Source organism: Arthrobacter sp. P1_H7 (assembly GCF_056405215.1).
Map to the genome: position 1 here is coordinate 1 of NZ_JBFUCO010000005.1, position 55,608 is coordinate 55,608.

At 67.6% G+C, this 55,608-nt stretch carries 55 protein-coding genes and 2 tRNA genes (1 of these 57 only partly in view); 28 read left to right on the forward strand and 29 right to left on the reverse strand.

What is annotated here, in order from left to right:
- Positions 1-215: 215 nt before the first annotated feature.
- The gene (locus AC1DXI_RS06390; RefSeq protein ID WP_476937920.1) at positions 216-932 is read right to left on the reverse strand and encodes an IclR family transcriptional regulator; all 717 of its coding nucleotides are present in this window, start codon (positions 930-932) and stop codon (positions 216-218) included.
- A gap of 227 nt (positions 933-1,159) precedes the next feature.
- On the opposite strand from AC1DXI_RS06390, the gene AC1DXI_RS06395 reads away from it, so the two are divergent.
- The 3 genes from AC1DXI_RS06395 (at position 1,160) to AC1DXI_RS06405 (ending at position 4,699) form a co-directional block, all read left to right on the forward strand.
- Positions 1,160-1,696 carry a flavin reductase family protein gene (locus tag AC1DXI_RS06395; protein ID WP_476937921.1) on the forward strand — a complete coding sequence of 179 codons (537 nt, stop codon included), beginning with the start codon at positions 1,160-1,162 and terminating at the stop codon, positions 1,694-1,696.
- Between the two features lie 54 nt (positions 1,697-1,750).
- Complete coding sequence (hpaB, locus tag AC1DXI_RS06400) at positions 1,751-3,205, forward strand: 4-hydroxyphenylacetate 3-monooxygenase, oxygenase component (RefSeq protein WP_476937922.1); 1,455 nt, start codon at positions 1,751-1,753, stop codon at positions 3,203-3,205.
- 159 nt (positions 3,206-3,364) lie between these two features.
- Positions 3,365-4,699 (forward strand): MFS transporter, encoded by a 1,335-nt coding sequence (locus tag AC1DXI_RS06405; RefSeq protein WP_476937923.1) that lies wholly within the window; start codon positions 3,365-3,367, stop codon positions 4,697-4,699.
- 132 nt (positions 4,700-4,831) lie between these two features.
- Here the strand turns inward: AC1DXI_RS06405 and AC1DXI_RS06410 are convergent, their stop codons facing one another.
- The 5 genes from AC1DXI_RS06410 to AC1DXI_RS06430 form a co-directional block, all read right to left on the reverse strand.
- Positions 4,832-5,659, reverse strand: a complete 828-nt coding sequence (locus tag AC1DXI_RS06410) for an alpha/beta fold hydrolase (protein WP_018775750.1) — start codon at positions 5,657-5,659, stop codon at positions 4,832-4,834.
- 4 nt (positions 5,660-5,663) lie between these two features.
- Positions 5,664-5,993, reverse strand: coding sequence for a biotin/lipoyl-containing protein (locus tag AC1DXI_RS06415; RefSeq protein WP_018775751.1), 330 nt, complete (start codon positions 5,991-5,993; stop codon positions 5,664-5,666).
- Positions 5,986-7,053 (reverse strand): alpha-ketoacid dehydrogenase subunit beta, encoded by a 1,068-nt coding sequence (locus tag AC1DXI_RS06420; protein WP_476937924.1) that lies wholly within the window; start codon positions 7,051-7,053, stop codon positions 5,986-5,988. Before AC1DXI_RS06420 ends, AC1DXI_RS06415 begins: the two co-directional genes overlap by 8 nt.
- On the reverse strand, positions 7,046-8,083 hold the full coding sequence (locus AC1DXI_RS06425; protein WP_476937925.1) for a thiamine pyrophosphate-dependent enzyme: 1,038 nt from the start codon (positions 8,081-8,083) through the stop codon (positions 7,046-7,048). Before AC1DXI_RS06425 ends, AC1DXI_RS06420 begins: the two co-directional genes overlap by 8 nt.
- Before the next feature lie 114 nt (positions 8,084-8,197).
- Positions 8,198-9,619 carry an amino acid permease gene (locus tag AC1DXI_RS06430; RefSeq protein ID WP_476937926.1) on the reverse strand — a complete coding sequence of 474 codons (1,422 nt, stop codon included), beginning with the start codon at positions 9,617-9,619 and terminating at the stop codon, positions 8,198-8,200.
- A gap of 183 nt (positions 9,620-9,802) precedes the next feature.
- Here AC1DXI_RS06430 and AC1DXI_RS06435 point away from each other — a divergent pair, with 183 nt between their 5' ends.
- The 6 genes from AC1DXI_RS06435 to AC1DXI_RS06460 all read left to right on the forward strand — a co-directional run bounded on the left by AC1DXI_RS06435 (position 9,803) and on the right by AC1DXI_RS06460 (position 16,316).
- Positions 9,803-10,276 (forward strand): Lrp/AsnC family transcriptional regulator, encoded by a 474-nt coding sequence (locus tag AC1DXI_RS06435; RefSeq protein WP_476937927.1) that lies wholly within the window; start codon positions 9,803-9,805, stop codon positions 10,274-10,276.
- Positions 10,277-10,425: 149 nt separating this feature from the next.
- Positions 10,426-11,142, forward strand: coding sequence for an NUDIX hydrolase (locus AC1DXI_RS06440; RefSeq protein WP_026266829.1), 717 nt, complete (start codon positions 10,426-10,428; stop codon positions 11,140-11,142).
- A complete protein-coding gene (gene nadA, locus AC1DXI_RS06445) occupies positions 11,139-12,446 on the forward strand; it encodes a quinolinate synthase NadA (RefSeq protein WP_476937928.1) in 1,308 nt (435 codons plus the stop codon). The genes AC1DXI_RS06440 and nadA overlap by 4 nt, the downstream gene beginning before the upstream one ends.
- Positions 12,443-14,191, forward strand: a complete 1,749-nt coding sequence (locus AC1DXI_RS06450; protein ID WP_476937929.1) for an L-aspartate oxidase — start codon at positions 12,443-12,445, stop codon at positions 14,189-14,191. The genes nadA and AC1DXI_RS06450 overlap by 4 nt, the downstream gene beginning before the upstream one ends.
- Positions 14,192-14,226: 35 nt before the next feature.
- Complete coding sequence (gene nadC / locus AC1DXI_RS06455) at positions 14,227-15,153, forward strand: carboxylating nicotinate-nucleotide diphosphorylase (RefSeq protein WP_476938113.1); 927 nt, start codon at positions 14,227-14,229, stop codon at positions 15,151-15,153.
- A gap of 8 nt (positions 15,154-15,161) precedes the next feature.
- The gene (locus AC1DXI_RS06460; protein ID WP_476937930.1) at positions 15,162-16,316 is read left to right on the forward strand and encodes a cysteine desulfurase family protein; all 1,155 of its coding nucleotides are present in this window, start codon (positions 15,162-15,164) and stop codon (positions 16,314-16,316) included.
- An 80-nt stretch (positions 16,317-16,396) separates the two neighbouring features.
- Here the strand turns inward: AC1DXI_RS06460 and AC1DXI_RS06465 are convergent, their stop codons facing one another.
- Positions 16,397-16,882: a GtrA family protein gene (locus AC1DXI_RS06465; RefSeq protein ID WP_476937931.1), complete on the reverse strand. Its 486-nt coding sequence runs from the start codon at positions 16,880-16,882 to the stop codon at positions 16,397-16,399.
- 4 nt (positions 16,883-16,886) lie between these two features.
- Entirely contained in the window at positions 16,887-17,561 is a 675-nt protein-coding gene (locus tag AC1DXI_RS06470; protein ID WP_018775763.1) for a DUF1684 domain-containing protein, read from the reverse strand.
- 126 nt (positions 17,562-17,687) lie between these two features.
- Here AC1DXI_RS06470 and AC1DXI_RS06475 point away from each other — a divergent pair, with 126 nt between their 5' ends.
- From AC1DXI_RS06475 to AC1DXI_RS06485, 3 genes are all read left to right on the forward strand, one after another.
- Entirely contained in the window at positions 17,688-19,133 is a 1,446-nt protein-coding gene (locus AC1DXI_RS06475) for a M20/M25/M40 family metallo-hydrolase (RefSeq protein WP_476937932.1), read from the forward strand.
- Between the two features lie 30 nt (positions 19,134-19,163).
- A complete protein-coding gene (locus AC1DXI_RS06480; RefSeq protein ID WP_476937933.1) occupies positions 19,164-19,997 on the forward strand; it encodes a hypothetical protein in 834 nt (277 codons plus the stop codon).
- An 86-nt stretch (positions 19,998-20,083) separates the two neighbouring features.
- Complete coding sequence (locus AC1DXI_RS06485; protein WP_476937934.1) at positions 20,084-20,887, forward strand: transglutaminase-like domain-containing protein; 804 nt, start codon at positions 20,084-20,086, stop codon at positions 20,885-20,887.
- Positions 20,888-20,950: 63 nt separating this feature from the next.
- Here the strand turns inward: AC1DXI_RS06485 and AC1DXI_RS06490 are convergent, their stop codons facing one another.
- Both AC1DXI_RS06490 and AC1DXI_RS06495 read right to left on the reverse strand, forming a co-directional pair.
- Complete coding sequence (locus tag AC1DXI_RS06490) at positions 20,951-21,412, reverse strand: MarR family winged helix-turn-helix transcriptional regulator (protein WP_370125019.1); 462 nt, start codon at positions 21,410-21,412, stop codon at positions 20,951-20,953.
- Positions 21,412-22,545, reverse strand: coding sequence for an LLM class flavin-dependent oxidoreductase (locus tag AC1DXI_RS06495; RefSeq protein WP_476937935.1), 1,134 nt, complete (start codon positions 22,543-22,545; stop codon positions 21,412-21,414). The genes AC1DXI_RS06490 and AC1DXI_RS06495 overlap by 1 nt, the downstream gene beginning before the upstream one ends.
- Before the next feature lie 276 nt (positions 22,546-22,821).
- Here AC1DXI_RS06495 and AC1DXI_RS06500 point away from each other — a divergent pair, with 276 nt between their 5' ends.
- Both AC1DXI_RS06500 and AC1DXI_RS06505 read left to right on the forward strand, forming a co-directional pair.
- Positions 22,822-24,249: an MFS transporter gene (locus tag AC1DXI_RS06500; RefSeq protein ID WP_476937936.1), complete on the forward strand. Its 1,428-nt coding sequence runs from the start codon at positions 22,822-22,824 to the stop codon at positions 24,247-24,249.
- Between the two features lie 43 nt (positions 24,250-24,292).
- On the forward strand, positions 24,293-25,219 hold the full coding sequence (locus AC1DXI_RS06505; protein WP_476937937.1) for a hypothetical protein: 927 nt from the start codon (positions 24,293-24,295) through the stop codon (positions 25,217-25,219).
- Here AC1DXI_RS06505 and AC1DXI_RS06510 read toward each other — a convergent pair.
- The 6 genes from AC1DXI_RS06510 to bcp all read right to left on the reverse strand — a co-directional run bounded on the left by AC1DXI_RS06510 (position 25,216) and on the right by bcp (position 33,481).
- Positions 25,216-28,395, reverse strand: a complete 3,180-nt coding sequence (locus AC1DXI_RS06510; protein WP_476937938.1) for an efflux RND transporter permease subunit — start codon at positions 28,393-28,395, stop codon at positions 25,216-25,218. The genes AC1DXI_RS06505 and AC1DXI_RS06510 overlap by 4 nt on opposite strands.
- A gap of 117 nt (positions 28,396-28,512) precedes the next feature.
- Positions 28,513-30,015: a malate:quinone oxidoreductase gene (locus AC1DXI_RS06515; RefSeq protein WP_476937939.1), complete on the reverse strand. Its 1,503-nt coding sequence runs from the start codon at positions 30,013-30,015 to the stop codon at positions 28,513-28,515.
- A 78-nt stretch (positions 30,016-30,093) separates the two neighbouring features.
- Positions 30,094-31,749, reverse strand: a complete 1,656-nt coding sequence (locus tag AC1DXI_RS06520) for an ABC transporter substrate-binding protein (RefSeq protein ID WP_476938114.1) — start codon at positions 31,747-31,749, stop codon at positions 30,094-30,096.
- 84 nt (positions 31,750-31,833) lie between these two features.
- Positions 31,834-32,577, reverse strand: a complete 744-nt coding sequence (locus AC1DXI_RS06525) for a fasciclin domain-containing protein (RefSeq protein WP_476937940.1) — start codon at positions 32,575-32,577, stop codon at positions 31,834-31,836.
- 236 nt (positions 32,578-32,813) lie between these two features.
- A tRNA-Leu gene (locus tag AC1DXI_RS06530) sits at positions 32,814-32,895 on the reverse strand.
- Between the two features lie 112 nt (positions 32,896-33,007).
- The gene (bcp, locus tag AC1DXI_RS06535) at positions 33,008-33,481 is read right to left on the reverse strand and encodes a thioredoxin-dependent thiol peroxidase (RefSeq protein WP_476937941.1); all 474 of its coding nucleotides are present in this window, start codon (positions 33,479-33,481) and stop codon (positions 33,008-33,010) included.
- A gap of 110 nt (positions 33,482-33,591) precedes the next feature.
- Between bcp and AC1DXI_RS06540 the strand changes: the two genes are divergently transcribed.
- Positions 33,592-34,074 carry a MarR family winged helix-turn-helix transcriptional regulator gene (locus tag AC1DXI_RS06540; protein WP_476938115.1) on the forward strand — a complete coding sequence of 161 codons (483 nt, stop codon included), beginning with the start codon at positions 33,592-33,594 and terminating at the stop codon, positions 34,072-34,074.
- A 91-nt stretch (positions 34,075-34,165) separates the two neighbouring features.
- Here the strand turns inward: AC1DXI_RS06540 and AC1DXI_RS06545 are convergent, their stop codons facing one another.
- The 3 genes from AC1DXI_RS06545 to AC1DXI_RS06555 all read right to left on the reverse strand — a co-directional run bounded on the left by AC1DXI_RS06545 (position 34,166) and on the right by AC1DXI_RS06555 (position 35,840).
- Entirely contained in the window at positions 34,166-34,555 is a 390-nt protein-coding gene (locus AC1DXI_RS06545) for a hypothetical protein (protein ID WP_476937942.1), read from the reverse strand.
- Between the two features lie 364 nt (positions 34,556-34,919).
- A complete protein-coding gene (locus AC1DXI_RS06550; RefSeq protein WP_476937943.1) occupies positions 34,920-35,549 on the reverse strand; it encodes a DUF2510 domain-containing protein in 630 nt (209 codons plus the stop codon).
- A gap of 93 nt (positions 35,550-35,642) precedes the next feature.
- Entirely contained in the window at positions 35,643-35,840 is a 198-nt protein-coding gene (locus AC1DXI_RS06555) for a hypothetical protein (protein ID WP_476937944.1), read from the reverse strand.
- A 205-nt stretch (positions 35,841-36,045) separates the two neighbouring features.
- Here AC1DXI_RS06555 and AC1DXI_RS06560 point away from each other — a divergent pair, with 205 nt between their 5' ends.
- Positions 36,046-36,234 (forward strand): hypothetical protein, encoded by a 189-nt coding sequence (locus AC1DXI_RS06560; protein WP_476937945.1) that lies wholly within the window; start codon positions 36,046-36,048, stop codon positions 36,232-36,234.
- A gap of 436 nt (positions 36,235-36,670) precedes the next feature.
- Positions 36,671-36,907 carry a hypothetical protein gene (locus tag AC1DXI_RS06565; RefSeq protein ID WP_476937946.1) on the forward strand — a complete coding sequence of 79 codons (237 nt, stop codon included), beginning with the start codon at positions 36,671-36,673 and terminating at the stop codon, positions 36,905-36,907.
- Positions 36,908-37,026: 119 nt separating this feature from the next.
- Here AC1DXI_RS06565 and AC1DXI_RS06570 read toward each other — a convergent pair whose 3' ends face one another.
- From AC1DXI_RS06570 to AC1DXI_RS06580, 3 genes are read right to left on the reverse strand one after another with little or no spacing between them, the layout of a single operon-like run.
- Complete coding sequence (locus AC1DXI_RS06570) at positions 37,027-37,359, reverse strand: hypothetical protein (RefSeq protein ID WP_476937947.1); 333 nt, start codon at positions 37,357-37,359, stop codon at positions 37,027-37,029.
- Complete coding sequence (locus AC1DXI_RS06575; protein WP_476937948.1) at positions 37,356-37,511, reverse strand: hypothetical protein; 156 nt, start codon at positions 37,509-37,511, stop codon at positions 37,356-37,358. The genes AC1DXI_RS06570 and AC1DXI_RS06575 overlap by 4 nt, the downstream gene beginning before the upstream one ends.
- Positions 37,508-38,053, reverse strand: a complete 546-nt coding sequence (locus tag AC1DXI_RS06580; protein WP_476937949.1) for a hypothetical protein — start codon at positions 38,051-38,053, stop codon at positions 37,508-37,510. The genes AC1DXI_RS06575 and AC1DXI_RS06580 overlap by 4 nt, the downstream gene beginning before the upstream one ends.
- 264 nt (positions 38,054-38,317) lie before the next feature.
- Between AC1DXI_RS06580 and AC1DXI_RS06585 the strand changes: the two genes are divergently transcribed.
- Positions 38,318-38,917 carry a hypothetical protein gene (locus AC1DXI_RS06585; RefSeq protein WP_476937950.1) on the forward strand — a complete coding sequence of 200 codons (600 nt, stop codon included), beginning with the start codon at positions 38,318-38,320 and terminating at the stop codon, positions 38,915-38,917.
- 835 nt (positions 38,918-39,752) lie between these two features.
- On the opposite strand, the gene AC1DXI_RS06590 is transcribed toward AC1DXI_RS06585, so the two are convergent.
- The 3 genes from AC1DXI_RS06590 to AC1DXI_RS06600 form a co-directional block, all read right to left on the reverse strand.
- A complete protein-coding gene (locus AC1DXI_RS06590) occupies positions 39,753-40,157 on the reverse strand; it encodes a hypothetical protein (RefSeq protein WP_476937951.1) in 405 nt (134 codons plus the stop codon).
- A 67-nt stretch (positions 40,158-40,224) separates the two neighbouring features.
- The gene (locus AC1DXI_RS06595; RefSeq protein ID WP_476937952.1) at positions 40,225-40,374 is read right to left on the reverse strand and encodes a hypothetical protein; all 150 of its coding nucleotides are present in this window, start codon (positions 40,372-40,374) and stop codon (positions 40,225-40,227) included.
- Positions 40,375-40,547: 173 nt separating this feature from the next.
- Positions 40,548-40,781 carry a hypothetical protein gene (locus AC1DXI_RS06600; protein ID WP_476937953.1) on the reverse strand — a complete coding sequence of 78 codons (234 nt, stop codon included), beginning with the start codon at positions 40,779-40,781 and terminating at the stop codon, positions 40,548-40,550.
- A gap of 102 nt (positions 40,782-40,883) precedes the next feature.
- Here AC1DXI_RS06600 and AC1DXI_RS06605 point away from each other — a divergent pair, with 102 nt between their 5' ends.
- Both AC1DXI_RS06605 and AC1DXI_RS06610 read left to right on the forward strand, forming a co-directional pair.
- On the forward strand, positions 40,884-41,174 hold the full coding sequence (locus tag AC1DXI_RS06605; protein ID WP_476937954.1) for a hypothetical protein: 291 nt from the start codon (positions 40,884-40,886) through the stop codon (positions 41,172-41,174).
- A 522-nt stretch (positions 41,175-41,696) separates the two neighbouring features.
- Positions 41,697-42,263: a DUF805 domain-containing protein gene (locus tag AC1DXI_RS06610; protein WP_476937955.1), complete on the forward strand. Its 567-nt coding sequence runs from the start codon at positions 41,697-41,699 to the stop codon at positions 42,261-42,263.
- Positions 42,264-42,330: 67 nt separating this feature from the next.
- On the opposite strand, the gene AC1DXI_RS06615 is transcribed toward AC1DXI_RS06610, so the two are convergent.
- Positions 42,331-42,861, reverse strand: coding sequence for a neutral zinc metallopeptidase (locus tag AC1DXI_RS06615; protein WP_476937956.1), 531 nt, complete (start codon positions 42,859-42,861; stop codon positions 42,331-42,333).
- Positions 42,862-43,022: 161 nt separating this feature from the next.
- Here AC1DXI_RS06615 and AC1DXI_RS06620 point away from each other — a divergent pair, with 161 nt between their 5' ends.
- A complete protein-coding gene (locus AC1DXI_RS06620; protein ID WP_476937957.1) occupies positions 43,023-43,241 on the forward strand; it encodes a hypothetical protein in 219 nt (72 codons plus the stop codon).
- Positions 43,242-43,570: 329 nt separating this feature from the next.
- Here AC1DXI_RS06620 and AC1DXI_RS06625 read toward each other — a convergent pair.
- From AC1DXI_RS06625 to AC1DXI_RS06635, 3 genes are all read right to left on the reverse strand, one after another.
- Positions 43,571-43,646: transfer RNA gene (locus AC1DXI_RS06625), tRNA-Lys, on the reverse strand.
- Positions 43,647-43,762: 116 nt separating this feature from the next.
- Entirely contained in the window at positions 43,763-44,890 is a 1,128-nt protein-coding gene (locus AC1DXI_RS06630) for a PQQ-dependent sugar dehydrogenase (RefSeq protein ID WP_476937958.1), read from the reverse strand.
- Between the two features lie 46 nt (positions 44,891-44,936).
- A complete protein-coding gene (locus tag AC1DXI_RS06635; RefSeq protein WP_476937959.1) occupies positions 44,937-46,025 on the reverse strand; it encodes a sunset domain-containing protein in 1,089 nt (362 codons plus the stop codon).
- 185 nt (positions 46,026-46,210) lie between these two features.
- On the opposite strand from AC1DXI_RS06635, the gene AC1DXI_RS06640 reads away from it, so the two are divergent.
- From AC1DXI_RS06640 to AC1DXI_RS06670, 7 genes are all read left to right on the forward strand, one after another.
- Positions 46,211-47,149, forward strand: a complete 939-nt coding sequence (locus AC1DXI_RS06640) for a LysR family transcriptional regulator (protein WP_476937960.1) — start codon at positions 46,211-46,213, stop codon at positions 47,147-47,149.
- A 129-nt stretch (positions 47,150-47,278) separates the two neighbouring features.
- Positions 47,279-49,000, forward strand: coding sequence for a dihydroxy-acid dehydratase (gene ilvD, locus AC1DXI_RS06645; RefSeq protein WP_026538934.1), 1,722 nt, complete (start codon positions 47,279-47,281; stop codon positions 48,998-49,000).
- Between the two features lie 365 nt (positions 49,001-49,365).
- Positions 49,366-51,264, forward strand: a complete 1,899-nt coding sequence (locus AC1DXI_RS06650; RefSeq protein WP_476937961.1) for an acetolactate synthase large subunit — start codon at positions 49,366-49,368, stop codon at positions 51,262-51,264.
- Between the two features lie 2 nt (positions 51,265-51,266).
- Positions 51,267-51,779 carry an acetolactate synthase small subunit gene (gene ilvN, locus AC1DXI_RS06655; protein ID WP_018773531.1) on the forward strand — a complete coding sequence of 171 codons (513 nt, stop codon included), beginning with the start codon at positions 51,267-51,269 and terminating at the stop codon, positions 51,777-51,779.
- Between the two features lie 106 nt (positions 51,780-51,885).
- Entirely contained in the window at positions 51,886-52,911 is a 1,026-nt protein-coding gene (gene ilvC / locus AC1DXI_RS06660; protein ID WP_026266449.1) for a ketol-acid reductoisomerase, read from the forward strand.
- Positions 52,912-53,038: 127 nt separating this feature from the next.
- Complete coding sequence (serA, locus tag AC1DXI_RS06665) at positions 53,039-54,634, forward strand: phosphoglycerate dehydrogenase (RefSeq protein WP_018773529.1); 1,596 nt, start codon at positions 53,039-53,041, stop codon at positions 54,632-54,634.
- A 205-nt stretch (positions 54,635-54,839) separates the two neighbouring features.
- On the forward strand, positions 54,840-55,608 hold the beginning of the coding sequence (locus AC1DXI_RS06670) for an ABC transporter permease (protein ID WP_476937962.1). 2,018 nt of this gene lie beyond the right edge of the window; only the first 769 of its 2,787 coding nucleotides appear in the window; the start codon lies at positions 54,840-54,842; its stop codon lies off the right edge, out of view.

Here is a 55,608-nt window from a genome sequence, read left to right on the forward strand (position 1 = left end):
AAATCATCAGCCACCCGCGCCCGCCCAAAGGAACCGTCTACATCGGCCTCAACGGCACGGGCAAGCAACCGTCCACGAAGTCCTGAGACATGAACCGTCCACGATCAGTTGAGACATGAAGTGTCAACGATGAGGTGAGACAGCACACGGCGCCAGGAGGACATTTACTGATAGGGCATCGGCGGAAACGGGCGTCGGCGGCACTTTCCACGCGCTTAGCCCAGCTGCGCCTCGATGCGGCGCGCGGCCTTGGTCAGGGCCGCGGCGACCTCGTCCGGATCCTGCGCGGCGCGGATATAGACGACGGCGAGGGCGGCCGGCCGGCCGCCCGGTACGCGCAGCGGCACCGCAATCGAGGACACGCCGGGGATCACCTCGTCATGGCTGGCGGCGAAGCCGCGGCGCCGGGCCTCGGCCGCTTCGGGCCGGTACGGGATGCCCGGGACCAGGGCCCGCCAGTCCTGTTCCGGGAAGGCGGACTGGATCGCAATGCCCGGCGCCCCTGCGCTGATGGGGTGCCGCGACCCCGGGTGCTGCACCACAGCGGCGCCGCTGTGCCGCGGATCCACCGTCACCAGCGTCACGCACTCCTCCCGGTCCCAGACCGCCACGAAGGCGCTCATGGTCAGGGTGTTGGCCAGCAGGGTCAGTTCCGGCAGCGCCGCCGACTGCAGGTTCCGGGAGACCCCGCGGGCCAGGACCGCGAGGCCCGGGCCGGGCTGGACGCGGCCGCCGTCGTCACGGACCAGCAGCGAGTGGTCCTCGAGGGTGCGCAGGATCCGGTAGGCCACGGAGCGGTGGACGCCCATGGCATCGGCGAGTTCGGCAATGGTCAGCGGCTGCTGGGCCTCGGCGAGGATCTCCAGCGCCCTGATGCCGCGGGACAGCGTCTGGGATGGGGAAGCCTGGGCGGTGCCGGCATTCGGGGTCATGGGGTCCATCCTAGGGGCGGGGGTGCTGGACGCCGGGCCCGCCGGGCAACCCTTGTGTTCAGGCTCATGGTCCGCTAGCGTTCTATATGGGAACTGTTTGTTCGATTATAGAACAAGATTATAGAACAAAATTGCAAACACCACTGTAAAAAACGGTTACAAGAACACAGCTGATCCAAAGCACACCCACACCACAGCCGGGGAAACGCAACGAACGCAAGGGATCAATGATGATTGCCACGCCGGGCGGCCACGCCGGGGGTGCCCAGGGCCCCCTGTCGGCGCCGCAGGCCAACCACTTCCGGGGCAGCCTCGGCAGGTTTGCCACCGGCGTCGCGATCGTGACCTTCGACGGTGCCACGAAGCGCCGCGGCATCACTGTGAACTCCTTCACTTCGGTCTCAATGGACCCCCCGCTGGTGCTGGTGAGCATCTCCCGCACGGCCAGGGCCCACGACGAGCTCGCCGGCCGGCCCTTCACCGTGAATATCCTCGGCGCCGAGCAGCGGTACCTGGCCATGCACTTCGCCGGCCGCCCCGGCCCCGAGCCGCTGTGGGTGGAGGGGAAGACCGCGCCGCGGCTGTCGAACGTCCTCGCCTATTTCGAATGCAAACCCTGGGCGGCGTACGACGGCGGAGACCACACCCTGTATGTCGGCGAGGTGGTGGACTTCAACTACCGCAACGGCGATGCCCTGGCCTTCGCCAACAGCACTTTTACCACCATCCCGGAAAGCCAGCTTGGCATGGAGGATCTGCTCTAGCGCCGCACCACATCCTTCCCGGCATTTCAGCTCAACTTCGACTGGAGGAAGACCATGGGTATCCGTACCGGACGGCAGTACCTGGACAAGCTCAACGCCATGACCCCGCACGTGGTGATCGACGGCGAGGTGGTCAGCGAGAAGATCGCCGAGCACCCGGCCTTCCGCAATGTGGCCCGCTCCTACGCCAAGCTCTTCGACATGCAGCATGATCCGCAGTACCAGGGCGCGCTCACCTACGTCTCACCCAGCACCGGGGACCGGGTCAATGCCTCCTTCCTGGTGCCGAGGTCCATCGAGGACCTCCAGCGGCGGCGCCGCGCCATCTCCACTTGGGCCGAGTCTTCCAACGGCTTCCTTGGCCGCTCCGGGGACTATATGAACTCCGCGCTGACCGCGCTGGGCACGGCAGGGAAGTGGTTCTCGCAGGCGGATCCGAAGTTCGGCGACAACATCCGCAACTACTACGAGTGGGCCCGGGAAAACGACGTCCTCGCCACGCACACCCTCATCCCGCCGCAGGTCAACCGCTCGGTCTCCGGTTCGGAGCAGCTCGGCGGCCAGCTCTCGGCCCGGATCGTGGAGGAGCGCGGGGACGGGATTGTCATCCAGGGCGCGCGGATGCTCGCCACCATCGCCCCGATCGCCGACGAACTGCTCGTCTTCCCGTCCACGGTCCTGCGGGGCACCCCGGAAGACGCGCCCTATTCCTACGCGTTCGCCATCCCCAACGATGCCCCGGGCCTGCGCTACCTCTGCCGCACCTCGCTGTACAACGGCGGGAGCATCCACGACGAGCCGCTGGCCTCCCGCTACGAGGAGATGGACGCCGTCGCGGTCTTTGACCACGTCTTCGTGCCCAACGAGCGCATCTTCATGCTCGGCCACCCGCAACTGTGCAACAGCTTCTACACCGAGACCGGCGCCGGCGCGCTCATGACCCATCAGGTGGTCACCCGCACCGTCGCCAAGAGCGAGTTCTTCCTGGGCCTGGCCTCGGAGCTGGCCGAATCGATCGGCATCGACGGATTCCAGCACATCCAGGAGGACATCGCCGAACTGATTATCGACGTCGAAATCGGCAAGGCGCTGGTCCGCGCGTCCGAGGCCGACGCCGGGCTCAACGACGCCGGCGTCATGCTGCCGAAGTGGACCACACTGAACGCTGCCCGCAACTGGTACCCGAAGATCGCCCAGCGCTTCCCGCAGATCATCCGGAAGTTCTCGGCGTCGGGCCTCATGGCCCTCCCGGGGGAGGCCGACGTCAACAGCGAGGCCCGGGAGGACATCGAGCTGTACCTGCAGGGCAAGACCCTGACCGGCCCCGAGCGGGTCCGGCTGTTCAAGCTGGCCTTCGACGCCTCGATCTCCGGGTTTTCCGGGCGCCAGTCGCTCTACGAGTACTTCTTCTTCGGAGACCCCGTCCGCATGGCCGGCGCCCTGGTCAACACCTACGACCGCGAGCCGGTCCGGGCCAGGGTCAGAGAGCTGCTCAACCGCCCTGACTGACCCGCGGAAAACACTCCCCGGAAATATGTGTGCCTTATCACATCTTTCATAGTAGTATCAGGATACTAACTGACCGTTCGATCAGTAATCCACGAGGCATCAGTTATCCACTTCGCACCCACCCCGGGCAGTACCTCTGCCCCCAGCAACGGAGTTCCAATGACCGTAACTTCATCCGTAGATTCTGAGGCGGGTCCCAGCAGCAAACACGAGGAACGCAAGGTCCTCGCCGGGACACTGGTCGGCACCACCATCGAGTGGTACGACTTCTTCATTTTTGCCCAGCTGACCGCAACGCTGCTGTCGCCGCTGTTCCTTGCCCCGCTGAACGCCTCCAACCCGGGCCTGGCACAGATCCTGTCCTTCGCCCTCATCGGCATCAGCTTCCTCTTCCGCCCGCTCGGCGCGATCGTCGCCGGCCACCTGGGCGACCGCCTCGGCCGCAAGGCCATGCTGGTCTTCACCCTGATCATGATGGGTGCCGCCACGGCCCTGATCGGCATGCTGCCCACCTACGCGCAGATCGGCGTCTGGGCCCCGATTCTGCTGATCCTGCTCCGCGTCATCCAGGGCTTCTCCGCCGGCGGTGAATGGGGCGGCGCTGCCCTGATGGCCGTGGAGCACGCTCCCAAGAGCAGGCGCGGCCTCTTCGGTGCCTACCCGCAGATCGGCGTTCCGGTCGGCATGATCCTCGCCACCGGCCTGCTGTACTTCCTCAACACGTCCATGTCCAAGGAAGACTTCGCGGCCTGGGGCTGGCGTGTGCCGTTCCTGCTCTCCATCGTGCTGATCATCGTCGGCTACCTGATCCGCCGGGCGGTCGCCGAGAGCCCCGTATTCAAGGAGATGCAGGACCGCAAGGAAGAAAGCAAGGCGCCCCTGGGCGAGCTGCTCCGCAAGCACAAGAAGGCCGTCCTCTACTCGACGATGATCTTCATCGGCAACAACGCCGCCGGCTACCTGCTGATTGCCTTCTTCATCTCCTACGCCACCAAGACGCTGAAGATGCCCACCCCGCAGATCCTGCTCGCCACCACGCTGGCCTCCTTCGGCTGGCTGATCTTCACCCTGGTCGGCGGCTGGCTCTCGGACAAGATCGGCCGCGTCAAGACCTTCCTGATCGGCTACGGCATCGTCTTCGCCTGGATGATCCCGATGTTCGCGCTGATCGACACCAAGAACATCCTGCTCTACGGCGTCGCGCTGTTCGTCCTGACGATCGGCCTGGGCCTGTCCTACGGCCCCATGTCCGCCATGTACGCCGAGATGTTCCCGGCGAACGTGCGCTACTCGGGGATCTCGATCGGCTACGCGTTCGGCGCCATCCTCGGCGGCGCATTCGCGGCCACCATCGCGGAAGTCCTCCTGCAGGGCACACACTGGACCGGCTCCATCGGCATCTACATCATGGTCCTCTGCGTCATCTCCGCCGTCGGCGTCCTGCTGGCAGGGGAAACGAAGGGCCGCCCGCTCGGCGTCAGCAGCCACCACTAGCCGCCGCCGGCGGCGACGCCTTTAGCTTCGCCGCCTTCGTCGCCACCACAAACAACGCGGGGTCACTTCGCGCCCATCCAAGTCATTCGGATGGGCCGTAAGTGACCCCGCGTTGCTTTTTGTACGGTGGGTTTAGACGCCCAGGAAGCTGATGGCGCCCTGCTTGAAGGCACGGCTGGTGATGGCGTTGGTGTGGTTCCGGCCCGGCAGCACGAGCTGTTCGACCATGCCGCCGGCCTTGGCGCCGAGGGCGGCGAGTTCCGGCATGGAGGCGGCCCGGTCGTCGTTTTCCCCCGCCACGAGGAGCATCGGCATGTGGGGGACGGCTTCGGCGGGGTCGTACGGCTCGGTCTTGATCGCCTCGACCAGGGACAGCAGCGCGAAGATGTTGTTGCTGGGCAGCAGCATGGCCATTTTCAGCAGCCCGGCAGTCGACTCGTCCGCGATCGGCGTGCCGTCGGCCAGGTACCGCTGCGCGGCGATCAGGTCGAAGTCCGCCAGGGGGTCGGCGACGTTCGGGCCGCCCAGGACCAGCCGGTGCACCAGCTCGTGCTGGGTGGCCCCGAACTCCCAGGCGAGCCGGGACCCCAGCGAATAGCCGATCACGTCGAGCCCGCTGGACGGGTCCCCGTCGCGCAGCGGACGCGCGCCGGCGTCGAACACAATCTGCAGCAGGTCTGCGCGGATCCGGCTGGGGGAGTAGGAGTCCATGTCCTCCGGGGCGCCGCTGCGGCCGTGGCCGGGCAGGTCCACGGTGATGACGCGACGGCCGGCTTCCAGGAGCGCGGTGAGCCAGCCGCTGTCTTCCCAGTTGAGCTTGGAGGAGGAGGAGAAGCCGTGCAGCAGCAGGACGGGACGGAGCCCGGCGTCGTTCTGGGGCTCATGCACCTGCACATACAGCTGGGGGTCGGTGCCCTCAACGGTGTGCGAATGCTGTTCGCCGGTGTGTCTGCCGCTCATGCTCTCAGTCCTCATCAAGTACGGCGCTCAGGCGGACCCGGCGCTTAGGTGCCTCTTCCTTCGGGACCGTGCCCACGATGCCGGCGGTGTTGTCCGGCACCTCAAACACAATCAGGGGCTCGCCGACATTGATCTTGTCGCCGGGCCCGCCGTAGATACGCACTACCTTACCTGCCTGCGGGCTGGGCAATTCAACGGCCGACTTGGTGGTTTCGACCTCCACGAGCGGCTGGTTGCGCTCCACCTGCTCGCCCGGGGAAACCAGCCATTCCAGCACGGTGGCCTCGATCAGGCCCTCGCCGAGATCCGGGAGCGGGAAGGAAATTTCAGCCACGTTTGTACTCCAATACTCGCTGGATGCCGAAGAGGATCCGGTCAATGTTCGGGATGTATTCATCTTCCAGGTCGCCCGAGGGATACGGGACGTCGAAGCCGGTGACGCGCTCCACGGGCGCCCTGAGGGTGTCAAAGCAGCTTTGCGTGATCAGCTGCGCCACCTCGGCGCCGAGGCCGGAGGTCAGCGGCGCTTCGTGGACGACGACGGCGCGGCGCGTCTTGCGCACGGAGGCGGCGAGGGCCTCGGCGTCGATCGGCTTGAGCCAGCGCAGGTCCAGGACCTCGATGTCGATCCCGTCCTCGGCCGCGAGCTCGGCCACCTGCAGGCAGCGGGCCACCATGGCGCCCCACGCGACCAGCGTGAGGTGGCGGCCTTCACGCATGACCTTGGCGCCGGTGGGGGAGCCAGCATCGTGTGTAGCAACCTCACCCTTCTGCCAGTACCGCGACTTCGGCTCCATGAAGATCACCGGGTCCGGCCGCGTGGCGGCGTACTTGAGCAGGTGGTAGGCCTCATGCGGGTTCGACGGCGAGACCACCTTCAGGCCCGGCACGTGGGCGAAGAGCGCCTCCAGGCTTTCGCCGTGGTGTTCGGGGGCGCGGATGCCGCCGAAGCTGGGCACCCGCAGGGTGATGGGCATCGGCAGGGTGCCCCGGCTGCGGTAGTTCATCCGGGCGATCTGGCAGACGATCTGGTTGATGGCCGGGTAGGCGAAGCCGTCGAACTGGACCTCGGGAATGGGGTGGAACCCGGCCATCGCCAGGCCCACGGACATGCCCAGGATGCCGGATTCCGCCAGCGGGGTGTCAAAGACGCGCTGCGCGCCGTGCTTGGCCTGGAGTCCGTCGGTGATGCGGAAGACGCCGCCGAGCCGGCCGCAGTCCTCGCCGAAGATCACGGCTTTGGGGTTGTCCGCGAGGACCTCGTCGAGGGCGCGGTTGAGCGCCTGCTGCATCGACATCACTGTGGTGGCGGGCTCGCCGGCCGGGTTGGTGACAGTGTCGTCGGCAGTGTTGTCGCCTGCGGCGTCTACGTTTTCGAGAATCGAGTTAGACATGTTCGGACTCCTCGCGCCAGTTGGCGGCCTGGGCCTGCAGGGCAGGGGTGGTTTCCTGGAAGACAAGGTCAAACATTTCAGTTCCGGGCCGGGAGCCCAGGGCCTGGATGCCGGTGCGGATCTGCTCCTCTTCGGCCTTGGCCGCGGCCAGCGCCCCGGCGAAGAACGCCTCGTCGGCGATTCCATCGGCCAGCAGCCGCTGCCGGAGCCGCTCGATCGGGTCGGTGCCGGCGCCGTCGCGTTCCTCGTCGAGGGAGCGGTAGCGGCCCGGGTCATCGGACGTGGAATGCGGGCCGCGGCGGTAGGTCATGGCTTCGATGAGCACCGGGCCGTTGCCGGAGCGGGCATGCGCGAAGGCGCGGCGGGTCGCCTCCAGGACCGCGACGACGTCGTCGCCGTCGATCTTCAGCGCCGGCATCCCGTAACCCGCGGCGCGGGCCGCGACGGAGCCGCCGGCCACCTGCCGTTCGGTGGGGACCGAGATGGCCCAGCCGTTGTTCTGGACGAAGAACACCACCGGCGCCTTCATCACGGCGGCAAAGTTCATCGCCTCGTGCACATCGCCCTGCGAGGAGGCGCCGTCACCGAAGTAGGTCAGGGCGACGCCGTCTTTCCCATCCAGCGTCTGGCCGTGGGCCCAGCCGACGGCGTGCAGCACGGACCCGGCGACGACCGCCTGGATCGGCGCCAGCCGGGATTCCAGCGGGTTGTACAGGCCGCCGTGCCACGTGGCCTTGTGGGTGGACATGTAGGCCACCATGTCCACCCCCATGGTCCGGGCGACGCCCATTTCGCGGTAGGTGGGGAAGACGAAGTCCCGGGTGGTGTCCACGGCATAGCCGCTGCCCACCTGGGCCGCTTCCTGGCCGAGTTCGGGGGCGTAGCCGGGGATGATGCCCTGCCGCTGCCAGGCGATGGCCGAGGTGTCGAGGTGACGGACGGCCACCATGAGCGAATAGAGCTCGCGGAGTTCGTCGGCTGTGAGCGGCCCGGCAGCGCTGCCGGAAGCCACGGGGAGAAGTGTGTCCATGCCTGTGACCCTAGTCACCGGCGGCGGGGTGGGCAATCAGCCTAGCCGGGGGTGCCCAGACTGCATACTTTTGCCGCCCCGCGCGCCGGTGAGCTTGGCAATTTGTCTAACGACTTAGCTGGACGGCTGATCGGCTTTTGCGGCGGCGGCGGCCGCGTTGCGGTTCCGGGTGATCCGGGCGCCGGTCCAGCACGCCACGGCGATGCCGGCCACCAGCACCAGGGTGCTGACCAGCTGCTTGCTGCTCTCCGGGCTGCTGAAGCCGACGGCGAAGATCAGCGCCAGGAGCACGAGCCCGAAGATCGTCAGCCCCGGGAAGCCCTTCATCCGCAGCGGCAGCGCAGTGCCGTCACGGTCTGCCCGGCGGCGCAGGATCAGCTGGGACAGCAGGGCCGAGCCCCACACCACGAGGCAGGTGGAGCCGACAAGCTGGAACAGGGCCGGCAGGATCTGGTCCGGGAAGAGCAGTTCCAGGACGGCGGCCAGGAAGCCGAAGGCCACGGAGACGCTTACCGCCACGACCGGGACCCGGGCCGTGTTGAGCTTCGAGAGGACCTTGGGGGCTTCGCCGCGCTCAGAGAGGGAGTACACCATGCGGGACGCGCCGTAGAGGTTGGCGTTCAGGGCGGACAGCAGCGCGATGACGGCGACGAGGGTGATCGCGGCACCGGCGCCGGGGATCCGGGCGACGTCGAGGACGCCGGCGAAGGGGGACTTCAGGGCCGCGGAGGTTGAGGGCAGGACGGCCGCGATGACGAATACCGAGCCGATGTAGAACACGAGGATCCGCCAGACCACGGTGCGGATCGCCTGGGCGACGCTGCGCTCCGGGTTTTCCGTCTCGGCCGCGGCCACGCTGACAATCTCGGTGCCGCCAAAGGCGAAAATCACGACGAAGAGTGCGGTCGCGATGCCGCCCAGGCCTGCCGGGGCGAAGCCGGACGTGAAGTTGCCGAGGCCGGGGGACGGGACGTCCGGCAGCAAGCCCAGCAACAGGGCTGTGCCGATGGCCAGGAAAATCACGATGGCGGCGACCTTGAGGATGGCGAACCAGAATTCGAACTCGCCGAAGTTCTTCACGCCCGCCAGGTTAATGGCGGTGAACAGGGCCATGAAGATCAGGGACAGTGCCCAGACGGGGATGACCGGCCACACGGTGAACAGGAGCCCGGCGGCACCGAGGGCCTCGGCGGCGATGACCACCACGAGCTGCAGCCACCAGAGCCAGCCGACGGTGGCCCCGGCGGTCTTGCCCATGGCCTTTTGCGTGTACACGGAGAAGGCGCCGCTGTTGGGATTGGCCGCGGCCATCTCCCCGAGCGCCCACATCACCAGGATGATCAGGGTTCCGGCGACAAGGTAGGAGATCAGTACGGCCGGTCCCGCCGCCTGGATTCCTGCCCCCGAGCCGAGGAACAGGCCCGCGCCGATGGCGCTGCCCAGTCCCATCATGGTCAGTTGGCGTGGCTTCATGCTGTGCCCCAGGCTCGGGGCGGGGACCGCGGTGGGTAGCGTCGCGGTGGACTTCATTGTCATGGCGAACCTTTGTGTGGTTTGGATCTTTGCGTCCTTATGGGACCTATTGAATTTACCGGATTTGGGCCCGGCCCCCGGCCGCCGGGGGGCCTCCGCCGTGAGAGCATGGTGGCAGTTTGCTAACTGAATCAGGGCATCGGCGGCTGTTTGTCCGGCCCGGTTCCGCTTGGGAAGGAAAAATCCATGGATGTTGATCCGCTTGATGCAAGGATTGTCCGATTTTTCACCGATTCCCCCAGGTCCTCCGTGCTGGAGGCCTCCCGGGTGCTGAAGGTTGCCCGCGCCACGGTGCAGTCGCGCCTGGACCGGATGCAGGACGCCGGCGTGATTGGCTCATGGGTGCCGCAGCCCGATCCGGCGCACTTCGGCTATCCCGTGGTGGCGTTTTGTTCCCTCACGATCAACCAGGACCTCGGCCATGACGCCGTCGTGGAGGCCCTGGCCCGGATCCCCGAGCTGATTGAGATCCACACGGTCTCCGGGAGCTCGGACCTCATGGCCCGGATAGCAGCACGCTCCAATTCGGACCTCCAGCGCGTCCTCGATGCCATGATCGCGACCAGGTCCGTCCTGCGCTCGTCCTCCGTGATCGTGCTCAATACCCACTTCCAGGGCCGCACCCTGCCGCTGCTGGAAGCCGCGGCCGCCGCCAAGTGAGAAGCATGTGACCTGAAACATTTTGCGACCGGGCGGCTCGGCCGTATCATTAGTTCTAGTCACTTTGACTATAACTAATCCGGCGGTTGGGCCGGATCCAGCCGGGCAGTCCATGACGGGACCCGCCCGGGACCCAAGAGGGCGGGTGGATCACCGTTTACACCACAGCAGCCAACGTCTCGGAGCGCCAGACCGCGCCGCCGTCGTTGGCCATCTCCACTGTGATCTTTGCGCTGCGACCCAGCGAGCGGTCCGGACGGCCCACGCTGTGGATTCCGCTGGTGCGCCGGATCCGCGAACCGTTCAAGGGCCTCTGGGCACTGCCGGGCGGCCCGCTGACACACTCCGAGTCACTCCAGGACGCAGCGTCGCGGAACCTGCGCGAGACCACGGGCCTGGCCCCGAACTACCTCGAGCAGCTCTACGCCTTTGGCGGGCTGCACCGCTCGCCCACCCAGCGCGTCGTCTCGATTGTGTACTGGGCACTCGTCCAGCCCACGGAGGCCGCGCTTGCCGACGAATCGGAGAACGTGCGCTGGTTCCGCGCCGACCGGCTGGGCGAGCTGGCCTTCGACCACAACTCGATCGTCGACTACGCGCTGTGGCGGCTGCGCAACAAGATGGCCTACGGATCCATCGCCTACCACCTGCTGGGGGAGTACTTCACCCTCGCCCAGGTCCGGGAGGTCTACGAGGCCGTCCTGGACCGCGAACTCGATCCCGCCAACTTCCGCCGGCAGGTCAAGGCCACACCGGAAATCGAAGAAACCGATCACTATCTGCAGGGCGGCAAGCACCGCCCGCCCCGCCTCTACCGCTTCACCGGCCGCCCAGGCCTCGACCCAGACAACAGGAGCACACCATGAGCAGCGTCAACACGGCAATCCAGCTGATCACGCGCGAGCAGGCCACCACCTTGGCACAGGGCGCGGCCGCCTCCACCTGCAGCCCCGCGCTGGCCCGCGGGCCCTGGGACTACGACCTCGCCGAGGCCCTCGCCGGAGTGCCCGCCTACGGCCCGGGTGCCTCCTCCACCGACGTCGCGCCGGCCTCCACTCCCCGGCAGGGCCAGCTCCCCGAAGAGTACAAGCTCGCATCCGACGCCGAACTCGACACCCGGATCCGCGCCGCCAAAGCGGCGCTGGGGGACCGCGCCGTCGTGCTGGGGCACTTCTACCAGCGCGACGAAGTGATCGAATACGCCGACTTCGTGGGCGATTCCTTCCAGCTCGCCAACGCCGCCCTGACCCGGCCGGACGCGGAGGCCATCATCTTCTGCGGCGTGCACTTCATGGCCGAGACGGCGGACATCCTGTCCCGCCCCGACCAGGCCGTGATCCTGCCCAACCTCGCCGCGGGCTGCTCCATGGCGGACATGGCGGACATCGACTCGGTCACCGAGTGCTGGGAACAGCTTGAGGAAGTCTTCGGCACCGAGCCCGACGCCGAGGGCCGGGTCCCGGTCATCCCGGTCACCTACATGAACTCCTCCGCAGCCCTCAAGGGCTTCTGCGGCGAGCGGGGCGGGATCGTCTGCACCTCCTCGAACGCCGCGACGGTGCTGGAATGGGCGTTCGAGCGCGGCCAGCGGGTGCTTTTCTTCCCGGACCAGCACCTGGGCCGCAACACCGCCAAGGCCATGGGGGTGCCGCTGGAGCAGATGCCGATGTGGAACCCGCGCAAGGATCTCGGCGGCAACGACGAGGCGACCCTGCTCGATTCCCGGGTGATCCTCTGGCACGGCTTCTGCTCGGTCCACAAGCGCTTCAACGTGGGCCAGATCGAAAAGGCCCGCGCCGAGTTCCCCGGCTTGCAGGTGATCGTGCACCCGGAATGCCCCATGGAAGTGGTCGATGCCGCCGATTCCGCCGGCTCCACCGACTTCATCAAGAAGGCCATAGCCGCGGCCACGGAACCCACCACGTTTGCGATCGGCACCGAGATCAACATGGTGAACCGTCTCGCCGCGGAATACCCGCAGCACACCATCTTCTGCCTGGACCCGGTCATCTGCCCCTGCTCCACGATGTACCGCATCCACCCCGGCTACCTTGCCTGGGTCCTGGAAGCGCTCGTCCGCGGCGAGGTGCTGAACCGCATCACCGTGGACGAGGACGTGGCCGCCCCGGCCAAGGTAGCCCTGGAACGCATGCTGGCGGCGCGGCCGTGACCAGGCGGCTCGTGATTGTCGGCAGCGGGATTGCGGGGCTCTACGCCGCGCTGCTCGCCACCGGCGGCGGCCGTGACATCGAGGTGGTCCTGCTGAGCAAGGGCACGCTGGAGCAGAGCAACACCTTTTACGCCCAGGGCGGCGTCTCGGCCGTGCTGGCACCGGAGGATGCCGCCCCCGGGGACTCCGTGGCGGCGCACATCGCGGACACCCTCGCCGCCGGCGCCGGGCTGAACGATGCCGAGGCGGTCCGGGTCCTGTGCACCGAGGCTGTCCGGGACATCGCCGGCCTGGGCCGCTACGGCGTGCAATTCGACGCAGGTCCCGACGGCGGGCCGGCCCTGGGCCTGGAAGCGGCACACTCGGCGCCGCGCATCCTGCACGCCGGCGGGGACGCGACGGGCGCCTGCATCGCCCGCGGGCTCGTCGCCGCCGTCCTCGAACGCGCCGTCCTGGATCGTGCCGGCCACGGCCGGCTCCGGGTGGAGACCAGCGCGTTCGTCACCGGGCTCCTGACCGAACCGGCGGACCTGGCTGAAGAACTGGCTGAAGCACTGCCGGCAGAACTGTCACAGCCCGGCAGCACACCTCCGGCGCCGGTAAGGGTCACCGGCGTGGCCTACCTGGCCGGCGGGCGGCCCCAGGAGCTGGCAGCCGACGCCGTCCTGCTCACCACCGGCGGTGCGGGGCGGCTCTTTGCCCGCACCAGCAACCCCTCCGTCGCCACCGCCGACGGCCTGGCCCTGGCCTGGCGTGCCGGCGCCGCGGTGCGGGACCTCGAGTTCTTCCAGTTCCACCCCACCACCCTTGCCGCTGAGGAGGTCCCCGGCGGGCCGCCGGCCCTGCTCATCTCCGAAGCGGTCCGCGGCGAGGGCGCGGTGCTGCTGGACGCCGCGGGATACCGCTTCATGCCCGACTACCACCCCGACGCCGAACTGGCCCCCCGCGACGTCGTCTCCCGCAGCATCGCCCTGCACCTGGCCGCCACCGGGGCCGCGCCGGACAGCCCGGTCTACCTGGACGCCCGCGGCCTCGAGGCAGAGCGGGGCGCGGGCTTCCTGGCCCGGCGGTTCCCGACCATCACGGCTGCCACCCGGGCCGCCGGCTACGACTGGACCACAGAGACCGTACCCGTGTCCCCGGCAGCCCACTACTGGATGGGTGGCGTGTGCACCGACCTGCGGGGCCGCACGTCGGTACCCGGCCTGTATGCCGCCGGCGAGGTGGCCCGCACCGGCGCCCAGGGGGCCAACCGGCTGGCGAGCAACTCGCTGCTGGAGGGCCTCGTATTCGGCCGCCGTGCGGTCGAGGACTTCCTGCGCGCACCCGAGCCGGCGACGGACTGGCCCGCGCCGGCCGCCGGGGACTTCCACCCCGGCAGCCCTGAGACGTCCCCGCCGGCTGAAACTCCCAGGACGGGGGCGACCGGCGCCGCCGGTGCCGTGGAGGTCCCCTTCAGCCGGGCGGCCCTGGGCCGGCTCATGACCGCGGCCGCGGGGGTCACGCGCACCGGCGCCGACCTCGACGCCGCCGCGGCCCAGCTGGCGCAGTGGGGAACCGTCCTTGAAGGCCGCGACCTGGCCGGGCTGGACCAGGCCGGCCATGAGGACCGGAACCTGCTGCTGGCCGCGGAACTCCTCGTGGCGGCGGCCCGGCAGCGCACGCACTCCATCGGCGCCCACTACCGGGCAGACACCGCCGCCACCTCAGCCTTCACCCATTCCATGCAAAGGATTTCCTCGTGACCACCACTGCCCACGCAACCGCTGCCCCGGAAACCCTGCCCACCAGCGCCGCGGCGCTCGCCGGGAGCCTGCCCGAGGCCGCCGTCCTGGCCGTCCTCCGCGCGGCGCTCCAGGAGGACGCCCCCTACGGGGACATCACCTCCCAGACGCTCATCCCCGCGCAGGCGCGGGCCACCGCGGTGCTCAATGCCCGTGTTCCCGGCGTACTGAGCGGCGGGGAGGTCTTCGCCGCGGCGATGCGGCTGACCGACCCGGGCGCCGTCGTCGACCTGCTGGTCCACGACGGCGAGGCCTTCGCCGCCGGAACCGCCCTGGCCCGCGTGATCGGGAACGCCAGGGCCGTGCTGCTGGCCGAACGCGTCGCACTGAACCTGGTCCAGCGGATGAGCGCCATCGCCACCAAAACCGCCGAGTTCGTGGCGCTCGTGGACGGCACCGGGGCCCGGATCACGGACACCCGCAAGACGACGCCGGGGCTGCGGGTGCTCGAACGCTACGCCGTGCGCTGCGGCGGCGGCGCCAACCACCGCTTCAGCCTCTCCGACGCGGTCCTGGCCAAGGACAACCACCTGGCCGTCCTCACCGGCGGTGACCCGGCGAAGCTGACCGCGGTGCTGCGCGGCGCCAAGGCCCAGCTGGGCCACACAACTCACTTCGAGGTGGAGGTGGACACCATGGAGCAGATCGAGCCCGTCCTTGCCGCCGGGGTGGACACCATCATGCTGGACAACTTCTCCCTGGCCGAGCTCGCGGCCGGCGTGGGGCTGGTGGGCGGCCGGGCCCGCGTCGAGGCCAGCGGCAACGTCAACCTTGCTACCGTGGCGGACATCGCGGCCACGGGGGTTGACGTCATCTCGATCGGCGCCCTGACGCACAGTGTCACGGCCCTGGACCTTGGCCTGGACATTGAGCTGGATGTCGAGCCGGCCGTTGAGTCCGGCGCCGGTCCGGCGGCCGGCTGAGGCGCACCGTGATCTTCCTGGACGCCGCAGCCACCACACCGGTCCGCCGCGAGGTGCTGGAGGCCATGTGGCCGTACCTCACGGGCGAATTCGGCAACCCGTCAAGCCATCACTCCCTGGGTGAGGCTGCTGCCTCGGCGCTCGCGGGGGCCCGCGCAGCAACCGCCAAGGCCCTCGGCTGCCGGCCCGGGGAAGTCGTCTTCACCTCCGGCGGCACGGAAGCGGACAACCTCGCCGTCAAGGGCATCGCCCTGGCCCGGCGCGCCGCCGATCCGCGCCCGGACCGGGTGGCGATCAGCGCCGTCGAACATCCCGCGGTGGAAGAATCCGCCAGATACCTCGAACGGGTCCACGGCTTCGCCGTCGACGTGATCCCCGTGGACCGCTTCGGGCAGGTGCGCGAAGAGGCCCTCGCCGCCGTGCTGCAGCCCGGGACGGCCCTGGTGAGCATCATGTACGCCAACAACGAGGTCGGCACGGTCCAGCCCATCGCCCGGCTCGCGGCGCTGGCCCGCGCCCACGGGGTGCCGTTCCACACCGATGCCATCCAGGCCGCCGGCTGGCTGCCGCTGGACACGGGCGCGCTGGGCGTGGACGCACTGAGCATTTCCGGCCATAAGCTGGGCGCGCCCAAAGGCAGCGGCGCGCTGTTTGTGCGCGGCCGGGTCCGGGTGGAACCGCTGGTCCACGGCGGCGGGCAGGAACGGGGCCGCCGCTCGGGCACCGAAAACGTCGCCGGCGCGGTGGCGCTCGCAACGGCCCTGGCGCTGCCGCGGGAGCCGGCCGGGAGCGTGGCTGCCCTCCGCGACGGGTTCATCGACGCCGTGCTGGCCGGTGTTCCCGGCGCGCAGCTCACAGGCCACCCCACCGAGCGGCTGCCCTCGGTGGCGTCGTTCTGTTTCCCGGGCACCAGCGGCGAGTCCGTGCTGTTGGAACTCGAGCGGCAGGGTGTGGTGTGCTCCAGCGGGTCCGCGTGCGCGGCGGGCTCGGATGCGCCCTCGCCCGTGCTGCTGGCCATGGGCATCGCCCCCGAGATCGCCCAGACGGCGGTACGGTTCAGCTTCGACTCGACCGTGACGGCAGCGCAGTTGCAGGAGGCGGCGGCCGCGGTCCGCACCGCCGTCGCCGGCGTCCGCACCCTCGGCACCCCCTCCTCCGGTTGAGCTAACACTAAATGTCCTTATCGGGCACCCATGGCGGCTTCAACTGACAGCTCAACCGGGGGTGGGGGCCCTGGCCGAAGTCAGCGGTGGCGGGCGCGGCGGAAGATCCAGTGCCGCAGCATCGTGAACCGCAAGGCCGTAGCGGCGAAACCGGAGAGGGTGGTGGTCCACAGCTCCTCGGCCACGGTGGCCTCCGGGTTGACCCAGTGCAGGACGGCCAGGCTGCCGCCGGTGATCAGCAGCGCGACGAGTATCACGATCAGGCCGTTGAGGTGGTCCCGCTTCATCCGGCGGCGTTCGGTGATCTTGAACGTCAGGCGCCGGTTGAGGGCGGTATTCATGAACGACGTCAGGATCAGGGCCGCCGCGTTGGCCGGCTGGGCACCGAGCCAGGGCCGGGACAGGGCGTACAGGGCCAGGGAGGTCAGGGTGCAGACTATCCCGACGCCGGTGAACCGGATGAGCTGCCGGACCACGGGGTAACGGAGGATTCCGCGGTACCGCCGGGTCTTCGGCCCGCGGACGACGGCGGGGGCTGGGTCAAGCTGTTCGAGCTGGGACTCCATCCGCTCAGTACAGCTCGCCCACGGGGATGTCCACGGCCAGCCGGTTTGCCGGGCCCGCCAGCGGACAGGCCCAGGCCTCGTTGTAGGCGCACGAGGGGTTGTAGGCGAAATTGAAGTCCAGGATGAATTCGGCCTGGGGCCCGGTGCCCCGCACGCCGTGGAAAGCCCCCTTGATGGTGTCCAGGAGGTAGCGTCCCGCGCCGTAGCTGCCGCCGGGCTGGCCTGCGGTGGCGTCACGGAACGGCACGAAGATGCCGCCGCCGTAGCCCCTGAGCTTCCAGACCGCGAGCTGTCCCATCTCGGGCAGGTCGAAGGTGCCCAGCCGCACAAACCGGACCAGGCCGTCGGTCCCGGTCTCCACATTCATCTCCCGCCCGGCGCCCTCGGGGGTCAGCGGGACGTGGAAACGGTAGATCGGATCGTAGTCCGCCGTCTTCAGGCCGCCGAAAGTGGCCTTGGCCTCGGCGGTCAGCGCGGAGGCCGGGTGGGTGCCGAACATGCGGTCCCGCTCCTGGCGCCAGTAGGAATGCGCCTCGGCCGGGCTGTCCGCGGCGATCTTCCGCGTCGTGGCGTAGAGGGCAAAGGTCCGCAGCCGCCAGTCCGCGATATCGAGGGCCGACATGCCTGCCACGTCGCCCTGGTCTCCAAAGTGCGTTCCGTCAATGTGCTGTTCGGCCATGCCCCCAGCGTATCCGCTTTCGCGAGGCCGAAATTTGGGCGCCGAAATTGTGCCCGGGATTCCGGGGCCGGACCCGCGCTCCGGATAGCCCGTTCCGGCGGACCCTCCGGCCGTAGACTTTCGCGCATGCGCAACCCCCTGCAGAACGCGGCCGCCGGCGATGCCCTCAAGAGCCCCGGCGGCACACCGGGCAGTCCCGGGCACGCGCCGGGCAGTCCCGGGCGCGCGGCGGCGTCGCTGGCGGAGCTCGTGACGTACCGGACCGTGTCTTCCCGGGCCGGGGGGACTTCGCGGGCCGGGGCCGGGGTGGAGACAGCCGAGTTCGAGTCCTTCATCGCGGCGCTGCCCCGGTTGTATCCGGCGGTCCATGCCGCCCTGGAACTGGAGCGTGTCAACGGCCACGCCCTCCTGTACCGCTGGCCCGGCAGCGCCGTGGCGGAGGACCCCGCGGCCGGGCACCCGGCGTCGGTGCTGATGGCGCACTACGACGTCGTCCCGGCGGACGACCCGGGGGAGTGGACACACCCGCCGTTCTCCGGCCACAACGACGGCACCTTCCTGTGGGGCCGGGGGACGCTGGACGACAAGGGTCAGCTCGTGGCCATCCTGGAGGCGGCCGAGCGCCTGCTGCTGGCGGGGTACGCGCCCGCGCATGACCTCTACTTCTCGTTCGGCAACAACGAGGAGACGGCCGGCAACAGCGCGGCGGCTGCCGCGGCCCTGCTGGCCGGCCGCGGTGTGCTGCCCTGGCTCGTGCTGGACGAGGGCGGTGCCGTCGCGGGCGGCGCCTTCCCGGGGGTGAGCCGGCCGGCCGCCGTCGTCGGTGTGGCCGAAAAGGGAATCCTGGACGTGGAGCTGCTGACCCGGGACCCGGGGGGACACGCCTCCACGCCGCCGCGGATGGGGGCGACGGCGCGGCTGGCCCGCGCCATCACCCGGGTCGAGCACAGCCCGTTCCCGCAGTCGCTGCCGGAGGTGACCGCCGAGATGCTGCGCCGCTTCGGCCCGCACACCCCGCCGCCGCTGCGGGCCGTGTTCGCGAATGTGGCACTGCTCCGGGCGCCGATCACCTGGCTCTTCGGCCGGCTCGGCAGCGAGACCAACGCCATGACCCGAACCACCGTCGCCATCACCACGCTCGAAGGCAGCTCCGGGGCGAACGTCCTCGCCGCAACGGCGAAGGCCAACGCCAACATCAGGGTGGCGGTGGGGGAGACGGTGGAGGGCACCATGGCACGGCTGCGGAGAATCATCCGCGACCCGAAAGTCGAACTGCGCGTCGTGGAGGGCAACGGACCGTCCCCGGTGTCGCCGTCCTCGGGGGCCCAGTGGGACCTGCTGGCGGACTGCATCGGGCAGGTCTTCCCCGAGGTGATCATCACCCCCTACATCATGATGGGCGGCACCGACTCGCGCCGTTTCACCGGGATCTGCGGTGCCGTGTACCGCTTCGCGCCCTTCTTCATGGACGTCCGGGCCCGCGGCTCCATCCACGCCGTTGACGAAAAGATCGGGCTGGAAACGCTGGAGCAGGGCGTCCGGTTCTACGAAACACTGATGCGGGAGCTCTGAGTCATGCGGCGCCCCGGCTACGCTGGCACCATGACTGGGACGGCCCCTTCTTCAGGATCAGGCACCGCAGGAATCCGGAGTGCTGCGCTGCGCACCGGCGCGGCGCTCGCGGTCGCGGCGGCAGCCCTTTCGGGCTGCAGCAGCGACGGCAAGGGGACGCCGGTCTGGACCGCAGGCAGCAGCGCGGCGGACAGCGCGAGTGAGAGTGCGAGTGAGAGTGCGGTGCCCTCTGCCGCCACTGGTCCCGCCCCCTCGGCCAGCGCTTCCGCCTCTCCGGGCTCGAGCGCGGCGGCCTGGAAGGTCTTCACCGACCCCGCAAAGACCGTCAGTTTTGAGGTGCCGCAGGACTGGATTGTCCAGTCCGTAGCTCCCGACGCCGGTGCGCTGCCCGGGGCGCTGAAGATCACCGTCAAGGACGCCGACGGCGCCTACCTGGCCACCTTGCAGACCGGCCTGCCCCCGCAGCCCGCCGCGGCCTGCGCGGCCGACGCAGCACGCAACTACGTCGTGGTCAGCAGCGTGCCGGTTGACCTGCCACACGCCGGCGGCGGGGGAACCATTGACCCGCACGTGGTGTTCCGGGTGATCCAGGGCTACAAGTACTTCGGCTCCTACGGCATCACCAACTTGGTGGGCGGCGACGGCGGGAAGAGCTGCGCCTTGCAGAACGTGGTCCGTGGCCCGGCCGGCAAGGGGGACTATTCATTCGGGGACCTGACGGTGCTCAAAGCGTTGGCCCCGGACCAGAAGGTTGCCCCCGCCAAGGCGTTCGACACTCTCGACCAGGCGGCCAAGTATGTCAACGAGGGGTCCGAATTCGCGAACGTCCAGCGGATGCTAATGTCTCTGAAGATCAAAAACTAGTCCCGCCCGCCCGCACATCCCCGGGCCGTTGACGGCGACTTCCTCCTGCACACGCCTCACATCCCACATCCCGGAGACAGAGATACATGGAACGCGCCGTAGCCGCCCGCCTGGCCTTCAAGACCGTTGCCGAGACCAAGGTGGCTCTGGCCGTGGCCGTGGCCCGGAACGCCGGGTACGACTCGATCGAAGAATCGCTCAGGGTGACCGCGGGAGGCGCGGACGTGCCGCTGACCGAACTCTCGGACCACCACGGCGGGCGCTTCCACTACATGGAATTCGCCGAGCCCACCGACGTGCTGGTTGAGTACTCGGCCACCGTCACCGGCTTCGCGCTGCCCGAGGAGCCCGGGCTCATGGAGCTGATCCGCTATGTCCGGCCCAGCCGCTACGCGGAGTCGGACCGGCTGCTGCCCACTGCCTATGCCGAATTCGGCGGGCTTCAGGGCGAGGAACTGCTCCGCGCCGTCCGCGACTGGGTTTTCAACGAACTGCGCTACGTCAGCGGATCCTCGCGGGGAACCGACGGCGCGGTCGAAACCCTGCTGCACCGCCGCGGCGTCTGCCGGGACTTTGCCCACCTCGCCATTGCCCTGCTGCGATCCAAGAACGTCCCGGCCCGGTTGGCCGCCGTCTACGCCCCAGGCCTGACCCCGATGGACTTCCACGCCGTGGCCGAGGCGCACATCAACGGCGCCTGGCACGTCATCGACCCCACGGGGCTGGCGCCGCGGGAGAGCATGCTGCGGATCACGGCGGGGCGCGACTCCTCGGACACCGCCTTCCTGTCCACCGTGGGCGGCAGCCTGTCGCTGAAGGAACTCAGCGTCACCGCCGTCGTCGACGAGCTGCCGCAGGAAGAGCCAGCGCAGCTCGTCGCCATCCACTAGGCCGGCCGGCGCGCCGGCGCACGCCCGGCGTGCGGTCTCAGCGCACGGTTTCAGCGGACAGTCTCAGCGTACGGAGACCGCGGCGCGGAGCTTCTCGGTCAGCCGCAGCAGCTCCTGCTGTTCGGCGGCGGAGAGGGCCGGGCCCACGAGCGCGGCGATGTCGCGCACGTGTTCCCGGCCGATCTGCTTCTGCAGGTCCCGTCCGGCATCGGTGAGCCGGATGAGGATCCCGCGGCCGTCCTCCGGGGCCGGTGTCCGTTCAACGAGCCCGCGCTTGTCGAGCCGCTCCACCAGCCGGCTCAGGCTGGACTGGCTCAGCAGCACGTTGTCGTTGAGCTCGTTCAGGCGCAGCCACCCGGAGGGGCAGCGGGAGAGCGTGAACAGGACGTCGTACTCATTGAGCGCCAGGGCTTTGAACGCCGGCGCCGCCTGGAGCTTGCGCATCACCGCCACCTGGGCCCGGAACAGGGATTCCCAGGTTTCCGCGGCCAGGCGTACCGGCGATTCTGTGGCCTTGGCGGGCATCATGACCCCTGGACGGTGGTCTCTGACGCGGCGGCCGCGGCGGCGTCGGTGGGCCCCGCTGCCAGCGCGGCGGCCACCCGGCCGGCGTGCGTCGGCGGTTCTGGCACGTGTGCCGGCTTGAGCGCGGCATATTCCTTGCGCAGCACCGGCAGCACTTCCTCGCCGAACAGATCCAGCTGTTCCAGGACGGTCTTCAGCGGCAGGCCCGCGTGGTCGATCAGGAAGAGCTGGCGCTGGTAATCGCCGAAGTACTCCCGGAACGTCAGGGTCTTTTCGATCACTTCCTGCGGGCTGCCGACGGTCAGCGGGGTCTGGGACGTGAAGTCCTCCAGCGAGGGGCCGTGGCCGTAGACCGGGGCGTTGTCGAAGTAGGGGCGGAACTCCTTCACGGCGTCCTGGGAGTTCTTCCGCATGAAGAACTGGCCGCCGAGGCCCACAATCGCCTGGTCCGCCTTGCCGTGGCCGTAGTGCTCGTAGCGTTCGCGGTAGAGGCCGATCAGCTGCTGGTAGTGCTCCTTGGGCCAGAAGATGTTGTTGGCGAAGAAGCCGTCACCGTAATACGCCGCCACTTCAGCGATCTGCGGCGTGCGGATCGACCCGTGCCACACGAAGGGGGCGACGCCGTCGAGCGGGCGGGGGGTGGAGGTGAAGTTCTGCAGCGGCGTGCGGTGCTTGCCGGACCAGTTGACGGCGTCCTCGTCCCACAGGCGGCGCAGCAGGGAGTAGTTCTCGATCGCGAGTTCGATCCCGTCCTGGATGTTCTTGCCGAACCAGGGGTAGACGGGGGCGGTGTTGCCGCGGCCCAGGACCAGGTCCACGCGACCGTCGGCGAGGTGCTGGAGCATCGCGAAGTCCTCGGCGATCTTCACGGGGTCGTTGGTGGTGATCAGGGTCGTGGCCGTGGACAGGATGATGCGCTCGGTCTGGGCCGCGATGTACGCCAGCGTGGTGGTGGGGGAGGACGAGAAGAACGGCCGGTTATGGTGCTCGCCGAGGGCATAGACATCCATGCCGATGTCTTCGACCTTCTTGGCGATCGCCACGGACGCCTTGATCCGTTCGTGCTCCGTCGGGGTGCGGCCCGTGGTGGGGTCGGTGGTGATGTCGCTGACGCTGAATACGCCGATCTGCATGGTGTGCCTTTCCGTGGCCGGGGTGGATCCGGGAGCTGGTTCTATTATAGCCGATATACATGCGTTTGCATCTATCGACCAATATAACGCCCGCCACGGACGAATATTCCCGCACGTTCCGGCCGGGTTTCCCGCCCCGTCTTCCCGGCCGTGTTGCCGGCCGCGTTCCCGCCTTCGGAGCTGGCTCGGGCCTAGGATGCAATCAACCGGCTGGCCGCGAGGTGCCCGCCCTCCCGGAAGGCCACCATGCGCCGTGTTGTCGCTTTTCTGTGTCTGGTGGAGCTCACCAGCGGGGTCCTGCAGGGCTATTACACGCCCATCCTCACCGATATCGCCCGGCACCTAGGGATCCACGACGCCGACGTCAACTGGTTCGAGGCTGCGCAGCTCCTGGTCAGCGCCCTCGCCGTGCCGGTGCTGGCCAAGCTGGGGGACATGTACGGGCACAAGAAGATCCTGCTGGTTTCCACGCTGGTCACCGCTGCGGCCTCCTGGGGCGTCGCTCTCGCCTCGGACTTCTGGACCTTCCTGGCCGCGTGGTCGTTCCAGGGTTTCTACGTGGTCTGGCTGCCACTGGAAATTGCCCTGATATTCAGCCGCGTCCATCAGCTGCCCGACGGCGCCGCCCGCACCCGGCGCGCAGCCGGCGTCCTCGTCGGGGCGCTGGAGGCCGGTGTCATCGCCGGGGCGCTCGCCGCAGGGGCGCTCGTGGAAGTGTTCGCGGGCCAGCTGCAGCTGGTGCTCCTGGTCCCTGCGGTGGCCGTGTCCGCATGCTGGTTCGCCGTCCGGTTTGGCGTGCCGGAATCGCGTGAGCGCAGCGGCGGACGCGTGGACACCCGCGGCTTCACGCTGCTCGCCCTCGGGCTGCTGCTCATCACGTCGGGACTGACTTTCATGCGCCTCAATGGAGCGGGCGCGTGGTGGCCGTGGGCGCTGGTGGGAGCCGGAATTCTGGTGTTCATTCCGTTCGCGCGGTACGAGCTGCGCGAGGCCGATCCGCTCGTGGACATCCGGATGCTGCGGGGCAAGTCCATGTGGCCCGTCCAGCTGACAGCCGGGCTCTTTGGCGTCTCGGTCCTGGGCGCGCAGGCCCCGCTGTCCACCTTCGCCCGGACCGACCCCGCGCTGCACGGCTACGGCCTCGGGCTGCGCGCCGGGCAAGTCTCCATCATCATCGGCGTCTATGTGCTGGCGCTGCTGGTGGGCGCCCTGCTGTATCCGGTCGTGACCCGCCGGCTCACCCCGCGCTGGACCCTCGTGGGCGCCGCCACGCTCGTGGGCCTGGGCTACCTGCTGTTCCTGCCGTTCCATGGCAGTCTCACCCAGGCGCTGGTCAACATGGCGATCGCCGGTGTGGGCTCCGGGGCCCTCGTGGCGGCGCTTCCTTCGGCGGCCGCCGCGGCGGCGCCGCTCAACCGGACCGCGATGGCCACGGGCCTGACCAACACGACCAAGACCATCGGCGGAGCCTTCGCGTCCGCGGTGTTCGGCATCGCCCTGCTCAGCCACGTCCTGGCTGAGGCCGGGGCCGGCGCGGGGGACGCCGGTCAGACCGCGGCGCCGCTCGCCGGCTACCTCACGGTGTGGACCATCTGCGGGGTCACCGGGCTTGCCGCGGCCGCCGCGCTGGTGATGGTGCCCCGCCTGGCCTTCTCCGACCCGGCGGCTGTGGCCGCCGCACCGCTCGGGGCCGGCTCGCACTAGGGGTACCCTTCCTCCTCGGCGACTGAGCAAGTATGTTCTTAGCGTGACGGGTACGCGGAGGTACGAGTGGGGGCGGGTGGCGGCCGCGGCCAAGAACCGGCACAACATCCTGAGCATGGTGCTGTTCCTTTCCGTGAAATGGGTCCTCTTGCTCGCTGCCACACTTGCCGGCGCTGTTGCCGTTTCGGCGCACAGCTTCCTCGGTGTGCTGGCCATCGCCGGGGCAATGCTTGGCTTGCTGGTGTTCCGGGTGCTGTTTACCGCGTTGGTGGAGCGTTCGGTCATGGGCTTCCGCCGCCTGAAGCCGGAATACTGCTCCATCTACGACCGGTACTTCTGGCGGCATGAGCGTCTCTGGAAGCTGCTGGCCGGGGCGCCGTTCAATGGAACCCCGTTCAAGTCCCTGATGTGGAGGCTGTTGGGCGTCAAGGTGGGCAAACGGCTCTACGACGCCGGACTGAACATGCCGGAAAAAACCCTCGTCACGATCGGCGATCACTGTACGTTCAACGAGGGAACACACGTCCAGGGCCACTCCATGGAAGACGGCGCGTTCAAGTCCGACTACATCGTGTTCGGCAACCACTGCTCCCTTGGCGTCGATGGCTGGGTCAACTACGGGGCGACGATGCACGAGGGTTCGTCCCTCAGCGCCGACGCCTTTCTGATGAAAGGCGAAGATGTCCCGGAAGGTGCAACGTTTTCCGGGAACCCGGCCCGCGAGGTGATGAACCCCGCCGCATCCGCAACCCTCGCGTCCCTGGCATCGCGCGGGCCCCGTCACCGGGATTCAGCCGCGGCAGCTGCCGGCCGGCCTAAACTCTCCAAGGGTACGCACGGAGCCCACGCAACCCGTGCTGCAGCGAACGCAGCCCACGGGACCCACGCAACCCGTGCTGCAGCGAACGCAGCCCACGGGACCCACCGGGCATCGCGGAAAAAGGCAGGGACGCCTGGTTCTGGTTCCTAGTGCGAACCGGTTGGCAGGGGAGCGTCTTCGGGGAAGTCGTCGGGGAAGTCTTCGGTCACGGCCGGCCCGGAATGGCGTCCGCGGCGCAGCGGCTTCTGTAGCGCCCTGCGCTCGTGCCGGCCTTCCACGAGCCGGTACAGCACCGGGACCAGGATGAGTGTGAGGGCCGTGGAGGAGATCAGGCCGCCGATCACCACGATCGCCAGGGGCTGGGAGATGAAGCCGCCGCCGCCGGTCAGTCCCAGCGCCATTGGTGTCAGGGCGAACACCGTGGCGAGCGCTGTCATGAGGATGGGGCGGAGGCGCTGGCGGGCGCCGTGCGTGATAGCGTCAGCCACGTTCATCCCGGGTTCGCCGTTGCGCGGCTGGCGGTACTGGTTGATGAGGTCGATCAGCACGATCGCGTTGGTCACCACGATGCCCACGAGCATCAACATGCCGATCAGCGACGGCAGGCCCAACGGCACGCCGGTCACCACGAGCAGGGCGATTGCGCCTGTCGCGGCGAACGGGACGGAGACCAGCAGGATCAGCGGCTGCACGAGCGACTTGAACGCAGCCACCATGATCACGTAGACGATCGCGATGGCGGCCAGCAGCGCGAGTCCGAGCTGGCGGAACGAATCGGCCTGCTGCGTCGTGGCGCCGCCGATCGTGGCGGTCACCCCGGGCGGCAGCTGGACTGACTTGAGCCGGTTCTGCACCTCGGTGCTGACCGCGCCGAGGTTGGAGCCCGACGGCGTCACCGAAACCCGCGCGGTGCGCTGGCCGTTGCTGGCGGTGATGGAGACGGGGACGTCCACCTGCTCCACCGAGGCGATGCGGCCGAGTGGGACGGCGCCGGCCGCAGTCGGGAGCGGGATGTCCCTGACGGCCTCGATGCTCGTGAAGCGGGTGCCCTCGCCAATCCGGACCGGGAAGTCGTTGGTGTCGATGCGGACCGTCCCGGCCGGAATCGGGCTGATCGTGGCGGCCAGGACCCCGGCCACGCGCTCCTCGTTCAGGCCGGCCGCGACGGCTTTGGCGCGGTCCACCTTGACCTGGACCACCGGCTGGCTGGCCGCCAGGTTGGTGGCCACCTCGCTGCTGCCGGGAACACCGTCCATGGCCTTGACCATCGCGTCACTGGCGGTCTGGAGATCGGCGGTGCTGGCGGCCTTGAGGGTGATGTCCACGGTCGACGAAGTGCCGAAGCCGCCCTGCTGGGAACCGACCGTGATCTTTCCGGCGTCGCCGAGCTTGGAGAGTTCGCGGCGGACGGTCTCCTGGAGCTTGCCCTGGTTGGCTTTCTCGTCCGTCACCACGGTGAACGTCGAATTCGACACGCCGGAGGAGAGCAGGGCCGAGAAGCCGGTCTGGGCGTTGCCGGTGGTGGCTTGGACGTCCTTGATTCCGTCGATGCCCCGCAGGGTGTCCTCGACCCGGATCGCCGAGGCGCTGGCCTCGTCAAGGCTGGTCCCTGCCGGCAGGGCCTGCTTGACGGTCATGCTGTTCTCGCCGGAGCGGCCCAGGAGGTCGGTGGCGAGCAGCGGGGACATCGCCACGGTACCGGCAAGCACCAGGGCCGCGGCGATCAGGGTGAGGACCGGGTGCCGCTGCGTGCCGGACAGGACAGGCAGGTAGCCGCGCTGCAGGAGCGTGCTCTGCTCGGCCTCGTGCGCCTTGGTGGCAATGCCAGCGGCAGAAGCCGGAGAGCCGGTGACGGCGGGAGTGCGCAGGAACCAGTAGGCCAGCACCGGCACGATGGTCAGCGAGACCAGCAGTGAGGAGATCAGTGCGATGGTCACTGTCAGGGCGAACGGCCGGAACAGCGCGCCGGCCAGGTCGCCGACGAAGGCGATGGGCAGGAAGACGGCCACAGTGGTCAGGGTGGACGCCGTGATGGCACCGGCGACTTCGCGGATGGCGGTCCCGATCGCGGTGATCTTGTCCTCGCCGTAGCTCAGGTGCCGTTTGATGTTTTCGATGACCACGATCGAGTCGTCCACGACGCGTCCGATCGCGATGGTGAGCGCGCCAAGGGTGAGGATGTTGAGCGAGTAGCCGGTGGCCGAGAGCCCGATGAACGTGATCAGCAGGGACAGCGGGATGGACACGGCCGTGACCAGGGTCGCGCGCACGGACATCAGGAACACCAGGATCACCAGGACGGCGAAGCCCAGTCCCAGCAGGCCCTCGGTGGTGAGGTCCTTGATGGACTTCTCGATGAACGGCGCCTGGTCGAAGACCGGGGTGAATTTGGCATTGGAGCCAAGCTCGGCCTCAAGCTGCGGGATGGCGTCCTTGACTGCGTGGGAGATCGCGACGGTGTCGCCCTCGGGCTTCTTGGTCACGGACAGGGCGAGGGTTTCCTTGCCGTTCGTCCGCGTGATTGACGTGCGGGCGTCCTCGACCAGGCTGACATCCGCCACGCTGCCGATCGTCGCCGCATCGCGGGCCGCGCCCAGGGGGAGGGCCTTGATCGCGTCGAGGGAGTCCACCGGGCTGCCGATCTGCAGCGAGAGGGTCTTGCCCTGTTCCTCGATGGTGCCGGCCGGAACCAATGCGCCGTTGTTCTTCAGCGCGTCGCTGATGGACTGGAGGCTCGCGCCGGATGCCGCCAGGTCCCGGGGCCGCGGCAGGATCTGGATGTGCTGCGTGGCGCCGCCGGTCACGTCGGCGCCGCGCACGCCGTCGAGCTTCTGCAGCGCAGGGACGCTGAGCCGGGCAAGATCGGCGTTGAGCTCACTGAGCGGTTTGTCCGAGGACACGGCCAGGAAGACGATCGGGAAGTCGCTGATGCTCCCGGCGATCGCCTGCGGCTGGACGTCCTTCGGCAGGGCCTGCTTGGCGTTGGAGATGGCGCGGTCGATCTGGTTCCGGGCCCGGTCCAGGTTGGAGCCGTAGGTGAACGCCAGGGAGATCTGCGAAACGCCGTTCCGGGACGTTGACGACGTCGACTCCAGCCCCTCGACGCTGTTCAGCGCCTTTTCCAACGGGGCACTGATCTGCTTGTCCACGACTTCCGGCGACGCGCCGGGCATTGAGGAGATCACGGTGATCTGCGGGAACTCGATGGAGGGGATGAGTTCCTGCTTCAGCGAGGACATCGTGATCACGCCGAAAACGCAAGCGAACACCGTGATCAGCGCGATCAGGGCCCGGTTGGCGAGAGACAGCTTTGCGAGCCGGAACATCTCATGGTCTCCTGGTGGGTCGGGGCGTCCTGCACTACGGGACATCAAAAACGGGGACGTCACGGGTTGCAGCGGTCCCAAACCAGCAGTGTAAACCAGCCGCGGCCGGGCCCCGGCTTAGTTGCTGGCGGTGACCTGTTCGAGTTGCAGCGTCTTGGCCGTCGCGGCCTCCAGCTTGGCGGCGAGCTCAGGGCTGTCGTTGAGCTTGACGCCGTAGCCGGGCATCATGTCCTTGAGCTTGGACTGCCAGCCCTTGAAGTTCTTCGGGAAGGACTTCTGGAGCAGTTCGATCATGATCGGCACTGCGGTGGACGCGCCCGGGGATGCGCCGAGCAGGGCTCCGATGGTGCCATCGCGTCCGGCGATGACCTCGGTGCCGAACTGCAGCACGCCGCCCTTCTTCGGGTCCTTCTTGATGATCTGGACCCGCTGGCCGGCGGTGATGAGCTCCCAGTCGCCGTCCTTGGCCTCGGGGTAGTACTCCCGCAGGGCCTCGACCTTGTCGCCGTGGCGCTTGGCGACTTCCTTGATCAGGTAGGCGGTGAGGTCCATGTTGTCCTTGGCCACGGCCAGCATCGGGATGATGTTGGAGGGGCGGATGGACAGCGGCAGGTCCAGGTAGGAGCCGCTCTTGAGGAAGTTCGTGGAGAAGCCGGCGTACGGGCCGAACAGCAGGGAGCGCTTGCCGTTGACGTAGCGGGTGTCCAGGTGCGGCACGGACATGGGCGGGGCGCCGACAGATGCCTGGCCGTAGACCTTGGCGCTGTGCTGGGCAGCGATGGTCTCGTCGGTGCAGCGGAAGAACTGGCCGGAGACCGGGAAGCCGCCAAACCCCTTGCCTTCCGGGATGCCGGAGGCCTGCAGCAGGTGCAGTGCCCCGCCACCCGCGCCGACAAACACGAATTTAGCGTGGATGGAGCCGTGCTCGCCGCTCTTGGCGTGCTTCAGCGACAGGTCCCAGCCGCCGCCGGATGCGCGCTTGATGTCGCTGACGTTGTGGCCGTAGTTGATCTCCACGCCGTTGTTGCCCAGGTATGTGGTCAGCTCGCGGGTCAGGGCGCCGAAGTCGACGTCGGTGCCCTCGGCGGCGCGGGTTGCCGCGACGCGCTGCTTGGGGTCGCGGCCCTTGACGATCAGCGGGGCCCACTTGGCAATCTGCGCGTGGTCCTCGGAATACTCCATCGAACGGAACAGTGGGTTCGGCTTGAGTGCCTCGTAGCGGGTGCGGAGGAACTTGGTGTGGTCCTCGCCGATCACGAAGCTCATGTGCGGAACGGTGTTGATGAAGCCCTTGGGGGAGCCGATCAGCGAGTTCGAGACGAGGTGGGACCAGAATTGGCGGGACAGCTGGAACTGCTCGTTGATGTTCAGGGCCTTGCCGGGGTCCACCGAGCCGTCTTTGGCTGCGGGGGAGTAATTAAGCTCACACAGGGCGGCATGTCCGGTGCCGGCGTTGTTCCACGGGTCGGAGCTTTCCAGTCCCGGCTCGTCCAGCCGCTCAAAGAGCGAGATGGTCCAGTTCGGCTCAAGCTGCTTGATGAAGGCGCCGAGCGTGGCGCTCATGATGCCGCCGCCAATCAGTACGACGTCGGCGTGTTGGGTCTTGGAAATGAAAGTCACAATCAGTCTCCGATAGCAGCGGCTCTGGCTGTCACAGAATATCCCGCACCGCCCACTAACTGAAATTGGCCCCGGGCGTCAAGGCCTTAGCTCGACCTTTGTGAAAACTTCGTTCAGCACCGGCGACGCCGGGTACTTCAGCACCCGGTCCGAGAGCGCCAGGGCCGAGATCGGGAAGGCAATGGGAACCGCCGGCACCGTGGCCGCGATCTGTCCGTTGATGGTCTGGTACTCCTCGGTGCGGTCCTTGCCGTCCGGCAGGCCCCGGGCCCGGGCGATCTTGGAGAAGACCTGGGGATCCTGGTAACCGAATTCGCCGGTGTTCTCGCCGAAGAGCGGGCCCACGAAATTGTCGGGGTCCGAATACGAGCCGTTCCAGCCCAGCAGGTGCAGGGCGTGGTCGCCCGGGGAGGTGACCTTCTGCAGGTAGCCGTCAGCCCAGTCCACCGGTACGGGCTTGACGTTGAGCCCGACGGCGGTCAGCTGCCGGCTGATTTCGGCGTACACCTTTTCCGGCGTCGGCAGGTAGGGCCGGGTGACGTTGAGCGGATAGTAGAACTTCAGCTCCTCGCCCTTGTAGCCGGCTTCGGCCAGGAGTTCCTTGGCCTTGCCCGGGTTGTAGCCGAGCGCCGCGGCATTGTTGTTGAAGCCGCTGAGCTTGGGCGGAACGAACTGGGACGCCTGGGCCGTGTTGTCGATGAAGAACCGGCGGATCAGCGTGTCCTTGTCCAGCGCCATTTCGATCGCCTGGCGCACCTTGAGGTTCTGCAGGATGGGGACTTGCTGGTTCATGCCCAGGTACATCACGGAGAACGGGTCCCGTTGGATGATCTGCTTTCCGCTCTTGACCAGTTGGTCGAAGTTTCCCACGGTGACGGCGTCGTAGGCGTCGATCTTGCCGTCCAGGAGCGCCTGCATCCGGGTCTGCGGGTGATCGTAGGTCACGAACTTGATGGTCCCGATCTGTCCCTTGTCCCCCCAGTAGTCCTTGTTGCTGGCCAGGGAGACGCTGCCCGAGTCCCACGAGTCGAAAACGTACGGCCCGGTGCCCACCGGGTGGAGGCCGTAGGCGGACACCGGCTGCCCGCCCCGGCTCTGGTTCAGGACGTCCGCGTTCTCCGCAGCGAGAGCCTTGGGCGAAGAGATCGCGAAGGCCGGGAGGGTAAGGGCCTGGAGAAAACCCGTGAAGGGCTGGGTGAGGCCGATCCGCACATTGTCCGGCGCAACGGCGGTGCAGTTCTTGTATATGGACAGCGGCGCCTGGTCCGCATGGGCCTTGAAGACGCCCTTGAAGGTGGTGCCGGTGGCCTGTTCGCGGAGGGCCGGTGAGAAGTTGAACCAGCGGTTGAAGTTGGTGCAGACCGCGGCGGCATCGAACGGCGTCCCGTCCTGGAATTTTACGTTCCCGCGCAGCTTGAACTCGTAGGTCCGGCCTTCATCGCTCTGGGACCATTCGGTGGCCAGCAGCGGCGTGGGCTGGCCGGTGGTCTGGTCTACGCCGACGAGGCCTTCCAGTACCTGCCGGGTGACTCGGTAGGACTCGACGTCGGAGACCAGGGCAGGATCGAGTCCGAGCGGCTCCGAGCCGGTGCCGAAGGTGAAAACCGCCGTAGGTGCCGCGCTGGCGGTGGCAGAGGCGGTGGGGGAACTCGGTGCCGGGCCGAGGCTGCCCGTGCAGGACGCGAGCGGCAGGACGAGGAGGGCGGCCCCGATGCTGGCGGCAATCCGCCGCACTGTCCTGCTGGGCACTGTACTGCTGGGCACTCGAGAATCACCTCTGGGAACTGGATGGTCCGCCGGCTGCGGACCAGCCCCAGTCTAGTTGACGGCCGGGTCCGCCAGCTCTTGTGGCACACCGCCGCACGGCGCACGGCAGCGCAAAAAAGCGGAGGCCCGCACCTGGTGGTGCACCATGTAGACAGTGGCGTTGGCGGTCTGGACGCCGCCGCAGACGACGTTGGCGCTGTCAACCTTGAGGGCATCCTTGGTGCCGGTGACCGTCACCGAACCGCCCTGAACCGTCTTGTGGGTGCCGACGATCTGGTCCGGGGTGATCTTGCCGGGGACCACGTGGTAGGTCAGGATCTTGCTCAACGTGGCGTCGTCCGTCTTCAGGGCCTCGATCGTGGCCGGATCGATCTTCTTGAAGGCGTCATCCGTCGGGGCGAAGACGGTGAATTCGCTGCCGTTGAGCGTGTCCACCAGGTTGACCTTGGGGTTGAGCTTGCCGGAAACGGCGGCGGTCAGGGTGGTGAGGATCGGGTTGTTGGACGCCGCGGTGGCTACCGGGTCAAGCGCCATGCCGGAGACGGAGCCGGCACCACTGGGGACCTGGGCGGCGTAGGCGGCGCAGCCCGAGCCGACGAGGTTGGCGGCCGGATCCATGGCTGCGGCGGAGGCGCTCGTGGAGGGGGACGCCATGCTGGATTCCGCCGGTGCGGAGGACGGTGCCGAGGAGGCGGGGGCCGATGAGGCGCTGGATCCGCCACAGGCAGTGAGGCTGAGCATGGCGGCAGCTGCGATACCTGCAACGGCGAACGTGGTGCGCTTGATGTTCTGCATTTCGGTTTCTCCTTTGTTGTGCCGATGTTTGCCGGCGGCGAATTTTTGCCGCTGCGGCCCTTTCCCGACTGTTGGGCACCGACCCTTGGTTGGTGTCTCAATGGGTATTCGGCTGCCCGGAGGAAACGGATGGGTGCGGATGTGAAATTCTTTTTGGCGGCTTCAAAACTCCTGAAAACCCCGGAACAGCGCCGGAAACGACGAGAACCCCGGTCCGAAGACCGGGGTTCTCTCTGTGCGCAAGGGGGGACTTGAACCCCCACGCCCGAAGGCACAGGAACCTAAATCCTGCGTGTCTGCCAATTTCACCACTCGCGCGCGGCGCCGTCGTCGTCCCGGGAAAGAACCCCGGCGGCGGACGCCAGGCTCTATTGTACCTACTGCCGGTTTGCCGGTTGCAAAAGCTGCCCGCGGGCGGACGGACCGGAGACTAGGCGTCGAGGTTTAGGTCCCGGCGAAGTTTGGCGACATGCCCGGTGGCCCGGACGTTGTACTGTGCGACGGCAACCTGGCCGTCGGCGTCGACCACGATCGTGGAGCGGATCAGGCCTTGGTAGGTCTTGCCGTAGTTTTTCTTTTCGCCCCAGGCCGCGTAGGCCTCGGCGACGGAGTGGTCCTCGTCGGAGAGCAGCGGGAAGCTCAGCCCTTCGGCGGCCGCGAACGCCGCAAGCTTCCCGACGGGGTCGGGGGAGATGCCCACGACGTCATAGCCTGCGGCCTGAAGCGCGCCGAGGGAATCCCGGAAATCGCAGGCCTGCTTGGTGCATCCGGGCGTGGCGGCTGCCGGGTAGAAGTAGATTACGGTCTTCCGGCCCCGGAAATCGCGCAGGCTGACGTCCTGTCCTTCGGCATTCTTGAGGGTGAAATCCGGTGCTGTGGCACCGGCGGTGAGTCGCTCAGGCACGGGTGTCTCCTTGATGAGGTTCGTCATGAAATGGGGGTGGTAATCCAGCGTAGTGACGCGATCGGCGCCGGACGAATCCGCTGCTCGCTATACTCTTGGGTATGCCTGATATGGATCGCTGGCCCACGGGCCGCCTATTGTCCACGGCAGCACGTCTTGTAGAACACTCCTGGAACGAAAAATTGGGGGCCATTGGCCTGACCCATGCCGGGGTGATCGCCATGGAGGTGCTCTCGGCGAATGGGCCGATGACGCAAGCCCAATTGGCCCAGCTCGTCCGGGTCCAGGCCCAGACGATGGGCAAGACACTGAGTCGGCTGGAAGCGCACGGCCACATTTCGCGGCACCGGAGCACCTCCGACCGGCGCAGCCACGTGGTGTCGCTGACTGACCAGGGGCGCCAGGCGGTTGCCGCGGCCGCCGACATGGAACGTTCCGTGCTCGCCGCCACGCCCATTGACCCCGACCTGCTGCGCCAGGAGCTCCAGGCCGTGGTCAGGGTGCTGGCAACCAGGTCCTCCTCGCCGGAGGCCAAGGCCATCGTCACGGCCGCCGAGCCGGGCGCCGCTGCCGGGGCCACCCCGTTGAATTAGCCACCCCGCCTCGGGGGAAACGGGAACGGGACGGCAGGGTTTTCCCGCCGTCCCAATGAATCCCGTTCTCGAGGCCTTCAGGGGTGATCGGTCACCAGGGGTTCCTGTGGTGGTTGTGTTTCTTGTTGTCGTGCCGGTTTCCGTTATGGTCCCAGAACCCGTCCTTGTCATGCCGGCAGCCGTCCCGGCCCGTCCACGAGCCGCGGTGGTCGTTGTCGTCACGCCAATTGCCATGATCGTCGCGCCAACCCCATCCGTCGGCGTTGTCATGCCACCGGCTCTCTCCGTCCCACCAGCCATTGCGTGTGTCGTGCCGGTTGTTGTCCCGCATGTGGTGCCGGTTCTCAAATGAGGACTGGCTCCAGGAGCTGGCGGAGGCGGTAGAGGTGGTAGCAGTGGCGCTGGCAGGAAGGGCGCTGGCGCCCAGGCCCAGTGCGGCGGTCACCGCGGTTGTTCCAATGATGCGAATAGCCTTGTTCATGAAACTTGGTCCTTACGGAGATCGATTTCCCTGGCCCCGGGGCGGGCCGCGCAGGCATGCTGCCGGGGGCCCATGATTCCGTGTCTGCTGACGCGATCCTCAGTGAGGGCACCGGGAGATCTGAATGTCATCTTTGGTGGTCGCGTCGGGCTCTCTGGCCGGCATTGTTGTCGGCCCGGGTCTGCAGGACCTGTCGCTCCAGAACAGTTGCCCGGAGCACCTTTCCAGTCAACGCCCCTGCATTGACTCTCAAAAGGGACTAAAGACCCTGTTTTTGCCGAAATCGGACGGATCGTTTCAGGAGCCAGGACGCTGGCGATCGGATCAGCCCCGGCACGTTGGCCGCTGCCTGGATTGACGCTGCCTACACCGTTACGGCCTGGTTCGCCAGAGTGGCTACGATGGCTGACATTTTGAGGCCGGTGAGCACCGCCGTGAGCAATACGACGCTGATCGTGACCCACACCGGGGCGAGCCCGCGCCGCGGGGCGACCTCGTGGACAATCACGGAGCGGCCAATCACGTAGACATCCCTGCTGAGGAACACCCACGCCCAGTGGAACGGCCGGACAACGCCGTCCTTGCGCAGCCGGTCCCAGTCCAGGTACGCCAGGAGTGCGGACACACCGTAGGCCACGAAACTGATGGCTATGAAGAGGAAGTAAGGCGCCGTGAAAATCGACGCCGGATCAATTGTCTGGATCTGCCGCGGGCCCACGGTGCGCAGCCGGAGCACAGGGTTCCAGAACATCAGCAGGATGAGCGGCATGAGCGGCAGGGCCACAATTGTCCAGATGTACGCGTTGTAGACCGGTGTCCGGTCGCTGATGCGCCTGCGCGGTGCCACCGGGTGCCGGGGCGCCGTCGCCTGGAACTGGGGTGCGTTGAACTGGCCGGTCCAGGCCGAACCGTTCCACCACTGAAGCCGGCCCGAGCCTGCCGGGTCCGGATACCAGCCGGGGCCAGGGGCGGAGGCGTTGGGCGGGACGGTCATGGCTGTTCATCCTTTGCGGGGCGTGGCGCATTCACTTGTTCTATTCTGTTCTGGCACAAAGCGTACAGGGGTGGCTGCAAGGGGGGAGCGGCGTCAGCGGCGGTGACCGGTGTTGTCGAGGCCGACGAAATGCGAGAGGCCAACGGTCCTCCCGTGCATGAAATCCCTGAGGGCCCGTTCCGATTCCGGGTCGGAGCCGGTGCGCATGCGCCAGGACTTTTGCCGCAGGTCACGGATGATGGTCGCGATCACGATGAGAACGGCTGCAATGCCCAGGATGAGCAACTCCATGATTCCCCCCATTGGTCTCAGTGGTGCATTGGATGGAGTCTAACCGCGGCCCGTGCCGGCGGGAAGGCCGGCCGACGGCGCAGACCCATCCGCTGGAACCCCGGGGCCAGCCTGCCACCCAGGCACAAAGGGCAGTCCTGAAGTATCGACGCGCCAGCGGATCGGGAGGACGATTAAAAGGCAATCACCATGAAGGAGGTCAGTGATGTGCTATTCGTACAACAGGGATTCCTGGCGGGATACCCGGAAGGATGCCGCAAAGGAATCTGAGGATCGCCCGAAGACCCGGGCGGAGGCGCCGGAATTCAGGTTCTGGGCCTTCCCCCGCCGCAGCAAGGAGTTCACGGTCGAAGAGCCGGAGAAGGTGCGCGACCGGTCCCGCGAGAAGGTCTGACAAATCGATGTGCATTCGCGGCCGCTGAACCACACAGTTCACTGTGACGGTTCGGCGGCCGTTTCATGGCCAGGCGGGCCGGCGGAGGCCAAGGGCCGCGGAAAGGCCTATGAGCAGGCCGCTGAGCGCCAGCAGTAATCCTCCGGCGAGACCGCCTTGCCCGTCGGGTCCGGGACCAACCCGGCCGGCCGCCGCTCCGGAAGGATTCGCCGTTGAGGGCTCCGAGCCCTGGCCCGCATCCGGTGACTGGGGCGCGGGCGTGCCCGCCGTAGCTGGGGCCGGAACAGCACCCGCGGCCGGTGGGGTGGGGGCTCCTTGGCTGACGGAGGGGGCGGGGCCTGGCGTCCGCGGAGCCGCGACCTGCCCGGGAACCTGGCCTTGAGACGGCGGCTGTGACGGCGGTTGGGACGGTGCGGGGTCCGACGGCGGCGCTGCATTGCCCGGGGCAGTCGCGCTGGGCGTCGGGGAAGCGGACGGTGGGCCCGGCGTCGGCGAGGCGGGGCAGATCTTCACGGGAAGAAGGCCGGCCGGCTTGCAGGGCCCGGCCGCCGCGGGCAACGCAAGGGCTAACGGCGAGGCCGCGAGCAGCAGGGCCACGGCGGATGCGTACGAGGCCTTCCGGATGGACTTCATCCTCACCATCGTAGGGTTCGACCGCCGGCAGCCAGGGTAATCACGTCTTTTGCGTGTCCCCAAAGCTTGGATGGGAAGGGATGAGAGCGGCTTACGCCCAGGCTGGACGGCGGCTGGCTCCTCAGGCCCGGTACGGTTTGGAAAGCGCGAGGGTGGGGATTAGCGAGGCTCCGGTTCCCACTGTTCCGTGGATGCCTCCTCCGGCAGCTGCCCGGTGGAGATGGCCGTCCTGATGTTCGTTGCGGTGGGCGAGCCGGGAGGGAGTGTCCGCTCTTTCGCCCGGGCGCGGAAGGCCGACCACAGCGTGAAGATTCCGGTTGCCGCCCCGAAGGCGCCGTATGCAAGGACGTCCTCAGCCGGGACCTCCTTGCCCCTGAGGAGCCTCGTGCCCAGCTGCACTGCGGTCAGCGCCGCGGCAATCACGGGAACCAGTACCCACAGGGGTGTGCGCCGCAGCCATTCTTGCCATTTGCCTCCGGAGTTCGCGGTCATGGCAACGCTGAAGCGGAGATGAACGAACCCACCACGAACCCGACCCCAATGAGGGCGAACATGCCGCCGAAGAACCTGATGAACAGCGGGCAGCCCTTGAGCGGTGCCCAATGCACGTCCCGCAGAGTCGGCACCAGTCTCGTCAGCCTCACTGGCCCGTGACTTTGATTCCGGCGACCGCCCCGGTCCAGGCGCCGGTCGGGTCCGGGCGGGTCAACTGGGCACTGACGTAGCCCTTCTGCAGTTGGACAACCTGCGATTGGGTTCGCGAGCAATCGACCTCCACCACCGTGTGCTCTGTTCCGGCCAGCGAGTTCTGGGAGAGATAGATCTGGGCATGGGGGATGCCCACGCAGGCCGCGGTGACTGTGTGCGGACCGGCGACCGTCACCGTTGCGGCTTTGGTGAAGCCAACCCCTGGCCCGTCCGCCGGACCGGCGTCGGAGAGGAGCGCGGACCCTGGCGCCTCGGCCAGACGCTTATGCAGCTCGGCGTAGTTGCTCGCTTCCACGCCCAGAACCCCCGGATCTTTCGTCGAGGCGGCGGGCGCCGGCCGGTGGCTTTGCCCGGCCGCCGCCGGCCGCGGATCGCCGTCGTCCTCGTAGGCGCAGGCGGCCACGCTGCCGGCCACAAGCATGCCAACAATGAGTGCCGCAGCGACGCGGACTGTTTTCGTTCCCCCAGGTCCAGACATGGGCCGAGTCTACGGTCAGTCCTTTGAATTACAAGTCATCCCGGCCCGGCGGGCAGGCGCCTGCGGATACCCCCTCCATGCCTTGCGGACGACGACACCGCGTGGCCCCGCCCTGTGACCCGAACAAGATGTCCGCACATGGTCAAGTTACCTCGCTGAGGAGTGCGGAGCTCCGAGCCCCGGCGGACTGCACTTCTCGTCATGGCCTAATCCGCAAGCCGCATGTAATCTGACTTCGAATCGCTCGCAACGTAATGGGGAACCTTGACTGAGAACATCCCGGCCGTCCCGCCAGTACCGCCGTATCCCCAGACGCCGCCCCACCCGCGGCAGGGGCAGTTCGGCCCTGTCCCGGGCAACGAGCCGCCTCTCGGTGCACCCGAGACCTACGCTCCGCCGTACGGCCAGCAGCCGTACCTGTACCAGGCTCAGCAGCCGTATTCGGCCTACCCGCCGGCACCCCCGCCGCAGTATTCACCGGACGGCAGATGGACGTACACGCCGGCTTCGAGGACCTCCGGATACCGCATCGCGGCAGGCACCACGTCGATCGTGCTGGGCGCCTGGCTGTTCCTGCAATTTCTGGTCGGAGCCTCCCAAGGACTCGGTTTCCTGGCCTTCCTTTCACTCGTCGCTGCGGGCGGGACGCTCACAGCTGGCATTGTGCTGTTGGCCAAACAGCGGGGCTGGGAGAGGGGCGCGCCCGTCACCGTGATGAGCTTCGCAGGGTTCGCCCTCTTTGTCGGTGTCCTCTACCTTGCCGGCCGATCCGGCGTCGGCATGTTCCTCTTCAACTTCCTGCTGTCAGTCCCGGTACTGATCGTCATGGGCATCGGGTTATCCCGGGAATCAGGCGACACCTGACCAATCACTTTGTGACCGGCCTGACCTCCACGACGAAACTCATCCGGTTCGCCCCCAGTCAGGGCTGGTTGACGTCAGCCAGCTTTGGATCCTCCCTGATCACAAAGGGCCGCCCGCTGCACCTGCATTGCGGTCACCCGCCCTATTCCTCAGGTGTGCAGTCGCGGCGTTTCTGGCGCTAGTAGGACAGCACGTGCCAGTACGCGGCTACGCGGTCGGTGACTTATCTTCATCGTCATCGCGCCGCTTGGGTCGCAGCTGGGTAGGTCCCTTCGACCTTCAACGTGATGCCGGCTGGCCGGCGCGGCGATGGCCTGGCGGTCGGCGGCGGCCGGCTCCGTCCCGGTAACACCGTTGTGAAGAGAGGACATGGGCCTCATGTGGGCGGAAGTCGGCCTGCGACTCACCGGTTGCTGCGCAGCCGCATACGAGGGAGCGGCGGGGAAATGATTAGCCCATAAATATCCCCCAGAGCTATACGGAGCAAAACAAAAGCCCGCCTCTGCACCTCGGCCGGCCACGCAGGCGTCCGCGCGCGCAGAGCGCTGCAGCCGCGCAGCGGGTTCCCGCGGCGCAGCCGCGAGGAAACATGAAGCTTTTCGGCACGGAGGAAACATTCAGCCCCTCGTCACGGGAAGCACGCCGGGAAGCGAAGGGGCGAGGGGCGAAGCCCCGAGTCCTCTTAATATGCTCACACCCGGCTCAGCCAGCACACGACAGGCCGGCAGACACGGCTACCGCCGGCACACCGCACCGCCTGCGGCGGCGCGAGGGGACGGACGTCGTCGGTCGGGGGTGGGCGCTATCGCGGCCGGAGCAGAACCGGCCGAGGGGATCAGTGGACCTTCACCGGGATGAGGTCATAGCTGTTGTCGCAGCCTCCGCGCGGCGGGGTGTGCCCGATCCCGTAGAGGTGATCGGAGATGGACTTGTCCGGCCTGGTGGCGACGACCCGGATCCGGGAAATCGGGGTCGGGGCGTTCGCAGGTTGGACGAACGGCGCCGCCTGGGGAACCATCCACCGGCCGGAGCTGTCGCGCGTCACCGGCACCGGATCGCAACGGTCATCGACTCCGAAGCACGCGGAGACGGCGAGGGCGCCGGAAACGCCCGAGAGGTCCAGCTGCACGGCGTCCAGGTTGACGAAGCCGACGGCGGGGCAGGCGGTCGGGGCAGGGGTGCAGCCGGTGAGCATCAGCGGCAGGATCATCAGCAGCGCGGACAGGGACCTGTTCTTCATGGCGTCAGCGTAACGCCGCCGGGCCACAACGGAGMACGCCAGCGCCAGAAGTTTTCCTGGCGGCTAGTCAGGTCGCCACCGCGAGGCCTCGTGAGCGTCCGGCGCCGAAGGAGATCGAGGACAGCGGAGCCCAGAGCAGCGGGACGGCAGCAACGACCAGCAGACCCGCTCCGGTGAGACCGGCGATGCGGTGCGAGAGTCGGTCCTCGACGGTCATTGGGGAGCCGGGGCGGAAGCCATCGTCCGGGAGGCCAGGACCAGGGACACGAGCGCGAACATGATGCGGCGAACAAGAGTGCGTAGGCGACCGGTGACGGGGAAGTGAAGTAGCTCATGGACCTCATGTGTGCGGAGCAACCCACAGCCGTCACCGGCGTGAAGGTGGGACGGTCAGCTGCCCTGTTTGGCTTTCAGCGCATGGTCGATGCGGATGCCGGCGTCGATGCCCGCTGACATCATCCCGGGCGTGTGCAGGCCGAAGGCCTGGACCTTGCCGTTCAGCTTGATGAGCTCGTCGATGGACTTGTCGCGGAGCTGTTGGTCGGATCCGACGACGATCTTGTACGCCGCACGTTCCTCGGCCGGCTCGATGTTGAGGTGCTGGTAACCGCTGTACCCGATCACCAGGAGGAAGCTGACGGCGGCGCCGGCGAGCAGCGAGGGGCGTGCCCCCTTCGCCGCGGCGGCGTCAGGTGTGGCGGGCGCTTTCTTAGATGCGGTGGGTGGATGCGTGCAGGGTTGAACGAGGCGGTCGCGGACGCCGGCGTCGAGGCCACGGCCTCCGCGGCGGCCTTGGTCGGCGCCGCGGTCCGCACGGCCCGTTCCGTCATCGTCGGGACGGGCGTGGCCGCAGCCGAAGCAGCCGGGGACGGGGAAGCCGTCGGGGAGTCGGTGCCCGCCCCGGAACCGGAATCTCCGTCGGAGCCTGCTGCGCTGCCGGCGCCGTCGGTGCCTGAGCCGGTCCCTGCAGACCCGGCGGCCGGCGGCAGCTCAACAGTAGGCGCCGGGGGGGTGTAGCCGGGGGTGGTCACGGGCTGCGGGGGAGTAGGTGCCAATGGCTGTCCGTCCGGGCCGATCATTCCGACCGTGCCGTCGTGAATACCGGTGTTGCCGGTGTACGATCCCGGGCCGCTGGTCGGTCCGGTTCCGGACATGCCGCAGACCCGGTTGCCCTTGTCGTCGGTCATGCAGGTGTCGGCGTGAGCGGCGGCGGGCACGAGTAGCAGGGCCCCGGAGGCGAGCAAGGCAGCGGCGGCAGCACGAGGGGTCAGTCGTTCGGCAGCGCCGACTTTCCCTAGTGCAGGTCAAGTAGAGCCCCGCAGGGAGCTGGCCCTTGCCGGCCCCCTCTTTCATGCCCTGACCTGCGAAAACGAACCTCGCAGGGCCTGCCCACAGCGCAGCATGGCCGGTACCATGACACCCGGGGACCCGCTGAGGTGCCCCGAATTGGGGACCATGGCACAGTGTCGTTTCAGCGGCATGACTTCCAGCTTCGTCGCGGCACGCCGGACCCACCCACCACAGCAGTGAAGGAGCAGCATGTCAGATCCTTATCAGTCACCTCAGGGCACCGGCCAGCAGCAGTGGCCGAGCGACCAGCCCCGGCAGAACACAGGGTGGGCGACCAACCCGTACGCTGCGCCGGTGTACCCGGGCATTACGGCGGGGCCGGCTCCGCTCTGGGCGCCCCTCTACGGCGCGTCCCTGCAGGAAGCGGTTTCGAGGTTTTTCAAGAAGTACGCAATGTTCTCGGGCCGCGCCAGCCGGAGCGAATACTGGTGGTGGTCGCTCGTCTCCGGCATCGTCTCGCTTGTCCTGAACATCATCATGATTGTCGGCGGCGCCGCCGGCGCGACACTGCGCCCCGACGGCACCAGCATCCCCGGCCCGGCCTATCTGATCGCGCTGATCCTGGCCATCATCTGGTCCCTGGCCATCTTCGTCCCGGCTGTGGCATTGTCCGTCCGGCGGCTCCACGATACGAACATGAGCGGGTGGACGTACCTCCTGGTCCTGATCCCGCTGGTCGGCGCCATCCTGATCCTCGTTTTCATGGCGCAGCCCTCCAAGCCGGAAGGCCAGCGGTTCGACCAGCCGACCTGGTAGGCACGTAGCCCGACAGGCCACCGGAGCATCATGCCCCGGTGGCCTTTCCGCGTCCTGGTGCCGGTGCTCAGTATGAATCGAGCAGCCGGGAGTCGCAGCTGGCCGGGATCCCGGAGTTGTACCCCGCTATGAACGCGGCGTGCCGTTGCATCGGAGTGCCATGGTGTCCGGGGTCGTTGAGTTCGTTGTCGCCCAGCAGCATTGTCGCTTGGATACCTTCTTCGATGTCTCCGGCCTCGAGAATGCCCTCGTAGTAGGCCGAGTTGGCCCAGATGCCCGCCCAGCAGTCGGCATGGAGTTCGGTTTTGTAGACGGGGTAGGTCTCAGCCGCCGGAGGTGCCGGAATGATCCCGAGTTCGGTCTGCAGGTTGTGGGCGTATTCGTGGGCAACGGCCAGGGCAACCGAGAAGTCCCCGGACAGGTTTCCGGTCGCAGGGTCGGTGTTCACCTTGACCTCGCCGTTCCAGATCTTGGTGGCAAGGACCTGGGAAATGACGATGGTGTCGTTGGTGCCGCAGTAGAACACATCATCCGTGGTCATCCTGTTTGCGCAAGGGGTGAACACCGCCTGCGGCCTGGCGGTAGTGGGGTTTGGCATCGCAGTTGTCGGGCTTGCTACGGCCACTGGTGGAATTGGAGGTGCCCTCTTTGGCTACGCTTTGGCTGGTTGGGGCCTGTTTGAGGGATGCTATGACAACACCGGCGATCCAGTGGGCGGGACCTACTAGCGAAGCTTCCGATGAATTCGAGGTGCACCCAATGAATGAACCGAAGAATCTGCGCAGCCGGCGGTCCCTTCAAATCCAGATGACAGCGCTCATCATTACGCTTGTCGTCCTCATAGCCGTGTTCACCGAGGCCGCCACTACAACTATGAAAGTGATCAATGGTGGGGCGATCATCCTCTGCCTTGCGCTTCTGGGGTTTATCGGTTCAAGACTCCTCAAGCACCGAAAGAGTGGCACCGGAGGCAGCTGACCCCGGACATCTGTAACCCCACAACTGCCAAGGAGCTGGAAGCCTAGTTCATCGATGCCGCTTACAGAGACTCAACGCGACGATGATGCGTCGGGCGCAGGCGTTTTTCGCCAAGTACCCGACCAGGCATCCAGTCTGAGGAGCTTCGCGCCACCCATATGATTTACCGACTTTTCCGGGACTGGATCGAAGCTGTGTGGGCGGCCTTGGGCTTCCGCTGGCGGGGGTCGGGCCAGAATAAATAGCCCATAAAAATCCCCAGAGCCATACGGAGCAAAACAAAACCCCGCCTCTGCTAGCCGCTAGGCCAGTAAAGACGGGGTTTTCGCTGGTGCACCCCCCGGGACTCGAACCCGGAACCCATTGATTAAGAGTCAATTGCTCTGCCAGTTGAGCTAGAGGTGCATCTGTTGTTTTCGTTCACCGGGGCTTTTTATTTCCCGCGTTGTTCTCCGCAACGACATGAAACTCTACACGAGATTGGCTGTCGTGTGAAATCGAGGGGCGCGGGATGGTTCACGTCAGCCGGGGAGGTTCAAAATCAGCGCGAAATCAGGGTTTTGGCCGTTACTGAGGAGCCACAGGCGGCCGTCAGGGGCGAGGGAAACGTTGCGCACCCGGCCATACTTTCCTGTGAAATAGCTCACAGGATCTCCGGCGAATTCGCCGTTGAGGGGTACAACCCAGAGTCTCTGACCGCGAAGGGCGCCCAGATAGGCAATGCTGCCGACAATTTCGAGTCCGCTGGGGGAAGACTCCGCCGTCGACGGCCACACCACTTTGGCGTCCAGGAGGCCGGGGCGGTGAGGGGCGCCCGTCACCTCGGGCCAGCCGTAGTTGCCGCCCGGCACGATCAGGTTGAGCTCGTCGTTGACGTCGGGGCCGAATTCGCTGGCCCACAGCCGGCCCGCGCTGTCCCAGGCCAGTCCCTGGACGTTCCTGTGGCCAAAGCTGTAGACCGGGTTGTCGCCGAACGGGTTTCCCGGCGCCGGCCGGCCATCCGGAGTGAGGCGGAGGATCTTCCCGCCCAGCGCCGCGCGGTCCTGCGGCTGCTCGCGGCGCTGGGAGTCCCCGGTCCCCACATACAGGAAACCGTCGGGCCCAAACCGGATCCGGCCGCCGTTGTGCGTGCCGGCCTTGGAAATGCCGGTGAAAACCGGTTCCAGGGCGCCGAGCTCCAGCCGGCCGCCACGTTCCTCCAGCCGCATGCGGGCGATTCTGTTGTCCGCCGCCGCGGTGAAGTAGGCGTAGAGGTAACGGTCCGACGCGAAGTCGGGGGAAAGGGCAAGGCCCAGGAGGCCGCCTTCGCCGCCGGGCACGACGCCGGGAACTTTGCCGACCGTACCCAGCTGCCCGTCTTTGATGGTCCGGAGCAGTGCGGTGTCGCGCTCGGAGATGACCGCGGTGCCGTCGGGTAAATAGACCGTGGACCACGGCAGTTGCAGCCCGCTGACCCGCCCCGCAACGGTGGGCTCACCCGCTGCCCCGGCCGTAGCTGTTGCGCCGGTGGCAGTGCGGTCTCCCGGCTGAACCACGGGCGAGGTTGAGCCGCCGGTACAGGCACTCAAGAAAAACAGGGCAACGGCCACCGCGGTGGCCCGTACCGCTGCCCTGCCAACGAAGCGCCTGCGGGTGAAACGGGGGAGCATCAACGGACGCGATGGGAAGGCGTGGGCCGGCGGCCCGGGCCGCCGGCTACTGCCGTGTCCGGCGCGGCGGCCGAAACCCGGCCGCTTCGGCGTGGGCCGGGGAGGCAAACCACACCTCAGCCCGGGTTTCTTCATACACCGGGCTGGTCTCGTCGTGGTAGATCATCGACGAGGCATTGCCCTTGACGGTGAAACCCTCCGGGCCGCTTCCGTCCGCCGCCGGAGCCGCTGACCCCTCCCCGTAGGGCTGCTCAGTGGCCAAATGGCCGGTGGGCTCGGCCGTTTGGCTGGCCGAGGCCCCGGCCGCCGCTGGCGAGGCTGCCGTCTGCGTCGTTTCCGTCTCAGCGAGATCCGCGGGCATCGCTGTGCCAGTCCCGGCGTCGGGCGCCGCGGGCATCGCCGTGCCAGTGCCAGTGGCGGGGACGGTGCCGGTGCTGGTTGTAGTGGCCGTGCCGGTAACCGAGTCCTCGTCGTCGACCGGTTCCGCGGCTGCCGATTCCGCCCCGGGCAGAGTCGGCGCGTGGGGCTCAGTGTATTCCGGGTGGTGGACGGGCAGGCCTGCCCCGCCAGTCTCCGCAGCCGCGCCAAGCTCGGCGGCCGTCACAGCGTGCGCACCGCGGGCCGGCTCAACGTGAGCTCCGGCGGTGTGCGTCTCCGCCGGCGGGGCGGTCTCGGACCACTGGGTCTCCCACTCGGCATTGCCCGTTGCGCCCGCTGCTGCAGGGACCGCCTCGGCGTCAGGCGTGACCGTCGGGGTCGCTGTGGCCGCCGCGGGCCCGGCCGCCTCGGGGGCAGCCGTGGCCTCCCGGGCAGGTGCGTCCGGCTCAGGCGCAGACGCTGCATCGGGCGCGGCCATCGCTGCGGCACCGGCGGCCGGCGTCGGACCCGCGGCCCCGGCCGCTGCCGGGCCGGCCATCGCTGCCGTACCCGCCGCCGCCGTCGGACTGGCTGCTGCCGCATCAGACACCGCCGTGGAACCGGCCACCGGCGTCGAACCGGCAGAAGTGCCGGTGCCGGTGCTGGTGCCTGCGGCGGATGAGGAATCTGCGCCCGGGCGGCTCTTGTTACGGTTCAGCAGCCACCAAACCACAGCGACCACCACGATGATGACGACGAGCCAGACGATCCAGTCCATAGCAGAGCCTTTCAGTCCGTGTTCAGCCCATGAGACATGGTTGCCGATGCTTGACGTTACGTCCGGGCAAAGCCGGCTGTCCACCCTCCCGGCGGCCAAATGCCGGGCATTCCTGGAGCGGATCTCCGGCCTGGTGAGCAGCCCCGAACCGGGATCAAACCCGGCCCGGCGTGTAGCCTCGCCTCATGGATTTCAAGCGACTGCAGATTCTGCGCGAACTCGCCGGCCGCGGGACCGTAGGCGCCACGGCCGAGGCCATGAAGGTCACGCCATCGGCAGTGTCGCAGCAGCTGAAGACCCTGCAGGAGGAACTGGGCGTCGTCCTGGTGGAGAAGTCCGGCAGGGGAGTGCGCCTCACCGAGGCAGGACTGGCCATGGCCGGGGCAGCCGCCGACGTGTCAACGGCCATGGCGCGGGCGGAAGCAACCATCGACACGTACCGGCGCGGTTGGCAGACGCGGGTGGTGGCAGCCTTCTTTCCCAGCGCCGCGGAGATGTTCCTGCCGGGCATGCTCCACCGGGTCAAGGCCGTCGAGGGGCTCCGGTTCGAGGCGCACTTCGAGGACCCGGGCGTTGCCGGGTTCGCCGGGCTGACCGCGGACTACGACATCGTCCTGGCGCACAGCGTCGACGGTCCGGAAGTCTTCGGCGGCCAGGGCCTGACGGTGGTGCCGCTGCTGGACGAACCCCTGGATGTAGCCTTGCCGGCCGGGCACGCTTTGGCCGGCAAAGCCACACTGTGCGCCGAGGACGTCGTCGGCTTTCCGTGGATGGGAGTCCCCGAGGGCTTTCCCTTCGACACCGTGCTGCGCCAGATCGAGGTGCGGGCCGACGCGCAGGCCGTCCGGGCCCAGCAGTTCCCGGATCTGCGGGTCCTGGAAGCCCTGGTCAGCGCCGGGCATGGGCTGAGCCTGCTGCCGCGGTACACGGCGGTCAGCAACCAGGGCCGGGGGTTCGTCCTGCGCCCGATCGAGGGCGTGAAGGCCAGCCGGAGCATCGTGGCGCTGGCCCGTCCTGACGTCGCGGCCAGGACCACCATCCAGCAGGTCCTGGCGATGCTCAAGGCCGAGGCCCAGGGTGTCGCCGAGGCCCCGGAACTGCGTGACGCGGCTCACCGGGCCTAAGGCAAATCAGACCCGGGTGTCATTATGTGAGACGAGGGTCCACTATTTGATCGAAATATTCCCGGTTTTCCGCTTAACGCTCCGTTCTTGGGTCGTTGGCGCCTATGGCAGAGCCCTAGACTTTGAGCCATGAGTCAGGACACCCAAACAGCAGCAGACACCAAGCCGGACATCAAGCCCCGCAGCCGGGTCGTTACCGATGGAATCCATGCCGCCCCCGCGCGCGGCATGTTCCGGGCGGTCGGCATGGGCGACGACGACTTCGCCAAGCCGCAGATCGGCGTGGCGAGCTCGTGGAACGAGATCACCCCCTGCAACCTTTCGTTGAACCGGCTCGCCCAGGGCGCCAAGGAAGGCGTCCACGCCGGCGGCGGGTTCCCCATGCAGTTCGGCACCATCTCCGTCTCGGACGGCATCTCCATGGGCCACGAGGGCATGCACTTCTCCCTGGTGTCCCGTGAAGTCATCGCCGACTCCGTCGAGACGGTCATGCAGGCCGAGCGGATCGACGGCTCTGTGCTCCTGGCCGGTTGCGACAAGTCGCTGCCCGGCATGCTGATGGCCGCGGCCCGCCTGGACCTGGCCGCCGTGTTCCTCTACGCCGGCTCCATCATGCCCGGCTGGGTCAAGCTCGAGGACGGCTCCGAAAAGGAAGTCACCCTCATCGACGCGTTCGAGGCCGTCGGTGCGTGCGCCGCCGGAAAGATGAGCCGCGAGGACCTGGACCGCATCGAAAAGGCAATCTGCCCGGGCGAGGGCGCCTGCGGCGGCATGTACACCGCCAACACCATGGCCTGCATCGGCGAGGCCCTGGGCATGTCCCTGCCCGGCTCCGCCGCACCGCCCTCCGCGGACCGCCGCCGCGACGCCTTTGCGCACAAGTCCGGCGAAGCCGTGGTGAACCTGCTGCGCCTGGGCATCACCGCCCGCGACATCATGACGCGCAAGGCGTTCGAGAACGCGATCGCCGTCACCATGGCCTTCGGCGGTTCCACCAACGCCGTGTTGCACCTGCTCGCGATCGCCCGCGAGGCCGAAGTGGAGCTGACGCTGGAAGACTTCAACCGGATCGGCGACAAGATCCCGCACCTGGGCGACCTCAAGCCGTTCGGCCGCTACGTCATGACCGACGTCGACAAGATCGGCGGCGTGCCGGTCATCATGAAGGCACTGCTCGACGCCGGCCTGCTGCACGGTGACTGCCTCACCGTCACCGGCAAGACCGTGGCCGAGAACCTCGCCGCGATCAACCCGCCGGACCTGGACGGCAAGATCCTGCGCGCACTGGACAATCCGATCCACAAGACCGGCGGCATCACCATCCTGCACGGTTCGATGGCCCCGGAAGGCGCCGTCGTCAAGAGCGCCGGCTTCGACGCCGACGTCTTCGAGGGCACGGCCCGCGTGTTCGAACGCGAACAGGGCGCGCTCGATGCCCTGGATAAGGGTGAGATCCACAAGGGCGACGTCGTCGTGATCCGCTACGAAGGCCCCAAGGGCGGTCCCGGCATGCGCGAGATGCTCGCCATCACCGGCGCCATCAAGGGCGCGGGCCTGGGCAAGGACGTCCTGCTGCTGACCGACGGGCGGTTCTCCGGCGGAACCACCGGCCTGTGCATCGGCCACGTCGCGCCGGAAGCCGTCGACGGCGGCCCCATCGCGTTCGTCAAGGACGGTGACCGGATCCGCGTGGACATCGCGGCCCGCACCTTCGACCTCCTGGTCGACGGCGCCGAGCTCGAGGCCCGCAAGGTCGGCTGGGAGCCGCTCCCGGCCAAGTTCACGAAGGGTGTGCTCGCCAAGTACGCCAAGCTCGTCCACAGCGCCTCCACGGGCGCGTACTGCGGGTGATTCCTACCCTGGGGGGGGGGGGGGGGGGGGGCTGCGGGCTCACCAAGGGAAAACGAGGGTCCCAACCAGTGGACACCGTTGTCCAAATAGTGAGACGCGGGCCGGGCTCGTTGACACCTGTCTCACTCAGAGGGAAAACTGAACGCATGATCGAGATCGTTACAGCCGGAGTCGCTGCAGTCGAGAGCACTGCGGGTGTTTCCGTCGTACTTACCAAGCGCGTGGCTCATTAGCCTTCACTGGTAACGAACCGTCACGCGCAACCCCTCGAAGAGCCCGTCGGCTGAGGGGTTTTTTTATTTCCCGCATCACCAGAACAACCCAGTAGTTCCACGATCACCGAAGATCCACAAAGGAAGAGTCCGATGAGCAAAGGATCGCCGATCAGCCCCTCGCTGATGGCCACCAAGTCCACTGGAGCCCACAAGGCTCCGGAACGCGTCGAACGTCCGGCTGACGCCGGCGTCGACTCTGCTGCCGTCTCTCCTGTCCTCGGACCGAACAACGTCGTACCCCCGACGGTCATGACCGGTTCGCAAGCAATTGTCCGCTCGCTCGAAGAACTCGGCGTCCAGGACATTTTCGGTTTGCCCGGTGGCGCGATCCTGCCCACCTATGACCCCTTGATGGCCTCCAAAATGAACCACGTTCTGGTCCGTCACGAACAGGGAGCCGGCCACGCCGCGCAAGGCTACGCCATGGTTACCGGACGGGTTGGCGTCTGCATCGCCACCTCGGGCCCGGGTGCCACCAACCTCGTTACCGCCATCATGGATGCCCACATGGACTCCGTGCCGATAGTGGCCATTACCGGCCAGGTCTCCAGCGGGGTGATCGGCACCGACGCATTCCAGGAAGCGGACATCGTCGGGATCACCATGCCGATCACGAAGCACTCCTTCCTGGTCACGGACCCCAACGACATCCCGCATGTGATGGCCGAGGCGTTCCACCTGGCGTCCACCGGACGCCCGGGCCCGGTCCTCGTGGACGTCGCCAAGGACGCCCAGCAGGGCCAGATGACGTTCTCCTGGCCGCCCAAGATCGATCTCCCGGGATACCGGCCGGTGGTGCGCGGCCACAGCAAGCAGGTCCGCGAGGCCGCCCGGCTCATTTCCGCTGCCAGCAAGCCCGTGCTCTACGTCGGCGGCGGAGTGGTCAAGGCCCACGCCTCGGCCGAGCTGCGCGAACTGGCCGAGCTGACCGGCGCCCCCGTGGTCACCACCCTGATGGCCCGGGGCGTGTTCCCGGACTCGCACCCGCAGCACGTGGGCATGCCGGGCATGCACGGCACGGTTTCCGCCGTGACGGCCCTGCAGCAGTCGGACCTGCTGATCACCCTGGGCGCCCGGTTCGATGACCGCGTCACCGGCATCCTGAAGTCCTTTGCCCCGAACGCCAAGGTCATCCACGCCGACATTGATCCGGCGGAAATCTCCAAGAACCGCACGGCCGACGTCCCGATCGTCGGCTCGGTCAAGGAGATCATCCCTGAACTGACCGAGGCCCTGCGCACGCAGTTCGAAGCCTTCGGCACCCCGGACCTGACCGCCTGGTGGGCGTTCCTTAACAACCTCAAGGAAACCTATCCGCTCGGCTGGACCGAACCCGAGGACGGCCTCAGCGCCCCGCAGCGCGTCATCGAACGCATCGGCGCCCTGACCGGACCCGAAGGCGTGTACGTCGCCGGCGTCGGACAGCACCAGATGTGGGCCTCGCAGTTCATCAAGTACGAACGCCCGCACGCCTGGCTCAACTCCGGCGGCGCCGGCACCATGGGCTACGCCGTGCCGGCGGCCATGGGCGCCAAAGTGGGCGAACCGAACCGCGTTGTCTGGGCGATCGACGGCGACGGCTGCTTCCAGATGACCAACCAGGAACTGGCCACCTGCGCGATCAACAAGATCCCCATCAAGGTCGCCATCATCAACAACTCCTCCTTGGGCATGGTCCGGCAGTGGCAGACCCTCTTCTACGAGGGCCGCTACTCCAACACCGACCTCAACACCGGACACGACACGGTCCGCATCCCGGACTTCGTCAAGCTGGCGGACGCCTATGGCTGCGCTGCCTTCCGGTGCGAACGCGACGAGGACATCGACGCCACCATCCAGAAGGCACTGGAGATCAATGACCGCCCGGTGGTCATCGACTTCGTCGTGAGCCCCAACTCGATGGTGTGGCCGATGGTCCCCGCGGGGGTCAGTAACGACCAGATCCAGGTTGCCCGCAACATGACCCCGGAATGGGAAGAGGAGGACTGAACATGACCCGCCACACATTGTCCGTTCTGGTCGAAGACAAGCCCGGTGTGCTGACCCGCGTCGCCAGCCTCTTCGCCCGCCGGGCCTTCAACATCAATTCCCTGGCCGTCGGCCCCACCGAGGTCCCGGGCATGTCCCGGATGACCGTGGTGGTCGACGCCGATGGCGAGCTGATCGAACAGGTCACGAAGCAGCTGAACAAGCTGGTCAACGTGATCAAGATCGTCGAGCTCACCTCCGAATCTTCCGTACAGCGTGACCACATCCTGGTCAAGGTACGTGCGGATGCCGCAACACGCCTGCAGGTCACCCAGGCTGCAGACCTGTTCCGCGCTTCAGTGGTCGACGTCTCCACAGAGTCGGTGGTCATTGAGGCAACGGGCCACCCCGAGAAGCTCACAGCACTGTTGTCAGTGCTGGAGCCATTCGGCATCCGCGAAATCGTGCAGTCCGGCACCTTGGCCGTTGGGCGGGGATCCCGCTCCATGAGTGACAGGGCCCTCCGCAGCGCGTAGGACCGCGTTAACACCGCGTAAGACAGCGCATATGCGGAGCCGCCCCGTTGTACCGCAGCACCACAGACAATATCTACCAAGAATCCACTCAAAAGGAGACACCCCAGTGACTGAAATGTTTTACGACGACGACGCCGACCTGTCGATCATCCAGGGCCGCACCGTCGCCGTCATCGGTTACGGCTCCCAGGGCCATGCCCACGCCCTCAGCCTGCGCGATTCCGGCGTTGACGTCCGCGTCGGCCTGAAGGAGGGCTCGAAGTCCCGGGCCAAGGCCGAGGCCGAGGGCCTGCGGGTCCTGAACGTTGCCGACGCCGTCGCCGAGGCCGACCTCATCATGGTCCTGACCCCGGACCAGGTGCAGCGCCACGTTTACGCCGAGGACATCGCCCCGAACCTGCAGCCGGGCGACGCCCTGTTCTTCGGCCACGGCTTCAACATCCGCTACGGCTACATCCAGCCGCCGGCCGACGTCGACGTCGCCCTCGTCGCCCCCAAGGGCCCGGGCCACATCGTGCGCCGCGAGTTTGAAGCCGGCCGCGGCGTGCCGGACCTGATCGCCGTCGAGCAGAACCCGTCGGGCAAGGCCAAGGAACTGGCCCTGTCCTACGCCAAGGCGATCGGCGGCACCCGTGCGGGCGTCATCGAGACCACCTTCACCGAAGAGACCGAAACCGACCTCTTCGGCGAGCAGGCTGTCCTTTGCGGCGGCGCCTCGCAGCTGATCCAGTACGGCTTCGAGACCCTCACCGAGGCCGGCTACAAGCCCGAGGTCGCCTACTTCGAGGTACTGCACGAGCTCAAGCTGATCGTCGACCTCATGGTCGAGGGCGGCATCGCCAAGCAGCGCTGGAGCGTCTCGGACACCGCGGAATACGGCGACTACGTCTCCGGCCCCCGCGTCATCACCCCGCAGGTGAAGGAAAACATGAAGGCTGTCCTCGCGGACATCCAGGACGGCACCTTCGCCAAGCGCTTCATCGACGACCAGGACGCCGGCGCACCGGAGTTCAAGGCGCTGCGCAAGAAGGGTGAGGACCACCCGATCGAGGCCACCGGCCGCGAACTGCGCAAGCTGTTCTCCTGGATCAAGAACGAAGACGACTACACCGAAGGAACAGTGGCCCGCTAGGCACTGCCCGGCAGGGGAGCCGGACACCACATCATGGGGTCCGGCTTCCCTGCTGTCCAGCACCACCCGCATCACCCGATTCACCAAAATCCCCACCAGATACACAAGAGAGCTAAAGAGGTCACCGGTGACAAGCACCAAACCTGTCGTACTCCTCGCTGAGGAACTTTCGCCCGCCACAGTCGAGGCCCTCGGCCCGGACTTTGAAATCCGCCAGACTGACGGCTCCGACCGTTCCCAGCTGCTCTCCGCGATCGCCGACGTCGACGCGATCCTGGTCCGCTCCGCCACCCAGCTGGACGCCGAGGCCATCGCCGCCGCCAAGAACCTCAAGGTCATCGCCCGCGCCGGCGTCGGCCTGGACAACGTGGACATCAAGGCGGCCACCCAGGCCGGCGTCATGGTGGTCAACGCGCCGACCTCCAACATCGTCTCCGCCGCCGAACTGACCGTCGGGCACATCCTGAGCCTCGCCCGCCACATCCCGCAGGCCAGCTCCGCCCTCAAGGACGGGGAGTGGAAGCGGTCCAAGTACACCGGCATCGAGCTCTTCGAGAAGAAGATCGGCATCATCGGCCTGGGCCGGATCGGCGCCCTGGTCGCGGCCCGCCTGAAGGGCTTCGACACCAAGATCCTCGCGTACGACCCCTACATCACCTCCGCCCGGGCCGCCCAGCTCGGCGTGCAGCTGGTGACGCTCGATGAGCTCCTGGCACAGTCGGACTTCATCACCATCCACATGCCCAAGACCCCGGAAACCGTCGGCATGCTCGGCGCCGAGGCCTTCAAGAAGATGAAGAGCACGGCGTACGTCGTCAACGTCGCCCGCGGCGGCCTGGTGGACGAGGAAGCCCTCTACACCGCGCTGCAGGCCGGTGACATCGCCGGCGCCGGCGTCGACGTCTTCTCCAAGGAACCCAGCACCGACCTGCCGTTCTTCAAACTCGACAACGTGGTGGTGACCCCGCACCTGGGCGCCTCCACCGACGAGGCCCAGGAAAAGGCCGGGGTATCCGTCGCCAAGTCCGTCCGCCTGGCCCTGGCCGGCGAACTGGTCCCCGACGCCGTCAACGTCGCCGGCGGCGTCATCGCCCCGGACGTCCGCCCCGGCATCCCGCTGATGGAAAAGCTGGGCCGAATCTTCACCGCCCTGACCCATGCCTCCCTCACCCAGTTCGACGTCGAGGTGGCCGGCGAGATCTCCTCGCTCGATGTCAAGGTCCTGGAACTCGCGGCGCTCAAGGGCATCTTCGCCGACGTCGTGACCGAGCAGGTCTCCTACGTCAACGCCCCCGTCATCGCCGAGCAGCGCGGCATCAACGTCCGGCTCATCACGACCCCGGACACCGAGTCGTACCGCAACGTCCTGACCCTGCGCGGCGCCCTCAGCGACGGCAGCCAGATCTCCGTCGCGGGAACCCTGACGGGCCCGAAGCAGATCCAGAAACTGGTCGGCGTCAACGGCTACGAGGTGGAAATCCCGATCAGCGAACACCTCGTGGTGGTTGCCTACACGGACCGCCCCGGCGTGATCGGCACGATCGGGCACATCCTGGGCATGAACAACATCAACATCGCCGGCATGCAGGTGGCACGCCAGGCAGAGGGCGGCCAGGTGCTGGCCCTGCTGACCATCGACAGTTCCGTTCCCCAGCAGGTCCTTGACGCGATCAAGGCCGGGATCGGCGCTGACATGGTCCGCGAGGTTGACCTCGAGGACTAAAATCCTCCCCGCAGGGCCCCGGCGGCGGCATGACCGCCGCCGGCGGCCACGAGCGGCCGGCCGGTCTGCGTACAATGGCTAGGACCGAATTTCAGGTCTTGGCCGGCAGACCGGCCTTTACTTTTGCACGCCCGGCACGGGACGCCTTCAATTCCGCAGGAAATGAACTGCGGCGTGCGCACGCAATCCAGCTTTCAGGAGCCCAATGAACGCCGTCCAGAGGTTCATCAGAAGCAGAGTGCTTTTGCTGACCGCGTCCATTTTGATCGTGGCCATGTGCCTGTCCGTGCTCGTCCAGGGTCAGTCCCAGGCGGCGCTGAGCAGGACCGTGGACCAAAACTCCCGGGGGCTCTATGACGTCCTGGTGCAGGCCAAGGCGAAGGATGACGGCGGCCTGATGCAGCCGGACATCGCCACCGGCCAGGGCGGCATCAGCTTCGAGCAGCTGGATTCGATCCGCAAGCTCTCCGGCACCTCGGTGGCCGCCCCCATCAGCCTGGTCTCGCGCGTGACGCAGAACCTGGAGTCGCCGCGGCTGGACGCCACCGACTACCTGGGCTTCAACGCTGGCCTCGCGGGCACCTCCGGCGACCCGACCGCCACGGACCCGAGCAAGTGGCCGGCCGCGGAATCGGTGCTGAGCGACACGCCGAAGAAGTACCGCCTCACGGCCAGCGCCGTCAGCTCCGACGGCAACTCGGACCAGACCCTGTTCAAGACCACGGCCGAGGGCTCCCTCGGCAAGGCGAAGCTGGTCGAGGAACAGGTTGAAGGCGGCAAGAACGTCCGCATCCAGGGCCCGGACGGCGAGACCGGCATCAAGTTCCCCACCCCGGCCGGCGGCTCCGAGCACAACCTCTTCAACCTCTCCGTTTCCCTGCCGATGGCTCCGCAGGTGACCGAGTCCGTCGTCGCCGTCGATCCCGTCTCCGAACGCGCGCTGCTCGGCACGGCCGGTGACTTCCTGTCCCCGC

Excerpts from the sequence above, each read along its gene's own strand:
- AC1DXI_RS06390 (WP_476937920.1), bottom strand. The coding sequence starts at position 932 with ATGACCCCGAATGCCGGCACCGCCCAGGCTTCCCCATCCCAGACGCTG.
- AC1DXI_RS06395 (WP_476937921.1), top strand. The coding sequence starts at position 1,160 with ATGATGATTGCCACGCCGGGCGGCCACGCCGGGGGTGCCCAGGGCCCC.
- hpaB (WP_476937922.1), top strand. The coding sequence starts at position 1,751 with ATGGGTATCCGTACCGGACGGCAGTACCTGGACAAGCTCAACGCCATG.
- AC1DXI_RS06405 (WP_476937923.1), top strand. The coding sequence starts at position 3,365 with ATGACCGTAACTTCATCCGTAGATTCTGAGGCGGGTCCCAGCAGCAAA.
- AC1DXI_RS06410 (WP_018775750.1), bottom strand. The coding sequence starts at position 5,659 with ATGAGCGGCAGACACACCGGCGAACAGCATTCGCACACCGTTGAGGGC.
- AC1DXI_RS06420 (WP_476937924.1), bottom strand. The coding sequence starts at position 7,053 with ATGTCTAACTCGATTCTCGAAAACGTAGACGCCGCAGGCGACAACACT.
- AC1DXI_RS06425 (WP_476937925.1), bottom strand. The coding sequence starts at position 8,083 with ATGGACACACTTCTCCCCGTGGCTTCCGGCAGCGCTGCCGGGCCGCTC.
- AC1DXI_RS06430 (WP_476937926.1), bottom strand. The coding sequence starts at position 9,619 with ATGACAATGAAGTCCACCGCGACGCTACCCACCGCGGTCCCCGCCCCG.
- AC1DXI_RS06435 (WP_476937927.1), top strand. The coding sequence starts at position 9,803 with ATGGATGTTGATCCGCTTGATGCAAGGATTGTCCGATTTTTCACCGAT.
- nadA (WP_476937928.1), top strand. The coding sequence starts at position 11,139 with ATGAGCAGCGTCAACACGGCAATCCAGCTGATCACGCGCGAGCAGGCC.
- AC1DXI_RS06465 (WP_476937931.1), bottom strand. The coding sequence starts at position 16,882 with ATGGAGTCCCAGCTCGAACAGCTTGACCCAGCCCCCGCCGTCGTCCGC.
- AC1DXI_RS06470 (WP_018775763.1), bottom strand. The coding sequence starts at position 17,561 with ATGGCCGAACAGCACATTGACGGAACGCACTTTGGAGACCAGGGCGAC.
- AC1DXI_RS06475 (WP_476937932.1), top strand. The coding sequence starts at position 17,688 with ATGCGCAACCCCCTGCAGAACGCGGCCGCCGGCGATGCCCTCAAGAGC.
- AC1DXI_RS06480 (WP_476937933.1), top strand. The coding sequence starts at position 19,164 with ATGACTGGGACGGCCCCTTCTTCAGGATCAGGCACCGCAGGAATCCGG.
- AC1DXI_RS06485 (WP_476937934.1), top strand. The coding sequence starts at position 20,084 with ATGGAACGCGCCGTAGCCGCCCGCCTGGCCTTCAAGACCGTTGCCGAG.
- AC1DXI_RS06490 (WP_370125019.1), bottom strand. The coding sequence starts at position 21,412 with ATGCCCGCCAAGGCCACAGAATCGCCGGTACGCCTGGCCGCGGAAACC.
- AC1DXI_RS06495 (WP_476937935.1), bottom strand. The coding sequence starts at position 22,545 with ATGCAGATCGGCGTATTCAGCGTCAGCGACATCACCACCGACCCCACC.
- AC1DXI_RS06510 (WP_476937938.1), bottom strand. The coding sequence starts at position 28,395 with ATGTTCCGGCTCGCAAAGCTGTCTCTCGCCAACCGGGCCCTGATCGCG.
- AC1DXI_RS06525 (WP_476937940.1), bottom strand. The coding sequence starts at position 32,577 with ATGCAGAACATCAAGCGCACCACGTTCGCCGTTGCAGGTATCGCAGCT.
- AC1DXI_RS06540 (WP_476938115.1), top strand. The coding sequence starts at position 33,592 with ATGGATCGCTGGCCCACGGGCCGCCTATTGTCCACGGCAGCACGTCTT.
- AC1DXI_RS06545 (WP_476937942.1), bottom strand. The coding sequence starts at position 34,555 with ATGAACAAGGCTATTCGCATCATTGGAACAACCGCGGTGACCGCCGCA.
- AC1DXI_RS06550 (WP_476937943.1), bottom strand. The coding sequence starts at position 35,549 with ATGACCGTCCCGCCCAACGCCTCCGCCCCTGGCCCCGGCTGGTATCCG.
- AC1DXI_RS06555 (WP_476937944.1), bottom strand. The coding sequence starts at position 35,840 with ATGGAGTTGCTCATCCTGGGCATTGCAGCCGTTCTCATCGTGATCGCG.
- AC1DXI_RS06560 (WP_476937945.1), top strand. The coding sequence starts at position 36,046 with ATGTGCTATTCGTACAACAGGGATTCCTGGCGGGATACCCGGAAGGAT.
- AC1DXI_RS06570 (WP_476937947.1), bottom strand. The coding sequence starts at position 37,359 with ATGACCGCGAACTCCGGAGGCAAATGGCAAGAATGGCTGCGGCGCACA.
- AC1DXI_RS06580 (WP_476937949.1), bottom strand. The coding sequence starts at position 38,053 with ATGTCTGGACCTGGGGGAACGAAAACAGTCCGCGTCGCTGCGGCACTC.
- AC1DXI_RS06590 (WP_476937951.1), bottom strand. The coding sequence starts at position 40,157 with ATGAAGAACAGGTCCCTGTCCGCGCTGCTGATGATCCTGCCGCTGATG.
- AC1DXI_RS06595 (WP_476937952.1), bottom strand. The coding sequence starts at position 40,374 with ATGACCGTCGAGGACCGACTCTCGCACCGCATCGCCGGTCTCACCGGA.
- AC1DXI_RS06605 (WP_476937954.1), top strand. The coding sequence starts at position 40,884 with ATGCGTGCAGGGTTGAACGAGGCGGTCGCGGACGCCGGCGTCGAGGCC.
- AC1DXI_RS06610 (WP_476937955.1), top strand. The coding sequence starts at position 41,697 with ATGTCAGATCCTTATCAGTCACCTCAGGGCACCGGCCAGCAGCAGTGG.
- AC1DXI_RS06615 (WP_476937956.1), bottom strand. The coding sequence starts at position 42,861 with ATGCCAAACCCCACTACCGCCAGGCCGCAGGCGGTGTTCACCCCTTGC.
- AC1DXI_RS06620 (WP_476937957.1), top strand. The coding sequence starts at position 43,023 with ATGAATGAACCGAAGAATCTGCGCAGCCGGCGGTCCCTTCAAATCCAG.
- AC1DXI_RS06630 (WP_476937958.1), bottom strand. The coding sequence starts at position 44,890 with ATGCTCCCCCGTTTCACCCGCAGGCGCTTCGTTGGCAGGGCAGCGGTA.
- AC1DXI_RS06635 (WP_476937959.1), bottom strand. The coding sequence starts at position 46,025 with ATGGACTGGATCGTCTGGCTCGTCGTCATCATCGTGGTGGTCGCTGTG.
- AC1DXI_RS06640 (WP_476937960.1), top strand. The coding sequence starts at position 46,211 with ATGGATTTCAAGCGACTGCAGATTCTGCGCGAACTCGCCGGCCGCGGG.
- ilvD (WP_026538934.1), top strand. The coding sequence starts at position 47,279 with ATGAGTCAGGACACCCAAACAGCAGCAGACACCAAGCCGGACATCAAG.
- AC1DXI_RS06650 (WP_476937961.1), top strand. The coding sequence starts at position 49,366 with ATGAGCAAAGGATCGCCGATCAGCCCCTCGCTGATGGCCACCAAGTCC.
- ilvN (WP_018773531.1), top strand. The coding sequence starts at position 51,267 with ATGACCCGCCACACATTGTCCGTTCTGGTCGAAGACAAGCCCGGTGTG.